Source organism: Pseudoalteromonas arctica (genome assembly GCF_012927645.1).
GTDB lineage: Bacteria > Pseudomonadota > Gammaproteobacteria > Enterobacterales > Alteromonadaceae > Pseudoalteromonas > Pseudoalteromonas arctica_A.
The window spans coordinates 1-57,643 of record NZ_JABBMT010000023.1; the positions used below are offsets into that span (position 1 = coordinate 1).

The 57,643-nt window shown below is 41.3% G+C and carries 55 protein-coding genes, 1 tRNA gene and 2 pseudogenes; 36 read left to right on the forward strand and 22 right to left on the reverse strand.

Translation table 11 applies throughout. The features are described 5' to 3' along the window. Window positions 1–203: transposase (locus tag HHO47_RS13515; protein ID WP_432651938.1), on the forward strand; the 203-nt coding region annotated here is incomplete at its 5' end. Window positions 204–332: 129 nt separating this feature from the next. Further along, window positions 333–1,628 (forward strand): NAD(P)/FAD-dependent oxidoreductase, encoded by a 1,296-nt coding sequence (locus HHO47_RS13520; RefSeq protein ID WP_169020769.1) that lies wholly within the window; start codon window positions 333–335, stop codon window positions 1,626–1,628. A 4-nt stretch (window positions 1,629–1,632) separates the two neighbouring features. Here the strand turns inward: HHO47_RS13520 and HHO47_RS13525 are convergent, their stop codons facing one another. Next, entirely contained in the window at window positions 1,633–2,037 is a 405-nt protein-coding gene (locus HHO47_RS13525; RefSeq protein WP_211183723.1) for a hypothetical protein, read from the reverse strand. Between the two features lie 489 nt (window positions 2,038–2,526). Here HHO47_RS13525 and HHO47_RS13530 point away from each other — a divergent pair, with 489 nt between their 5' ends. Continuing rightward, entirely contained in the window at window positions 2,527–2,949 is a 423-nt protein-coding gene (locus tag HHO47_RS13530) for a hypothetical protein (RefSeq protein WP_054452871.1), read from the forward strand. A 34-nt stretch (window positions 2,950–2,983) separates the two neighbouring features. Here the strand turns inward: HHO47_RS13530 and HHO47_RS13535 are convergent, their stop codons facing one another. The 7 genes from HHO47_RS13535 to HHO47_RS13565 form a co-directional block, all read right to left on the reverse strand. Beyond that, window positions 2,984–3,385: a VOC family protein gene (locus HHO47_RS13535; RefSeq protein ID WP_169020771.1), complete on the reverse strand. Its 402-nt coding sequence runs from the start codon at window positions 3,383–3,385 to the stop codon at window positions 2,984–2,986. 236 nt (window positions 3,386–3,621) lie between these two features. Continuing rightward, the gene (rnk, locus tag HHO47_RS13540; RefSeq protein ID WP_169020772.1) at window positions 3,622–4,035 is read right to left on the reverse strand and encodes a nucleoside diphosphate kinase regulator; all 414 of its coding nucleotides are present in this window, start codon (window positions 4,033–4,035) and stop codon (window positions 3,622–3,624) included. A 419-nt stretch (window positions 4,036–4,454) separates the two neighbouring features. Beyond that, window positions 4,455–4,763, reverse strand: a complete 309-nt coding sequence (locus HHO47_RS13545; protein ID WP_169020773.1) for a hypothetical protein — start codon at window positions 4,761–4,763, stop codon at window positions 4,455–4,457. Window position 4,764: 1 nt separating this feature from the next. Further along, window positions 4,765–6,435 (reverse strand): group II intron reverse transcriptase/maturase, encoded by a 1,671-nt coding sequence (ltrA, locus tag HHO47_RS13550; protein WP_169020774.1) that lies wholly within the window; start codon window positions 6,433–6,435, stop codon window positions 4,765–4,767. A 1,055-nt stretch (window positions 6,436–7,490) separates the two neighbouring features. Next, window positions 7,491–9,140 carry a chaperonin GroEL gene (gene groL, locus HHO47_RS13555; RefSeq protein ID WP_169020775.1) on the reverse strand — a complete coding sequence of 550 codons (1,650 nt, stop codon included), beginning with the start codon at window positions 9,138–9,140 and terminating at the stop codon, window positions 7,491–7,493. 50 nt (window positions 9,141–9,190) lie between these two features. Next, a complete protein-coding gene (locus HHO47_RS13560; protein WP_054204533.1) occupies window positions 9,191–9,478 on the reverse strand; it encodes a co-chaperone GroES in 288 nt (95 codons plus the stop codon). A 153-nt stretch (window positions 9,479–9,631) separates the two neighbouring features. Next, complete coding sequence (locus HHO47_RS13565) at window positions 9,632–10,108, reverse strand: FxsA family protein (RefSeq protein ID WP_169020776.1); 477 nt, start codon at window positions 10,106–10,108, stop codon at window positions 9,632–9,634. A 208-nt stretch (window positions 10,109–10,316) separates the two neighbouring features. Here HHO47_RS13565 and cutA point away from each other — a divergent pair, with 208 nt between their 5' ends. The 15 genes from cutA (at window position 10,317) to HHO47_RS13640 (ending at window position 25,833) form a co-directional block, all read left to right on the forward strand. Beyond that, window positions 10,317–10,637 carry a divalent-cation tolerance protein CutA gene (cutA, locus tag HHO47_RS13570; RefSeq protein ID WP_169020777.1) on the forward strand — a complete coding sequence of 107 codons (321 nt, stop codon included), beginning with the start codon at window positions 10,317–10,319 and terminating at the stop codon, window positions 10,635–10,637. Then, window positions 10,637–12,466, forward strand: coding sequence for a protein-disulfide reductase DsbD (locus tag HHO47_RS13575; protein WP_169020778.1), 1,830 nt, complete (start codon window positions 10,637–10,639; stop codon window positions 12,464–12,466). Before cutA ends, HHO47_RS13575 begins: the two co-directional genes overlap by 1 nt. A 226-nt stretch (window positions 12,467–12,692) precedes the next feature. Beyond that, a complete protein-coding gene (gene aroQ, locus HHO47_RS13580; RefSeq protein ID WP_169020779.1) occupies window positions 12,693–13,145 on the forward strand; it encodes a type II 3-dehydroquinate dehydratase in 453 nt (150 codons plus the stop codon). 33 nt (window positions 13,146–13,178) lie between these two features. Then, a complete protein-coding gene (accB, locus tag HHO47_RS13585) occupies window positions 13,179–13,643 on the forward strand; it encodes an acetyl-CoA carboxylase biotin carboxyl carrier protein (protein WP_169020780.1) in 465 nt (154 codons plus the stop codon). Window positions 13,644–13,669: 26 nt separating this feature from the next. After that, window positions 13,670–15,010 (forward strand): acetyl-CoA carboxylase biotin carboxylase subunit, encoded by a 1,341-nt coding sequence (gene accC, locus HHO47_RS13590; RefSeq protein WP_149980493.1) that lies wholly within the window; start codon window positions 13,670–13,672, stop codon window positions 15,008–15,010. 127 nt (window positions 15,011–15,137) lie between these two features. Beyond that, complete coding sequence (tsaE, locus tag HHO47_RS13595; RefSeq protein WP_169020781.1) at window positions 15,138–15,611, forward strand: tRNA (adenosine(37)-N6)-threonylcarbamoyltransferase complex ATPase subunit type 1 TsaE; 474 nt, start codon at window positions 15,138–15,140, stop codon at window positions 15,609–15,611. 30 nt (window positions 15,612–15,641) lie between these two features. Beyond that, on the forward strand, window positions 15,642–16,985 hold the full coding sequence (locus HHO47_RS13600; protein ID WP_169020782.1) for an N-acetylmuramoyl-L-alanine amidase: 1,344 nt from the start codon (window positions 15,642–15,644) through the stop codon (window positions 16,983–16,985). Window positions 16,986–17,001: 16 nt separating this feature from the next. Continuing rightward, entirely contained in the window at window positions 17,002–18,837 is a 1,836-nt protein-coding gene (gene mutL / locus HHO47_RS13605) for a DNA mismatch repair endonuclease MutL (RefSeq protein WP_169020783.1), read from the forward strand. 10 nt (window positions 18,838–18,847) lie between these two features. After that, a complete protein-coding gene (gene miaA / locus HHO47_RS13610) occupies window positions 18,848–19,765 on the forward strand; it encodes a tRNA (adenosine(37)-N6)-dimethylallyltransferase MiaA (protein WP_169020784.1) in 918 nt (305 codons plus the stop codon). Between the two features lie 79 nt (window positions 19,766–19,844). After that, window positions 19,845–20,108 (forward strand): RNA chaperone Hfq, encoded by a 264-nt coding sequence (gene hfq / locus HHO47_RS13615; protein WP_064668197.1) that lies wholly within the window; start codon window positions 19,845–19,847, stop codon window positions 20,106–20,108. 16 nt (window positions 20,109–20,124) lie between these two features. Continuing rightward, entirely contained in the window at window positions 20,125–21,408 is a 1,284-nt protein-coding gene (gene hflX / locus HHO47_RS13620) for a ribosome rescue GTPase HflX (RefSeq protein WP_169020785.1), read from the forward strand. Between the two features lie 106 nt (window positions 21,409–21,514). Beyond that, window positions 21,515–22,681 carry an FtsH protease activity modulator HflK gene (hflK, locus tag HHO47_RS13625; RefSeq protein ID WP_169020786.1) on the forward strand — a complete coding sequence of 389 codons (1,167 nt, stop codon included), beginning with the start codon at window positions 21,515–21,517 and terminating at the stop codon, window positions 22,679–22,681. 5 nt (window positions 22,682–22,686) lie between these two features. Continuing rightward, complete coding sequence (gene hflC / locus HHO47_RS13630) at window positions 22,687–23,565, forward strand: protease modulator HflC (RefSeq protein ID WP_169020787.1); 879 nt, start codon at window positions 22,687–22,689, stop codon at window positions 23,563–23,565. Between the two features lie 216 nt (window positions 23,566–23,781). Then, window positions 23,782–25,095 carry an adenylosuccinate synthase gene (locus tag HHO47_RS13635; protein ID WP_169020788.1) on the forward strand — a complete coding sequence of 438 codons (1,314 nt, stop codon included), beginning with the start codon at window positions 23,782–23,784 and terminating at the stop codon, window positions 25,093–25,095. Window positions 25,096–25,209: 114 nt separating this feature from the next. Next, window positions 25,210–25,833, forward strand: a complete 624-nt coding sequence (locus tag HHO47_RS13640; protein WP_169020789.1) for a tetratricopeptide repeat protein — start codon at window positions 25,210–25,212, stop codon at window positions 25,831–25,833. An 89-nt stretch (window positions 25,834–25,922) separates the two neighbouring features. Here the strand turns inward: HHO47_RS13640 and HHO47_RS13645 are convergent, their stop codons facing one another. Next, complete coding sequence (locus HHO47_RS13645) at window positions 25,923–27,785, reverse strand: cation:proton antiporter (protein ID WP_169020790.1); 1,863 nt, start codon at window positions 27,783–27,785, stop codon at window positions 25,923–25,925. 913 nt (window positions 27,786–28,698) lie between these two features. Here HHO47_RS13645 and proB point away from each other — a divergent pair. Next, complete coding sequence (gene proB / locus HHO47_RS13650) at window positions 28,699–29,805, forward strand: glutamate 5-kinase (RefSeq protein WP_169020791.1); 1,107 nt, start codon at window positions 28,699–28,701, stop codon at window positions 29,803–29,805. Further along, window positions 29,802–31,049 (forward strand): glutamate-5-semialdehyde dehydrogenase, encoded by a 1,248-nt coding sequence (locus tag HHO47_RS13655; RefSeq protein WP_169020792.1) that lies wholly within the window; start codon window positions 29,802–29,804, stop codon window positions 31,047–31,049. The genes proB and HHO47_RS13655 overlap by 4 nt, the downstream gene beginning before the upstream one ends. 187 nt (window positions 31,050–31,236) lie before the next feature. Here the strand turns inward: HHO47_RS13655 and HHO47_RS13660 are convergent. Further along, window positions 31,237–31,312 (reverse strand) — tRNA-Ala (locus tag HHO47_RS13660). Window positions 31,313–31,485: 173 nt separating this feature from the next. Here HHO47_RS13660 and HHO47_RS13665 point away from each other — a divergent pair. Then, complete coding sequence (locus HHO47_RS13665) at window positions 31,486–31,875, forward strand: hypothetical protein (protein WP_169020793.1); 390 nt, start codon at window positions 31,486–31,488, stop codon at window positions 31,873–31,875. Then, window positions 31,863–32,089 (forward strand): annotated as a pseudogene (locus HHO47_RS19415) (prolyl-tRNA synthetase associated domain-containing protein); the annotation flags it as partial. The gene HHO47_RS13665 and the pseudogene HHO47_RS19415, both read left to right, overlap by 13 nt. Here HHO47_RS19415 and HHO47_RS13675 read toward each other — a convergent pair. Then, a pseudogene (locus HHO47_RS13675) lies at window positions 32,056–32,760 on the reverse strand (MFS transporter). The pseudogenes HHO47_RS19415 and HHO47_RS13675 overlap by 34 nt on opposite strands. Before the next feature lie 223 nt (window positions 32,761–32,983). Between HHO47_RS13675 and HHO47_RS13680 the strand changes: the two are divergent. From HHO47_RS13680 to HHO47_RS13700, 5 genes are all read left to right on the forward strand, one after another. Then, complete coding sequence (locus HHO47_RS13680) at window positions 32,984–33,523, forward strand: DUF2058 domain-containing protein (RefSeq protein WP_149980503.1); 540 nt, start codon at window positions 32,984–32,986, stop codon at window positions 33,521–33,523. A 142-nt stretch (window positions 33,524–33,665) separates the two neighbouring features. After that, window positions 33,666–33,989 (forward strand): c-type cytochrome, encoded by a 324-nt coding sequence (locus HHO47_RS13685; protein WP_169020794.1) that lies wholly within the window; start codon window positions 33,666–33,668, stop codon window positions 33,987–33,989. Between the two features lie 159 nt (window positions 33,990–34,148). Continuing rightward, window positions 34,149–34,916 (forward strand): class II aldolase/adducin family protein, encoded by a 768-nt coding sequence (locus HHO47_RS13690; protein ID WP_169020795.1) that lies wholly within the window; start codon window positions 34,149–34,151, stop codon window positions 34,914–34,916. A gap of 28 nt (window positions 34,917–34,944) precedes the next feature. Beyond that, window positions 34,945–36,120 (forward strand): mandelate racemase/muconate lactonizing enzyme family protein, encoded by a 1,176-nt coding sequence (locus HHO47_RS13695; RefSeq protein WP_169020796.1) that lies wholly within the window; start codon window positions 34,945–34,947, stop codon window positions 36,118–36,120. A 403-nt stretch (window positions 36,121–36,523) separates the two neighbouring features. After that, entirely contained in the window at window positions 36,524–37,021 is a 498-nt protein-coding gene (locus tag HHO47_RS13700; protein WP_211183724.1) for an endonuclease V, read from the forward strand. Window positions 37,022–37,286: 265 nt separating this feature from the next. Here HHO47_RS13700 and HHO47_RS13705 read toward each other — a convergent pair whose 3' ends face one another. From HHO47_RS13705 to zapB, 9 genes are all read right to left on the reverse strand, one after another. Continuing rightward, the gene (locus HHO47_RS13705) at window positions 37,287–37,664 is read right to left on the reverse strand and encodes a hypothetical protein (RefSeq protein ID WP_211183725.1); all 378 of its coding nucleotides are present in this window, start codon (window positions 37,662–37,664) and stop codon (window positions 37,287–37,289) included. Window positions 37,665–37,682: 18 nt separating this feature from the next. Then, window positions 37,683–39,254, reverse strand: a complete 1,572-nt coding sequence (locus tag HHO47_RS13710) for a S41 family peptidase (RefSeq protein WP_169020798.1) — start codon at window positions 39,252–39,254, stop codon at window positions 37,683–37,685. 49 nt (window positions 39,255–39,303) lie between these two features. Next, a complete protein-coding gene (locus HHO47_RS13715; RefSeq protein WP_169020799.1) occupies window positions 39,304–40,146 on the reverse strand; it encodes an amidohydrolase family protein in 843 nt (280 codons plus the stop codon). Continuing rightward, window positions 40,143–40,871 (reverse strand): SDR family NAD(P)-dependent oxidoreductase, encoded by a 729-nt coding sequence (locus HHO47_RS13720; RefSeq protein WP_169020800.1) that lies wholly within the window; start codon window positions 40,869–40,871, stop codon window positions 40,143–40,145. The genes HHO47_RS13715 and HHO47_RS13720 overlap by 4 nt, the downstream gene beginning before the upstream one ends. Before the next feature lie 9 nt (window positions 40,872–40,880). After that, entirely contained in the window at window positions 40,881–41,369 is a 489-nt protein-coding gene (locus HHO47_RS13725) for an FKBP-type peptidyl-prolyl cis-trans isomerase (protein ID WP_169020801.1), read from the reverse strand. Window positions 41,370–41,445: 76 nt separating this feature from the next. Further along, window positions 41,446–42,936: a LysM peptidoglycan-binding domain-containing protein gene (locus HHO47_RS13730; RefSeq protein WP_169020802.1), complete on the reverse strand. Its 1,491-nt coding sequence runs from the start codon at window positions 42,934–42,936 to the stop codon at window positions 41,446–41,448. A gap of 54 nt (window positions 42,937–42,990) precedes the next feature. After that, a complete protein-coding gene (locus HHO47_RS13735; RefSeq protein ID WP_169020803.1) occupies window positions 42,991–44,010 on the reverse strand; it encodes an MBL fold metallo-hydrolase in 1,020 nt (339 codons plus the stop codon). A 107-nt stretch (window positions 44,011–44,117) separates the two neighbouring features. Then, window positions 44,118–44,417, reverse strand: coding sequence for a cell division protein ZapA (locus HHO47_RS13740; protein WP_169020804.1), 300 nt, complete (start codon window positions 44,415–44,417; stop codon window positions 44,118–44,120). Next, window positions 44,417–44,647 carry a cell division protein ZapB gene (zapB, locus tag HHO47_RS13745; RefSeq protein ID WP_169020805.1) on the reverse strand — a complete coding sequence of 77 codons (231 nt, stop codon included), beginning with the start codon at window positions 44,645–44,647 and terminating at the stop codon, window positions 44,417–44,419. The genes HHO47_RS13740 and zapB overlap by 1 nt, the downstream gene beginning before the upstream one ends. Window positions 44,648–44,881: 234 nt before the next feature. On the opposite strand from zapB, the gene HHO47_RS13750 reads away from it, so the two are divergent. Then, window positions 44,882–45,721: a 23S rRNA (adenine(2030)-N(6))-methyltransferase RlmJ gene (locus HHO47_RS13750; RefSeq protein WP_169020817.1), complete on the forward strand. Its 840-nt coding sequence runs from the start codon at window positions 44,882–44,884 to the stop codon at window positions 45,719–45,721. Window positions 45,722–45,761: 40 nt separating this feature from the next. Here the strand turns inward: HHO47_RS13750 and HHO47_RS13755 are convergent, their stop codons facing one another. Then, window positions 45,762–46,580 carry an META domain-containing protein gene (locus HHO47_RS13755; RefSeq protein ID WP_169020806.1) on the reverse strand — a complete coding sequence of 273 codons (819 nt, stop codon included), beginning with the start codon at window positions 46,578–46,580 and terminating at the stop codon, window positions 45,762–45,764. A 139-nt stretch (window positions 46,581–46,719) separates the two neighbouring features. After that, on the reverse strand, window positions 46,720–47,286 hold the full coding sequence (locus HHO47_RS13760) for a PhnA domain-containing protein (protein WP_169020807.1): 567 nt from the start codon (window positions 47,284–47,286) through the stop codon (window positions 46,720–46,722). A gap of 247 nt (window positions 47,287–47,533) precedes the next feature. On the opposite strand from HHO47_RS13760, the gene HHO47_RS13765 reads away from it, so the two are divergent. From HHO47_RS13765 to HHO47_RS13800, 8 genes are all read left to right on the forward strand, one after another. Beyond that, entirely contained in the window at window positions 47,534–48,808 is a 1,275-nt protein-coding gene (locus tag HHO47_RS13765) for an EAL and HDOD domain-containing protein (protein ID WP_169020808.1), read from the forward strand. 47 nt (window positions 48,809–48,855) lie between these two features. Beyond that, window positions 48,856–49,464 carry a paraquat-inducible protein A gene (locus tag HHO47_RS13770; RefSeq protein ID WP_169020809.1) on the forward strand — a complete coding sequence of 203 codons (609 nt, stop codon included), beginning with the start codon at window positions 48,856–48,858 and terminating at the stop codon, window positions 49,462–49,464. Between the two features lie 107 nt (window positions 49,465–49,571). Continuing rightward, entirely contained in the window at window positions 49,572–49,940 is a 369-nt protein-coding gene (locus HHO47_RS13775; protein WP_169020810.1) for a hypothetical protein, read from the forward strand. 86 nt (window positions 49,941–50,026) lie between these two features. Continuing rightward, complete coding sequence (locus HHO47_RS13780; RefSeq protein WP_169020811.1) at window positions 50,027–51,352, forward strand: TolC family protein; 1,326 nt, start codon at window positions 50,027–50,029, stop codon at window positions 51,350–51,352. Then, complete coding sequence (locus tag HHO47_RS13785) at window positions 51,342–53,084, forward strand: efflux RND transporter periplasmic adaptor subunit (protein WP_169020812.1); 1,743 nt, start codon at window positions 51,342–51,344, stop codon at window positions 53,082–53,084. Before HHO47_RS13780 ends, HHO47_RS13785 begins: the two co-directional genes overlap by 11 nt. A gap of 8 nt (window positions 53,085–53,092) precedes the next feature. Then, window positions 53,093–56,209 (forward strand): efflux RND transporter permease subunit, encoded by a 3,117-nt coding sequence (locus HHO47_RS13790; protein ID WP_169020813.1) that lies wholly within the window; start codon window positions 53,093–53,095, stop codon window positions 56,207–56,209. 252 nt (window positions 56,210–56,461) lie between these two features. Continuing rightward, window positions 56,462–56,992 (forward strand): hypothetical protein, encoded by a 531-nt coding sequence (locus HHO47_RS13795; RefSeq protein WP_169020814.1) that lies wholly within the window; start codon window positions 56,462–56,464, stop codon window positions 56,990–56,992. 19 nt (window positions 56,993–57,011) lie between these two features. Continuing rightward, a complete protein-coding gene (locus tag HHO47_RS13800) occupies window positions 57,012–57,314 on the forward strand; it encodes a hypothetical protein (RefSeq protein WP_169020815.1) in 303 nt (100 codons plus the stop codon). Window positions 57,315–57,643: the final 329 nt, after the last annotated feature.

The following is a 57,643-nucleotide window of genomic DNA, read 5'->3' on the forward strand; positions in this document are numbered from 1 at the left end:
AACAACACTGGATATTGGATGTCGTGTTTAAAGAAGATGCATCTCAAATTCACGATCCGTTAAGCGCACAACATATGGCATTATTTCGTCGAGTGGTTAGAAACATGGTAAAACAACATACGAAAAGTAATAGTTCAATAAGAAGTAAGTGTGTAAGAGCGTGTTATGACGATGCTTTTAGAGAGGAATTGTTGTTCGGTTAACATCGTTAACAAAGTGTGCTCGCGCCCTGACTGTAATGTCCAATAATGCAGTGTAATATCACGTAATATCTTTTTGTAGTTCATTCATTTATAACACCCCTAGAACTTAATAATAGTAATAGGTTAGACATGTCTACAGCAGCTCAATACGATTTAATCGTTATTGGAGGCGGCCCGGTTGGGTTATCGACCGCTTTTCATGCATCGCAACGAGGCCTTAAAACACTGGTGCTCGAAAAGCATGGCTACTTTAATGATTTAGGGAGCTCTGCCGGATATTCTAGACAGTTTCGTTTGCAGTATGATCAACAGCATATGTCTGAGTTATGTTTAGCATCACTGCAGTATTGGCAGCAAATACAGGCATTGTCAGACGAGCCATTGATTGGTGATGAGGGAAGTTTATGGTTTGGTCAAAAAGGCGTTAAAGATGCGCGAGAAGGCGGTATTGTCGAGGCTGAAAAGACCATGGATGCGTTAAATATCCCTTATGAGAGACTGGCAGATGCCACTGCAATACAACGTAAGGCCTGCTTTGCGGGGCTCCCTAAAGAGTATTATGGTTTTTTTCAATCAAATGGCGGCACCATTAATATAAAGCAAACAGAGAGATCACTTTTTAACGCGGGGTTAAACTCTGGGTGTGTGACTTATCGCGAATGGGAAAATGTGCAAACTATTACCTCATTAGCAGATGATATTGTTGAAGTAACGACCCAGCATAGCGCTGAAGAAGGCATCACTAATACACGTTATACATCTAAAAAACTAGCGATTACTACGGGGGCATATATCAACGAAACCGTGCGTAGTTTAGGGGTGTCAGTGCCAATTATTATTTGGCAAATGGCATCAGCGTATTTTAAGAAAGTTGACCCTGTAGCAACGACCCCATCTTGGTTTGTATTTCAACAAGCAGAGAATGAATCAGACCCACGAACCGCGACTAATTCGCTTTTGTGTGGTTTTCCTGAGCTTGAATGGGCAAACCCGGGCTATATTCGGGTTGCGACTAACTTTCCTGAGGATGCAATTATTTATGATCCAAATGATCGACAGCTAGCCCCAAGCAAACAATCATTAGCGGTTGCGTCATCATGGGTTGAACAGTTTATGCCAGGCTTGGAGCCAACACCGTATTTTACTACAACATGCTTGATAGCATTGGATGATTCACGATTGAAAAAAGGGCAAAAAAAAGCAGAGTTTTTTCTTGATTATATGCCAGATAGCATACCTAATAATAAAAATATAGTTACGTATACCGCAGGTTGGGCGGGTAAATTTATACCTATTTTAGGTGATATGATTTGCCAGATGCTAGAAAACGATGCGCTGACTGAGTTTAATTTCTCTGTTAGCTACAGTACTTTTAGCATCCCAAAAAGTCATTTTGCTATAGCGTGGCAAACAATTAACATTTGATCGGTTAAATAGGTGTGCGCTGGTGAAAATTTACGTAAAGAGTTTTGAGATCATTAGGTAATACTTGCCAATATGGTGCAGCATTAATAGGTGTTACCTGCCACAAAAGATTCTCAATGATCCCAACATCAATATATTCACGAGCCACTGTCGTAAAAGGCAGTTTAGGTAGTATTTTTAAAGCAGACAAGGCAAATGCCGAACAAGTAAACATCAACCCCGCAACAACAATCGCCCCCAATGGCGCAAGAAGTGTTCCTTGCTTCGATGACGCAATTAATTGTACCGGGGCACGGGTAAAAGCAAACCAACTTGGCCCACCCCAAATGCACAATAAGTGCCATACAGCTGCCGCAAAGGCGATAACCGCTGCACTCATTAATAATCTAGATTCAATGCTATGTGACATATGCATCCTATACTTAAGAATAGGAGCGGTAAAAAGTGAAGTCATAATATTTAAATAGAATCGGTAAGTATATATGGTAAATATTTTTTAATTCAAAGAGTCAGTACTTAATTATGGCGTTTGCTTTGACCTTTTAGTTAAGTGATAAGTGTTTTTTCTGGGGGGCGTGTTTAATTGCTAAAGGTTTAATGATAACAGATTGTTTATTTTGTTTATTTTGTTTATTTTGTTTATTTTGTTTATTTTGTTTATTTTGTTTATTTAATGTACCTTTATTTGAATGTTTGTTTCTAAGAAAATAATCTAATTTTTAAAGTGGCGATTTATTTAGTTTAGTTTTTATATGTTTACAGCATGTAGAGTTTAATAGGGTCTAATTTACATTTTAAACAGCATTTTTTAAATTTGACCCTCGTTAGGCTTTTAACCGTTTATGTAGTTGAGGTTTTAAAAAGGAACGGTTTTATAATCATAAAAAGGATATTCTCAATGAAAAAAATATATTTGGCTTTACTCGGTGCTTCTATGTTTAGTGGTGTGGCAATGGCTGATACAGTATCTTGTTATGTTGATACTCAAGCCTATGATGAATATAGGGAAAATCAGTGTTTTGGTGGTGGACCTTTATCTAGCTATAGACAAGGTGCAATTGTATTTAAGGTCAATGCAAGCAAACCTATACAGAGTGTGACATGGGATATTGCATCGTACGGCGCAACCCCTCGACCTAATAGTTGTAATGGTAATGTTTGTATTGTTGATGTTGGCCGTGGAGAGCATGAAGTCGAAGGCTGTGTAGATAAAATTTACTATAAAGATTACACATGGGCAGATGTTAATTGGTGTGCAACTGCGACTGCAAATTATTGGGCAGGCGGTCATTCTCCTTTAGCTGAATCAGAAGGGCAATAAGCATTCAAGGCTGTATTTTTAATGCAGCCTTGTACTATTTATTCAACTGCAACAAATCCCACTTATTACCGTACAAATCTTCAAATACCACGACGGTGCCGTAGGCTTCTTCGCGCGGCTGCTCGTTGAATCTAATGCCATTTTTTTGCATCAATTCATAATCACGCCAAAAATCATTGGTGTGTAAAAATAAAAATACACGAGCGCCTGTTTGGTTGCCAATAACTTTTAATTGCTCCGATGTACTTGCTTTAGCGAGTAATAGGTTAGTGCCATTGGAATTAGGCGGCGATACTAATACCCAACGTTTTCCATTGCCAAGCTCAGTATCTTCAACCAAATCAAAGCCCAATTTTCGGGTGTAAAATACAATTGCGTCATCATAATCTTTTACAACTAAAGCGATACTACCAATGTGCTGTTTTATATTTGTCATCGTGCTGCTTTGAAATAATAAAATGCTTAAAAGCGTTTTAACATATAAGAAAATATAAGCCGAGGACAAAAGGCTGGTACGTTAAGTGCTGTGCTAGATTTATCAGTAGATCTGACTTTAGTTAGAAAGCTTTTACCAGATAAATCTGGACTTACGAGTGGCTGGCGCTAGGTTTTAAACTTACCCTCTTTCAAAACAAAACCCAGCTTTCACTGGGTTTTTAATAACACTAAATATTATCGATGTAACTCACCGGCTCGTTCTGGCTGATAAGTGATTGCTTTTATTTTTACTTTTATGAGGCCGCCGCTGGGTTTTGGCCACTCAATCTCATCACCTTGTGATAGACCCAGTAAGGCGCTGCCAACAGGGGCTAAAATTGATATTTTATCAGTACTTGCATCAGCATTTTTCGGATACACTAAGGTCTTAGTGAATTCTTCTTGGGTCGATTCAACGATAAAGTTTACCGTTGAATTCATCGTCACCACCGTCGAAGGCATATCTTTTGGCTCAACGATTGTGGCACGGCCAAGTTCAGCTTCAAGCTCTTTTTCGCCAGCAAAGCTTCCTGCTGGTAATGACTCCATTAAATCATACAATCTCTCAGCATCGAGTGATGAAATGATTAGCTCAGGTTTTTTATTCATCTTAATATCCTTAATAATGTTGTATAAATAAAATTAACTCTGAGTATGGTTTGTTATGCAGTTCATTGACTGCTCTACGCTGGAGTCATTTTATTTGTAAGTCATATCCGCTGTTTTATCTTGCTAATAATGCTAAAAACCCAGCCGAAGCTGGGTTTTTAATTGAGCTAGGAGGGGGAGTGATGTCGGGTAAGGAACAGCCATTGCTGGCTGCCCCTCCCCTAAGAACCGTACGTGCGAGTTTCCCCGCATACGGCTCAAGCCTTAATAAGTCAGTACCTAAGTACAAACCAGCGACTTTCTTGCCTGTTACTCTTCAACTAATCTTTACGCCCCAACTGAGAGCGTTTGAAATAGATGTAAAAGCATACAACCAAAGCAAGGATCATCAATTGGCTTACGATCAATGGAAACATGATCTATTTTCCTTTTTCACATATACCACAACCGTTAGGATAGCTTTCTATCTCCTTTGCCACAGCATAAATAATGTGCCAAGGCGGAACTAAAAGGTCTTGAAGCTCGTCCCAATGACTGTCCACATAATTGGAAATGATTTTTCCCTCTAAAGGCATTCCCAATAAGTTGTTATGTTCAGGATCGTGCTTTTCGCAACAATAAACACCTCCAAGAGCAGTTGCAATTCTAACCGCATGAAATTGAAGTTCTTCGTTTATTACGAAACCATCACTATCCATCATTTTAACCAGTTCATCTAAGTCAAACATCTTATCTCCTAACTTTTGTTTGTATATGCAATTGCCTATGACAATTAGGGTGCAACAGCACCAAGTTATCCAACTCATCTGAGCCGCCTTTTACTCTTTCCACAATATGATGGATATTCCATCCTGTTTCTTTGGTAATTTTATGACGGCACATCGCACAGCATTGCTGCTGCCTGAGCCAAAGCGTTAGCACTTTCCTTTTACCCTGCATTGATTCTCGCCAAGCTCGCTCTAAGCGCTGCTCGAAGTATTCCTCAAATGCTAAGTCATAAGGGTTGGCTTCTGCTTTTATCTTAGTATGTCGCTTTATCACCACATCGTTACATGAGAACAGGCGAAGTATTTTCGACTCCTCCCACTCACCAGAAAATACCCAGTTGCGTTTGCCCACTGTTTTAAAGTATTTAGCCTTAACCCAGTGTAAGCGACGATTTTTATGTCGCCGTCGGCACCACTTCCAAAGCATTTTCCACACCCGATAATCAACATAATTAAAGGTTTCCTTGGCAACGATATGTCTGTGATAGTTTGCCCAGCCCCGAAGTACAGGGTTTAGCATGTATATCAGCAAACCAGCCGTCACCGTTTTGTTTCCACTAATTATGTTTCTGACTTTATGGAGGAACGTCCGCAGGTTCTTTCGGCTCGGCTTAATCAAGAGCTTGCCTTTGTACTTACGTAAGTTTTGTCCCAAAAAGTCAAACCCTTCGTCAATATGGGTTATCACCGTTTTTTCCGGAGATAGCGTCAGACCTCTCTCCGCCATAAAAGCTTCAACGAGTGGTTTTACTTCGTCTTCAAGTAACTCTTGTGAGATACCAGTAATAATGAAGTCATCTGCATACCGGCAGTAGTTGACCTTGGTCTTGTAGCTGGCTTTGGTATTTTTCTTCCCAAAATGGGATTCAAGCACCGTTTCCAAACCATCAAGCGCCATATTGGCCAACACGGGAGAAATAATTCCCCCTTGCGGTGTTCCCGCTTCCGTCGGGTTCAATTTACCGGATTCCATGTAACCGGCTTTCAGCCATTTACCGAGTACTCGTTTATCCAATGGAATATTGGCGAGTAGCCAGTCATGACTGATGTTATCGAAGCATCCTTTGATATCCCCCTCTAACACCCATTTGGCAGAATGCTTGCGACTGAGATTCACAAAACATTGTTCAATCGCATCTGACGTTGAGCGCATCGGGCGAAAACCATAACTATTTCTATCGGCGGTTGTTTCCGACACTGGCTCCAAGGCCAGCAGGTATAACGCCTGCATGGCTCTATCGAGCATAGTCGGTATCCCAAGCGGTCGGCGTTTACCATTCGCTTTCGGAATATACACACGCCTTAACGGCTTGGGCTTATAGCCCTTACGCGTTAACCGAAACAGCGCTAGCCATTTACTCTCAGGTGTACTCCATAACTCCCCATCGACACCGGCAGTCCTTTTGCCTCGATTTTCAGTTACCCGCTTAACCGCCAATGCCTTGGCAGCAAACGAGCGCACCAACATGCGTTGCAGGGCTTTCACCTTGCGCCACTGTTGTTGCTTCGTCGCTTTCGCGATCCGCACTTGTAGCCCTCTCACCTTGCGCTCAACCGAATACCAATCAATGGTATGCCAGCTGCTTGTCTGGTGGGAGAACGCAGGTACGTGAAACATACATTCCGTACTCATCTTGCTTTCCTCCATAACCACAAAACGGAGGAAAGCCAAACCCTTACGGGGACAGCTAATCCCCGCTTGGGTTAATTTGTTAGATGGCTTTACACGCCTTCACACGATAAAGACCAGTCTGAATTTGGCACTCTTTCGAGTCAGGGCAAAGTTAGAACCCCTATCCGAACCATTACAGTTCAGCATTCGCTTGGTCAGACATCCTTTACCCGCTTATCCAACAGCGCTCCTTACGGATTGCCTGCCTGTGTTACTGTTACCAGCAATCAGGCGAATAATCGGGCTTACCGAGTTCCGTTGCAGTTACACGAACAACTTAGGTTCTGTCTATCTACCGGTGGTCATAAGACGGCGTAATCCCAGATGTAAAAGGATTAACCGACCACATACCTTTTGGTCAGAGCGTAACAACAATATTTCGCTCTTTGCGGTTGACGGTATTTATCAACAGTTCACTTACGTTAACCATATTGCCCAGCCTAGCCCCAGCCAGCTTATTGTTAGCCAACTATGCCCACTCTCGCGAGTTAAGGCACCGCTTGTGCAGGGGTACATTGTCAGGAAGCTTCGCACCATGCCGTTACCAGCATCGCACTATCCCTAGGCTACTGTTAGCCGTATAACAGGTCTCACTACCGAAATGCCGAAGCAAAGCGATGAGACAATAACTACAACAGCTTACGCCGGAGATCGCTCCAGCAGCAAAATTCCAATAAGTCGTGCCAGAAATGGCAAGCAGACGGGAGTATCCTCGAAGGTTAAAATTGTCGGCAGGCTGACGCCGCCGTTCTTTTTTCCTTTCGCACAAAAGACTATGCTTCTAGATACCTACGTGTTGAGGGCAGCGCAGACATTAACACTTTGCGCCCATTTTCTTTATGCTGACCGACAATAACGATCAGGCGAACATTCTCTTTCAAGAATGCCGTTGATCGGATTGTGCGATCCGACCAACGGATTTCGACTACTAATTTTTGCAGGTGGGTGAGCAAGTACATAAGTACTTGCTTACGGTGTAGCCTGCTAGGTTAGCGACCTACGCGACTCTCGTCGCACTACATCATGCCGCCCATGCCACCCATACCGCCCATGCCACCCATATCAGGAGCGCCAGCAGGCTCATCCTTAGGGATTTCAGCTACCATTGCTTCAGTGGTGATCATAAGACCCGCAATCGAGCCTGCAAACTGTAGTGCAGAGCGCGTTACTTTAGTTGGATCTAGGATACCCATTTCAATCATGTCGTTGTATTCGCCAGATGCTGCGTTGTAACCATAGTTACCTTCACCGCCTTTAACTGCGTTAATTACTACAGATGCTTCATCACCTGCGTTAGTCACGATTTGACGAAGTGGTGCTTCCATAGCACGTAGTGCTACTTTGATACCGTGGCTTTGATCTTCGTTGTCACCAACTAAATCAACAAGTTTGCTTGCTGCACGAACTAGTGCAACACCACCACCTGGTACTACGCCTTCTTCAACCGCTGCGCGAGTTGCATGAAGTGCATCTTCAACGCGGTCTTTTTTCTCTTTCATTTCGATTTCAGTAGCAGCTCCTACTTTGATTACTGCAACACCGCCGGCAAGTTTAGCCATTCGCTCTTGTAGTTTCTCTTTGTCGTAGTCAGACGTTGCTTCTTCGATTTGTGCTTTGATTTGTGCAACACGACCTGTGATGCCATCTTCGTCGCCAGCACCATCAATGATTGTTGTATCATCTTTGGTGATCACAACGCGTTTAGCTGTGCCTAGGTCTTCAACCGTGGCTTTTTCAAGCTCTAGGCCGATTTCTTCAGAAATCACAGTACCGCCAGTTAATACCGCGATGTCTTGTAGCATTGCTTTACGACGGTCGCCAAAGCCAGGCGCCTTAACTGCTGATACTTTAACGATACCACGCATGTTATTAACTACTAGTGTTGCTAGTGCTTCACCTTCAAGGTCTTCAGCAATGATAAGTAGTGGTTTGCTTGCTTTAGCAACCGCTTCTAATGTAGGTAGTAACTCACGGATGTTAGATACTTTTTTGTCTACAAGTAGAATAAATGGATTGTCTAATTCAACTGCGCCTTTCTCTGCGTTGTTGATGAAATATGGCGATAAGTAACCACGGTCAAACTGCATGCCTTCTACAACATCTAGTTCGTTTTCAAGTGATTGGCCTTCTTCAACAGTAATCACGCCAGAGTTACGGCCTACTTTTTCCATTGCTTCTGCAATGATGTCACCAATCTCTTTATCAGAGTTAGCTGAAATAGTACCTACTTGAGCAATCGCTTTAGTGTCAGCACATGGAACTGAAAGTTCTTTAAGTTCAGCTACAGCGGCGATGATTGCTTTATCAATACCGCGCTTTAGGTCCATTGGGTTCATGCCCGCAGCAACTGCTTTTAAGCCTTCGTTTACGATAGATTGTGCTAAAACAGTAGCGGTAGTTGTACCGTCACCCGCTGCATCGTTAGCTTTTGATGCAACTTCTTTCACCATTTGTGCGCCCATGTTTTCAAACTTGTCTTCAAGTTCGATCTCTTTAGCCACTGATACACCATCTTTAGTGATCACTGGTGAGCCAAATGATTTGTCTAGAATTACGTTACGGCCTTTAGGGCCTAAAGTTACGCGAACTGCGTTTGCTAAGATGTTTACGCCAGCGAGCATTTTAGCGCGTGCGTCACCTGCAAAAAGTACTTCTTTTGCTGCCATGATTTTGTTTCCTCTAAATTCTTTAAATGTTTGTTAAACGAAAAGTAGGTTTAGCCTACAATGCCTAAAATATTGTCTTCACGCATGATCAGGTACTCTTGACCTTCGATCTTTTCAGCTTTTTCAACATATGAGCCGAACAACACAGTGTCACCGACTTTAACTTCTAATGCTCTCACATCACCGTTATCTAGAGTACGGCCATTACCAACAGCGACAACTTTACCACGGGTTGATTTCTCAGCCGCAGAACCAGTTAATACAATACCGCCAGCAGATTTGGTTTCTTCTTCTAGGCGCTCAACGATCACGCGATCATGTAAAGGACGAATGTTCATTTTGTTTAGTTCTCCTAACAGTTTCTGAACAGGACAGAAAAAAGTTTTGTGTGTACCAGTTTGCATTAAACCCTGTGGTTCAAGGCAATTGACTTAGTTGTACTCAGTAATGGGGGTATTGCGTCAAAACCCAAGTGAAAAAAATTAAAATTTTTAATCTTTTCTTTCGTACTCGCCATCAATAGTTGTTGGCTCACTCATTTTACGAGGTTCTGGCTCTGCATGAGTGTGTTGAGTAAATGGCGACGAACCTTGTTGCATGCCTGCACTCATACGTACGGTTGCTTGACTCGCAAGGCCTGCAGCTAGTTTATTGCGAATGCCAGGGGCTAATAGTAAAAAGCCGAATACGTCGGTCATAATGCCAGGCGTTAGCAATAAAATGCCGGCAATGATCACACATAAACCAGTGAATAATTCTTTGCCAGGCATCTGCCCTTGTGCCATTTGGCTTTGTACATTTTGCAGTGCGCCCATACCTTGCGTTCTAACTAATTTTGCACCGACGATTGCGGTGATGATCACTAATGCAATAGTGGTAAAGCCGCCAATTACATCAGCTACTTGAATTAATAAAGCGATTTCAATAATCGGCACGAGAATAAATAACAAAAATAAAAATCTAAACATAAGGCTCTCTAAATAGTGCTCACGTAATATCGTGATGAAATATAAATATGGGTTATCAGGTCTTTTTCAAGGCTAGTGGTAAAACTGTGTTGGCTAAATAGTTTGAATTTGATTAAGTGATTTATTATCCGCAGTTTAGGTTAACTACACTTTGCCTTAGCTATCAGCTACTATGGCATTGGGCAGAGTAATCAATCAAAGGTTCAATATGACGACTCATTTTCGACTTATTTTTACCACTTGCGCAGATGTAAGTGAGGCACGCTCCATGGCTGAACAATTAGTGAGGCTTAAATTAGCTGCGTGTGTAAACATTCTGCCAAATGTGGGAGCTGTTTATATGTGGCAAGGAGAGGTTGCTTATGCAACCGAGTGTAAATTATTAATTAAAACGAAGTCAGAAAAAATGAATGAATTGATTCAAACTATCAAGCAATTACATAGTTATGAAATTCCTGAAGTACAAGTTATTGATGTCGCCACTGGCAATTTAGCCTATTTTAATTGGATGGATGAGGTACTTAATTAATGCGTTGTTTTCTTTTATTGCTTTGTGCGCTTTCGCTGTTTCCAGCCCAAGCTGCGAATAAAGATTTATTGAGTAATTTACTACAGCCCGCAGAACAAATATTTTTACCGGTTGATCAAGCGTTCTCGTTTGATTTTGATCAGCAGGGCAGTACGTTATTTATTGGTTGGGATATTGCACCTGGTTATTATCTTTACAAAAATAAGGTAGAGATTATTGGTAAAGGTGCTGATATCGAAATACCTGAGCTTGGTAAAGGGGTGATTATTGAAGATGAGTTTTTTGGCAAAACAGAGGTGTTTTTTGATTCACTGAATGTGATCAGCAAGCTAAGTAATGTAGCTGAAGATGGCGTAATTAAAGTTCGCTATCAGGGCTGTGCTGAAGCAGGGCTATGTTATCCGCCTGAGATTATTACTATTCCATTGAGTACGATTGCCGGTGAAACTCCCACAAATGATAATGCAACCGCAAGTAATGCATTAGCTGCACTTAGTGCTGAATCAGCAACTGCTACAGAAGATGTTGTAACGCAAGAAGATGACTCAGAAAAAGAATTAAATTTTACTGAAAAACTGGCCTCGCAAGGTTTGTTAGCGAACTTAGCGATTTTCTTTTTGGTTGGTATTGGCTTAGCATTTACGCCATGTGTATTTCCGATGTTTCCTATCTTGTCGAGCCTAATTGCGGGGCAAAAAAATCTTTCCACTAAAAAAGCTTTTGCGCTTTCTTTTGTTTATATACAGGGTATGGCCGTTACGTATGCGGCGCTGGGTCTAGTGGTTGCATCACTTGGTGGCCAAGTGCAAGGTTATTTGCAGCACCCATATGTATTGATTAGTTTTAGTTTATTATTCGTTTTACTCGCTATGTCGATGTTTGGTTGGTACGAAATCAAGCTCCCTAGCGGCATGATGAATAAGCTCACACAAGTAAGTAATAATCAAAAAGGCGGCAACTATATTGGCGTGTTTTTAATGGGGGTTTTGTCTGGTTTAATTGCATCACCTTGCACCACAGCACCGTTATCAGCTGCGCTTTTGTTTGTTGCGCAAAGCGGCGATTATTTAGTTGGCGGCTTAACTTTGTATGTGTTGAGTTTAGGGATGGGTATTCCGCTGCTGTTATTAGGCACCTCAGGCGGTAAATTATTGCCAAAAGCAGGCGGTTGGATGGAGCAAGTTAAAACCCTGTTTGGTTTTATCATGCTGGTAGTACCGTTGATCTTGCTTGAACGTATTGTTGATGCCGACATCATATTACTTATGGCGGGCTTATTAGCATTAGCAACGGCCTTGTATTTACATTATTGGCACAGCGCACAATCACAAGGCAAGCTAAAAACGGCATTGTGGTTTGCTGCAACGTTATTAGTTGTTAGCGGTGTAAGCTTAACTAAAAACTATATATGGCCAACGCCAGTGGTGACAGCTTCTGCTGAACAGCAATCACAAAAGCGTGAATTTAAATTGGTTGCTGACTTAGCTGAGCTAAAACAAGCAATAAAGGATGCAAATAGTGATGGTCGTTTAGTGATGGTTGATTTATATGCGGATTGGTGTGTTGCGTGTAAAGAGTTCGAAAAATATACTTTTCCTGATGCTAAAGTGCAAGCTGAATTTGCAAACTTTGAGTTGTTTAAAGTTGATTTGACCGAAAGTGATGATAAAACAATCGCTGTAATGGAAGAGTTTACGGTATTTGGTTTACCCAGTATTTTGTTTTTTGATACACAAGGTGAAGAGCTCGCAGCACAGCGTGTGACAGGCTTTTTAAATGCCAAGGACTTTGCTGAGCATTTAGATAAAGTAGTAAATAGCGTTAAATAAACATTGTATATATCGCTATTTTAAACGCCACTTGAGACAAGTGGCGTTTTTGTTTTTGTGGTGGCTACTAGTGATTAGACCAGTATTTTGCTGCTATTTACATCGAACTGGCTATAATAGGTGGTTAACGTGAGAAATACTTGCTATTTTAGTTTTTTCCTCTACATTTTCCAGAGAGGTCTAATCAAAATGGCTTAACTCATTATTTATAGGATTATCGCGTATTATGGCTGCAAAATTTAAACTTTTAGTTATAAATGGCCCTAACTTAAACATGCTGGGTAGGCGTGAACCAGAAAAATACGGTTTACAAACACTGAGTGAGATTATGAGCGAACTAACTGAGTTTGCGCATGGTCTAGATGTTGAACTAACGCATTTTCAAAGTAATAGTGAACAAGCTTTAATTGAGCACATACATAGTGCATGGCAGGTCATTGATTACATTATTATCAACCCAGCGGCATTTACGCATACAAGCGTGGCTTTACGTGATGCGTTACTGGCTGTTGATATCCCGTTTTATGAAGTGCACTTAACTAATGTGCACACGCGGGAAGCGTTCCGTCATCATTCATATTTTTCTGATGTGGCGCAGGGCGTGATATGTGGATTAGGCGCAATGGGTTATCGCGTAGCACTTGAAGCTGCGGTCAATCGGTTGCAAAACTCGAATTAATTTTAAACTAACAAACTAACAGGCGGGTCGTTCATGGATATTCGCAAGATCAAAAAACTAATTGAACTAGTTGAAGAATCAGGTATTGCTGAATTAGAAATCACTGAAGGTGAAGAATCAGTACGTATCAATCGTAATAATATGAGTGCAGGTCCTGCTTACGCTCCTCATTATGCACCACAGTATGCTCCAGCACCGGCTCCAGCAGCGACTTCAGCAGCGATTCCTGCAGCGGCCTCTGAAGCAGCAGCGCCAGCAGCAACTGGTCATCAAGTATTATCGCCAATGGTTGGGTCTTTCTATGCAGCAGCTTCTCCTGAAGCACCGGCATATGTAGAAGTGGGCACGCAAGTAAAAGTAGGTGACACACTTTGTATCATCGAAGCGATGAAAATGATGAACCAAATTGAGTCAGATAAAGCAGGCACAGTGAAAGCGATTTTAGTTGAAAATGGCGAGCCAGTAGAATTTGATCAACCTTTATTCATTATTGAATAATAGCGTAACCTAAAAGGCCAACTCTAATGTTAGATAAAGTAGTCATTGCAAACCGAGGTGAAATTGCACTTCGTATATTGCGCGCCTGCAAAGAGCTTGGGATCAAAACGGTTGCTGTGCATTCAACGGCGGATCGCGATCTTAAGCATGTATTGCTTGCAGATGAAACAATTTGTATTGGTAGACCTTCTGCCACTGAAAGTTACTTAGACATTCCGCGTATTATTGCGGCAGCTGAAGTAACCGATGCAGTTGCTATCCACCCGGGTTATGGTTTCCTTGCTGAAAACGCTGATTTTGCTGATCAAGTTGAACAAAGTGGTTTTGTGTTTATTGGTCCGCGCGGCGACACGATTCGTCTAATGGGCGATAAAGTATCTGCAATTGAAGCAATGCGTAAAGCTGGCGTACCATGTGTACCAGGTTCAGATGGTCCAGTATCTGATGATAAAGACCGCAACATGCAAATCGCTAAACGTATCGGTTACCCGGTGATCATTAAAGCCGCTGGTGGCGGTGGTGGTCGTGGTATGCGCGTTGTTCGCAGTGAAGCGGAGTTAATTGACTCAATCGCTTTAACGCAACAAGAAGCAAAGCAGTTCTTTGGTAACAGCATGGTTTACATGGAAAAGTTCCTTGAAAACCCTCGTCATATCGAAGTTCAAGTATTGGCTGATGGGCAAGGTAATGCTGTTCACTTAGGTGAGCGTGATTGCTCTATGCAACGTCGTCATCAAAAAGTGGTCGAAGAAGCGCCAGCACCAGGTATTACTGCTGAAGTGCGTAAGTTTATCGGTGAGCGTTGTACACGTGCATGTATCGAAATCGGTTATCGTGGTGCGGGTACATTTGAATTCTTATACGAAAATGGTGAGTTCTATTTCATTGAAATGAATACTCGTATTCAGGTTGAACATCCAGTGACAGAAATGGTTACCGGTGTTGATTTGATCAAAGAGCAGTTAAAAATTGCAGCGGGCCAACCTCTATCATTCACGCAAGACGATGTGGTTATTCGTGGTCATGCAATTGAGTGTCGTATTAATGCTGAAGACCCTGAAACGTTTATTCCGTCACCGGGTAAGATTACCCGTTTTCATCCAGCTGGTGGTTTAGGTATTCGTTGGGACAGCCATATTTATGCTGACTATACAGTGCCACCACACTATGATTCAATGATCGGTAAATTAATTACTTACGGTGAAAACCGTAATGTAGCAATTGCCCGAGCACGTAACGCATTGAATGAACTTGTGATTGACGGTATTAAAACTAATACGCCATTACATAAGCGCATTTTAGCGGATGAAAACTTCCAAAATGGTGGCACTAACATCCACTATCTTGAGAAAAAATTAGGTCTATAATCCTAATTACAAAAAAACCGGCAACTTTGCCGGTTTTTTTGTGTCTATAAGTGTCGATTCTCGCCTTAGCAAAATAATCTGGTATGATTAACAAGTTATCGTTTTTAATACTATCCATGAGGTTAGAATGACGCACTGTGTTGGTTTTCAACTCGCTGATGAAGCGGCAACGGTTCAAATGGGCAATCAACTTGCTATGCTAATGGAGCAAGGTGCAGTTATTTACTTACACGGTGATTTAGGTGCGGGTAAAACCACTTTAACCCGTGGTGTTATCCAAGGGTTTGGTCATCAAGGTAAAGTTAAGAGCCCAACTTATACGCTGGTGGAGCCTTATGAGTTGACAACGGCCAATGTTTATCATTTTGATTTATATCGTTTAGGTGACCCAGAAGAATTAGAATACATGGGTATTCGAGATTATTTTTCGCCAACAGCTATTTGTGTGGTGGAATGGCCTGAAAAAGGCGGCGAGTTTATCCCAGCACCAGACTTAGATATTACTTTACGCTATGTCGGCGATGCACGAGCAGTTGAGATCCAAAGTATTAGCCCGCGTGGTCACAGTATCGTGGATAAACTAAAAAATCATAGTGAATAATAACAAATAATAAAGAGTGTGAAGATACCGATGAGTCGAGCTGTCATAACGTGGATGGGTGCTTTTTTGCTGTTAGCAATCAGTGCTAACCTCTATGCACAAAATACTATTAATAGTGTACGGGTTTGGCCATCGCCAGATAGTACACGGGTAGTATTCGACTTAACGGATAAGCCGGATTTCAGTTATTTTATGCTAAAAAATCCACTGCGTTTAGTGGTTGATTTAGAAAATACAGATAAAATAAAAGACCTACCGACTATTCCTAGCAAGCATCAAATAGTCAGTAAACTACGTTACTCGAAAGCGAAAACCAGTAAAGGAGTGCGGTTTGTGTTTGAGTTAACAGGGCCTGTTAAACCGGTGATTTTTGCGTTAGCACCAACCGGACCTTACAAGAATCGCCTCGTTGTTGATTTGTATGACAAAAATCAAGCTGAGTCAGTAGTTGCCACGAGTAATACAGCGGTTAAAAAGCGAGAGCTTAATCAACAACGTGATATTGTGATTGCTATTGATGCTGGCCACGGTGGCGAGGATCCTGGCTCCATTGGTCCATCAGGCACCTATGAAAAAACCATAACTTTACAGATTGCCAAACGCCTAGAGCGGATGATTGATGCCGAGCGTGGGATGATTTCGCGTATGGTTCGCAGCGGTGATTACTTTGTCAAACTTAATACAAGAACGAGTCGAGCAAGACAAAAAAAAGCTGACTTTTTAGTGTCAATTCATGCGGATGCATTTACTAGTCCACAACCAAATGGTGCCTCTGTTTGGGTGTTATCACTACGTCGTGCTAATTCAGAAATAGGTAAATGGATAGAAGATAAAGAAAAACATTCAGAGCTACTTGGTGGTGCTGCTGGAGTGATTAAAGATACTGCCAGTGAAAAGTACTTGGCGCAGGCGCTGTTGGATATGTCGATGGATCATTCGATGAAAACCGGTTTCAGCGTTGCTGAAGGCATGGTTCAAGAGCTTAAAAAGGTCGCTAAGTTACATAAAAAAGAGCCACAAGCGGCTAGCCTGGCGGTATTAAAGTCACCAGATATTCCATCTATTTTGGTCGAAACTGGGTTTATTTCGAACCCACGAGAAGAACGACTATTGAAAAGTGCTAATCACCAAGAGCGCTTAGCGAAAGCAATTTTTACTTCTATCAAAAGTTATTATCTTAAAAATCCTCCTGATGATTCGCTGTTTGCGTCGTTAAAATCGCAATACCCTACTAAACATAAAGTTCGCCCTGGTGAGTCGTTAAGTTTGTTGGCTAATCGTTATGGAGTATCGGTAAGTAAGCTCAAACAAGTTAATCAATTAAAATCTAATACCTTGTTTATTGGTCAAGAGTTAGACATTCCGCAAAGTTAAAATCGTTAGGAACAGTATGAGCATTGAAATATTACCCGCGCGATTAGCTAACCAAATTGCTGCGGGCGAAGTGGTTGAAAGACCGGCATCGGTCGTCAAAGAGCTCGTAGAAAACAGCTTAGATGCGGGTGCAACTCGGATCCAAATTGATATCGAACGCGGTGGTCACAAACTGATCCGCATTCGTGATAACGGCTCAGGCATTGATAAAGACGAGCTCACGTTGGCGCTTTCTCGTCATGCTACTAGTAAATTAAAGTCCCTTGATGATTTAGAGAATATTTGTTCTTTGGGCTTTCGCGGCGAAGCATTGGCGTCCATTAGTTCGGTATCGCGTTTGACGCTTAGCTCAAAAACCAAACAGCAAGAGGCGGCTTGGCAAGCATTTGCGCAGGGGCGAGATATGGCGGTGCAGATTAAACCCACTGCTCACCCTGACGGCACCACCATTGAAGTTAAAGACTTATTTTTTAATACGCCCGCTAGACGTAAATTTTTACGCACCGAAAAAACCGAATTTACTCACATCGATGAGTTGATAAAGCGTATTGCCCTGAGCCGTTTTGATGTGTCAATTACCCTCACCCATAACGATAAAGTAGTGCGTCAATATCGTGCTAAAATCGAGCCTGCACAGGCTATTGCTCGGGTCGCTCAGGTTGCAGGTAAAGCTTTTGCTGAGCAGGGAGTGTATATTGAGTCAGGCGATACAGGCTTGCAGCTACATGGCTGGGTGCTACCGGTCGGATCGAGTAATACTACGCAATATACCTATGTAAATAATCGTATGATGCGCGATAAGCTTATTTCTCATGCTATTCGTCAAGCGTTCGAAGAAGTCGCAGGCCAAGAAGAGCTACCGGGCTTTGTTATTTATATCGACATTGATCCGCGTCAAGTTGATGTAAACGTGCACCCTGCGAAACACGAAGTACGTTTTCATCAGGGTCGCTTAGTGCATGACTTTATCTTGCAAGCGATTAAACAAGTGGTAGTGCCATTACAAGATGGGTTTGCTGGTATTAATCAGCATGTTGATTCGCAACATAACAATGTTAAAGCAACACTCGCTCACTCCAGCAATACTGCTGGCAGCTTGTTTGATTATCCTAAGTCGCACTTACAACCAGCGGAGCAAGTTCGCTACAGTGCTAATCCTGCGCCTAGTGGTGGTGGATATGCAGGTTCAAGCGAGCGAAGCAAGCAAGCGAGCCGGACAAATCATCAAGATGTGAGTGCGTTTTATCAAGGAGTCAATGAGCAACATGCCAGCCATTTTGATCAACCCAGTAGCGTTACTCAAGAAGTAGCACCACCGTTGCCTACACAAAGCGCACAGCCGTTGCTGGTACAAAGTGATGGTGGTTGTGTGTTTAGCCAACAGCAGCAATTGTATTGCTCGCACTTTAAATATTTATTAGTGGATGATTGGCTTGAGCTTATTGCTGAGCAAGGCAGCTTAGAAGGCAAAGCCTTACTATTGCCTGTGCGGGTTAATATCAGTAAAGAAGACAGCCAAAGCTTAACACAGCAACAATCATGGTTTACCTTGCTGGGCTTTGAGTTATTGATTGAAAAGCAATTTATAATGGTTAAAAAGTTGCCACAGAGTTTGTATCTGCTTGAGGTGAACCAAGTCGTAGATGCGTTATTAAAAGCCACTCAGGCTGAGCTTAATAGTGTGGAACAATGGCTAAACTGGCAGCTTAGCCAAGTGCCCGAGCGCTTTTTTGCCAGCCAAGCTTTTACCTTGGCGGTCACGCGAATGCAAAATAATCCGCAAACAATCCAGCGCTTATCTGCAAAAGCAGTTAAAATAGATTTAAGTTATTTTTTAGCACAGTTAGATTAAGGTTATCGAGTTGAGAAATTTACCGGTCATTTTTTTAATGGGCCCAACAGCAGCAGGCAAAACTGCATTAGCAATCGCCTTATGCCAACATTTAAAAACTGAAATAATCAGCGTCGATTCAGCCTTAGTGTATAAAGATATGAACATAGGCACAGCAAAACCTGAACAACATGAGTTAGCGCTTGCGCCACATCATTTAATTGACCTAATCGACCCGAGTGAAAGTTACTCAGTAGCTGATTTTCGTCGTGATGCAGTTGAAAAGATTGACCAATTTCACCAACAGGGTAAAGTGCCTGTATTAGTTGGTGGAACAATGATGTACTTTAAAGCATTAATCGATGGGTTATCGCCATTACCAGAAGCATGCCAGGTAATACGAGCAGAGCTCGAGCAACAAGCCAAGCAGCATGGTTGGCCGGCACTTTATAAAGAGCTTGAAAAAATTGATCCACAAGCGGCGCAAAAAATGAGCGAGAATGATTCGCAACGCATTAACCGCGCCCTTGAAGTTTACCGATTAACCGGTAGAACAATGACTGAATTACAAAAAAGTAAGCAGCCGAGTTTACCGTATACTTTTCATCAATTTGCTATTGCGCCTGAAGATCGCGCTGATTTACACCAGCGAATTGAACAAAGGTTTAAAATAATGCTTGAGCAGGGGTTTGAAAATGAAGTTTTATCCCTATATCAACGTAAGGATTTACACCCTAACTTACCTTCCATTCGTTGCGTGGGTTATAGACAAATGTGGGATTACATTGCCGGCGAGATTGATTACGATGAAATGGTCTTTCGCGGTATTGCAGCAACACGACAGCTTGCTAAGCGTCAATTGACGTGGCTAAGAGGTTGGCCCGATGTAACGTGGTTAACAACGGGTGATGAAGAAAACTTGCAACACGTTGTAAGTTCGCTAAGCTAGTAGTAGTTGAAATTTTTTAGCTTTGTTAAATGAGTTCAGCCACTTAATTATAATAACACCTAGAACGAAGGAAAATAACATGGCAAAAGGCCAATCGTTACAAGACCCATTTTTGAATGCGCTACGTCGTGAGCGTATTCCAGTATCAATCTTTTTGGTTAATGGCATCAAACTACAAGGTAAGATCCAGTCATTTGATCAATTTGTTATTTTACTAGAAAACACCGTGAATCAAATGGTGTATAAACATGCGATTTCTACCGTAGTTCCTGCTCGTGCTGTTAACTTCCAAGGTATTCAAGGAAGTGAAGACGGTGAAGAGCCTGAAGCTGGAAATTTTTAAATTAGGAGCATAATGTTTGTTTGACCGTTATGAAGCCGGCGAACAGGCAGTCTTAGTTCATATCGACTTTCCAAAAGAAGGGGATCGTGAAGATCTTCATGAATTAGAAATGTTGGTATCTTCTGCTGGTGTTAGCAGTTTGGCGGTTGTGCAAGGCAGCCGTCAAGCACCACATCCGAAACTATTCGTCGGTACCGGAAAGGCTGAAGAAATTGCTGAGATTGTTAAAATCCACAACGCAGATGTCGTCATTTTTAATCATCAACTCAGACCATCACAAGAACGCAATTTAGAGCGCGTTTGCCAATGTCGTGTGCTTGATAGAACGACGCTTATTCTTGATATTTTTGCCCAGCGTGCACGTACTCATGAAGGTAAGTTGCAGGTTGAGCTAGCACAATTGCGTCATATGTCGACGCGTTTGATCCGAGGCTGGACGCATCTTGAACGCCAAAAAGGCGGGATCGGTTTGCGCGGGCCAGGTGAAACTCAGCTAGAAACAGATAGACGTTTATTACGAGTTCGTATTCAAAGTATTCGCGCACGGTTAGAAAAAGTGGCAGTGCAGCGTGAGCAAGGTAGACGTGCTCGTAACCGTAATGAAATTCCTACGGTGTCGTTGGTAGGGTATACCAATGCGGGTAAGTCGACGCTATTTAATCGTATTACTAATTCTAATGTGTATGCTGCTGATCAACTGTTCGCGACGCTTGATCCAACCTTACGTAAACTCGAAATAGAAGACGTTGGTTCGATAATTTTAGCCGATACCGTTGGCTTTATTCGTCATTTACCGCATGACTTAGTTGCCGCATTTAAAGCGACGCTAACTGAAACTCGCGAAGCTGATTTACAACTTCATGTGGTCGATGTTGCAGATCATCGTCGTAAAGAGAATATTGAACAGGTACAATCGGTCCTTAAAGAAATAGAAGCTGATGAAGTGCCGCAATTGCTGGTTTACAACAAAATTGATGCGCTCGAAGATATTGAACCACGGATTGACCGTGACGATGAAGGCCTGCCTATTAGGGTATGGTTGTCGGCACACAGTGGCGCAGGGTGTGAATTATTGTCTGAAGCTATCAGCGAGCTGTTAGCAAAGAAAATGTTTGTTCATACGCTTAAATTAGCTCCACAATATGGTCGTTTACGTGCTGCGTTGTTCAATTTAAATGCTGTGCATCAAGAAGACTTTGATGAACAGGGACATTGGTTACTTGCTACGCGACTACCTATGGTAGAATGGAATCGCTTAAAAAAAGAGTTTGGTCCTGAAATCGACGCTTTTATTTCGTAATTCGAAAAAACTACCGCACAATGTCATTTTTAGTATGAGAACTGCGGTATTTTTGTTAGATTTAACGTAATTACCTAAATTATTTAGATAACAATGGAGTATAGCTATGGCCTGGAATGAACCGGGTAATAATGGCAATGATAAAGATCCGTGGAACAAAAAAGGCGGACGTGATCAAGGCCCACCTGACTTAGACGAGGTGTTTCGCAAATTCAGCAGCAAGTTTGGTGGCTTATTTGGCGGTAAAAAATCCGGCAATGGCGGCGGCGGACTTGGTGGAGCTGGTCTTTCATTTGTACTGATCATTGCTGCAATTGTATGGGCATTGAGCGGTATTTATACCGTGAAAGAAGCAGAACGCGGCATCGTTTTACATTTTGGTCAATTTGACCGCATTGCAGATCCAGGTCTGCGTTGGAAGATGACCTTTATTGAAACGGTAATTCCGGTTGATATTGAAGCAGTTCGCTCATTATCGACATCTGGTTTTATGCTCACTGAAGATGAGAACGTGGTAAGCGTTGAGTTTCAGGTGCAATACCGGGTTATTGACCCTTTCCTATATAAATTTAGCGTAACTAACGCGGATTCTAGCTTAGAAGAAGCGCTAGAAAGTGCATTACGTTATGTTGTTGGTCATTCAAAAATGGACCAAGTATTAACGAATGGCCGTGAGGTTGTGCGTCAAAATACATGGGATGAACTGAATCAAATCGTCGAACCGTATAACTTAGGTTTGATTGTAACAGACGTTAACTTTAAAGATTCGCGCCCACCGGCTGAAGTTAAGGATGCGTTTGATGATGCTATTTCCGCACAAGAAGATGAACAACGTTTTATTCGTGAAGCTGAAGCATACGCGCGTGAAATTGAACCGCGTGCTCGTGGTCAAGTTACCCGTATGACACAAGAAGCTGAAGGTTACGGCGAGCGCATTATTTTAGAAGCTCAAGGTGAAGTTGCGCGTTTTGAAAAGCTATTACCTGAATATCAGGCTGCTAAGCGTGTAACTCGTGAACGTTTATATATCGATGCTATGGAAGAGGTGCTAGGAAATAGCTCAAAAGTGTTAGTCGATGTTAAAGGCGGTAATAATATGATGTATTTACCACTTGATAAAATCATGGATAAGCAAGGGAACGCAACCCGTGTTGCATTACCTAGTTCGAGTGATATTAACGACTTACGTAATAAAGTTAATACATCGCGCAATAGCACTTTGAACTCAAGTTCAGACCGCTTTGGTGCTGATCGCTTTAACGACGGGAGATAAGCGCAATGAAAAACTTTAGTTTAGTTATATTATTAGCGGCCGTTGTGTTGTCGTTTTCGTCAGTGTTCGTAGTGCCTGAAGGGCAAAAAGCAATTGTTATGCTTTTCAGTAAAGTGCAAAAAGACAGTGATGATAAAGCAATTGTTTTTGGCCCTGGCTTACAATTCAAAGTACCTTTCTTTAGCCAAGTACGCCGTATTGATGCGCGTATTCAGACGTTAGATGGTACGCCAGATCGTTTTGTTACTAGCGAGAAAAAAGACTTAATCGTTGATTCTTACGTTAAATGGCGTGTTAGTGATTTTAGTGCTTTTTACTTACGTGCTCGTGGTGATAAACAATACGCCGAAGCGCTACTCAAGCAAAAAGTAAATAATGGTCTACGTACTAACTTTGGTTCACGTACTATCCGTGAGATTGTTTCGGGTGAACGTAGCGAGTTAATGGAAGAAGCATTAGTTCAAGCTTCTGAAAGTGCGCAAGAGCTAGGTATTGAAGTACTTGATGTACGTGTTAAGCAAATCAACTTACCGTCAGAAGTGAGTAATTCAATTTACCAACGTATGCGTGCAGAGCGTACTGCTGTTGCTAAAGAGCATCGTTCTGAAGGTCAAGAAAAAGCCGAAACTATCCGCGCTGATATTGACCGTCGCGTCACAGTAATGTTGGCTGATGCTGAGCGTAATGCCCGTACTGTTCGCGGTGAAGGCGATGCAAAAGCTGCGGCTATTTATGCTAATGCGTATAATAAAGATGCTGAATTCTTTGGTTTTGTACGCTCATTAGAGGCCTATAAAAAGACCTTCAAAGACAAGCAAGACGTAATGGTATTATCACCAGACAGTGACTTCTTTAGATATATGAAAGGTGCTGCGGCACAGTAATCTTTTCTAAATTTAGCACAAATCTAAACCCTGTGTATGCAGGGTTTTTCTTTTAGTAAGATGAGTTTTTATGAGTAACTTAATGTTATTCAACCAGTTAATTTTTATTGCAAAGGTCGTTGTGGGGCTGCGCAGAAAAAATAACCTAAACGGGGGTGATCTTTTCCCTCATTATCTGGTAAAATCTCGTCCTAATTTTTTCTAAGTGAATTTACAATGGGTAAAAACGTTGTTGTATTAGGCACCCAATGGGGTGACGAAGGTAAGGGTAAGGTAGTTGACCTCCTTACAGACAAAGCATCTTTAGTAGTTCGTTACCAAGGTGGCCATAACGCTGGTCATACACTGGTAATTGAAGGTGAAAAGACGGTTTTACACCTTATTCCATCGGGTGTATTACGTGACAATGTTAAGTGTGTGATTGGTAATGGTGTTGTTGTTTCACCAGAAGCGCTAATGAAAGAGATTGGCATGCTTGAAGAACGTGGCGTACCAGTACGTGAACGTTTATTGATCAGTGAAGCATGTCCGCTTATTTTGCCTTTCCACATCGCATTAGATGTAGCTCGTGAAAAAGCACGTGGTAATAAAGCGATTGGTACAACAGGTCGTGGTATTGGTCCAGCGTATGAAGATAAAGTTGCTCGTCGCGGTTTACGTATCGGTGACTTATTCAACCCTGAACTATTCGCAGCAAAACTGAAAGAAGTACTGGAATATCATAACTTCACGTTAGTTAACTACTACAAAGTAGATGCGGTAGACTTCCAGCAGACGCTTGATGATGCAATGGCTGTTGCAGATATCCTGAAAGCAATGGTTGTGGACGTAACTGAGTTACTTGATCAAACGCGTTTAGCGGGTGACAATATCTTGTTTGAAGGCGCGCAAGGTACATTACTTGATATCGATCACGGTACTTATCCATATGTAACATCTTCAAATACTACTGCTGGTGGCGTTGCTACAGGTGCTGGCTTTGGTCCGTTAAACCTTGATTATGTACTAGGTATTATCAAAGCTTACACCACACGTGTTGGTTCTGGTCCTTTCCCTACCGAGCTTTACGACGGTTTAGAAAAACAAGACCCAGTTGGCAAGCACTTGGGTACTGTCGGTCATGAGTTTGGTGCAACGACTGGTCGCTTACGTCGTACCGGTTGGTTAGATGCTGTGGCAATGCGCCGTGCGGTACAAATTAACTCTATCTCAGGTTTTTGTTTAACTAAACTAGACGTGTTAGATGGTTTAGAAACACTAAAAATCTGTACTGGTTACCAGCTAGAAGATGGCACTATCACTAATGTGACGCCACTTGCTGCTGAAGGTTATGAGAAAGTAACGCCAGTCTATGAAGAAATGCCTGGTTGGACTGAAAATACAGTGGGTGTTACCACTGTTGAGCAGCTACCAAAAGCGGCGCTTGATTACATCAAACGCATTGAAGAAATCACCGGCGTACCTGTTGATATTATTTCTACAGGTCCTGACCGTGTAGAAACTATGGTTTTACGTAGCCCGTTTGCATAATCACTCATAGAACTAAAAAGCTGCCATGTGCAGCTTTTTTTGTGTCTTTATTTCAATATGGAACGATCTTTGTATAAACTTTAGCAAGATGGTTTTTAATTTAAAGTGACCTAAATGCGTTTGTTAACTTGTTTATCATTAGTGCCGTTATCGTTTTTGCTGGCAAGCCACGTCAAGTCTGAAGAGACCATAGCAGCCGTGCCACTATATACAGAAACTGAGCTGTTAGCGTTAATTAATAAGAATACACATTTAGCACGCGTTAAAGCAGATGATTGCCAGTTAGTACAGGATATTGAGGCACGAGCCAATAAAATGGCACTGCCATCGTATCAATTTTTATATGGCGATATGCTGGCTTATGCGGTGTGTGTTGATCGCAATGTGGAGTTAGGTGTGTACTACATGCGCCAAGCCGCTCAGCAAGGCTTAGCGGTGGCATTAGAGCAACTTGGACGTTACTATGATACTGGGCGTTTAGTGCAAAAAGATAAAGCACTGGCTGTAACCTATCTGCGTGAAGCCTCATCACAAGGTAATTTAAAAGCACAATTGCGGTTAGTTAATTTATTTAATCAAGGCTATGGCAGTCCACGTGATTACGAAGACGCATATCGTTGGTTATTTCATAGTATGGTTGCAGATAAAGCAACCCATAAAAAGATTGAACGCTCGCTAGCCCAATTGGCGCAAAAAATGCCCGATAGTGTAGTAGCACGTGCGCGCTTGCCATTGTAGGGTTGAGTTGCTTAGTTAGCGAGTTAGAAAGGGTAAGGTTAGTGAGTTGAAAGTAAAAGGGCTAGGTGTGATACCTAGCCCTGTTCGTTTTACTCTTTTATTTCTTTCGGTTCTTTATTTTTACCGTTGTTTGGATCTTTTAACACCGACATTTTTGGTGGCAGCATCGCGACAACACGTTCACCTTCTTGCGGTGGTTTTTCCATATTAATAGTAAATGGGCGCAGTTTGATAGGGCTATCATCATCGTTGTCTTTGTCACCATTGAGAATAAATAACGGAATTGCATCGCTGTTCATCTCTTGGTATCTGCCCCAGTTAAACTCTTCAGAAATTCGCGTTACACTAACCTTACCGCCTTTAGCAATTAAGCTACTTAAACGTGCATAAGAGCCGCTGTCACCAAACAAAATTTGCCGAGATAAAAATGTTGCGCTGTCTTTGTTTGCTTTGGCATGAGAGGTCGAAGAACGCAATGAAAAGACGTTCTTTTCATTCAATAAATGTGAAAAGTACTGCACGCCTAGCGCGTTATGATGGCGGTTTGGCGAAAGCGCCATTACGCTGCGTAGAGTTGTCAGGGGTAAGTAACGTTCAGCATGTTCTGATTGCGGGTTACCATAATAACAAGGCAGTCCATCCATACGTGCCATGCGGCAGTTTTCCCAAGCTGGATCTGATAAGTGCACTGGAATATTTTGCTCTTTTAGCCCACAAGCAATGGCACGAGCGACATGGTTTGCACCAATGATCAAAATAGTATTTGGTGAAGGTTGACGAACACCTAATAGTTTCGCAATCGGAATCGCAGTTAAGCTTTGCAGCACCACTGTGATGATGATAACGGTAAAAATCAGTGGCACCATTTTCTCGGCATCAGCAACACCAGCTTCCATCATACTAATAGCAAAAACAGAGCCTACCGCAGCTGCGACAATACCACGTGGTGCAATCCAAGCGAGCACTAAGCGAGATTTAATTGGTAGCTCAGTGCCGAAAGTGGAGATCGCAATACACAATGGACGAGCGATAAATAACACGATAGCCAAAAAGATAAACACATCGGCATCAAGCATCATTAAATCAGCTAATTCTAAACGCGCAGCAAGCAAAATGAATAAGGTTGAAATTAAGATCATGGACAGATCTTCTTTAAACTCTAAAACAGAATCAATTTCTAAATCGTCCTGATTCGCTAACCAAATACCAAATACAGTAACCGCTAATAGGCCTGACTCATGGCTCAAATGATTTGAGACTGTAAAGCTAATAAGTACCAACGCTAAGATGCCGAATTTATGTAACTCAAACGGCAGCCATTCGCGGCGGATCAGTAACGTTGTAAGCCAACCTGCGACCACGCCAATAGATAAACCGACTCCTAAGGTTTTAAACAAGGCAATTACGGTATGAATAAACACTTCACCTTGACCTACCAGCATCACCGCTTCAAATACTAACACCGCAAATAAAGCGCCAATTGGGTCAATAACGATGCCTTCCCAACGTAGTATGCGATCAATATCTTGGGTTGGCCGCATTGAGTTTAATAGTGGTGCAATAACTGTTGGGCCAGTAACAACTAATACCGCACCGAGCACCGCTGCTACGCGCCAGTTGAGTTCTAAAATCCAATAAGCACTAAGGCTTAGTACTATGCAAGTCGTAATCATGCCAATTGAGCATAAGTTACGGACTACCTTGCCAATGCCTTTGAGTTCTCGAAAGTGCAGAGTCAAAGAACCTTCAAATAAGATCACCGCAACACTAAGCGAGACTACCGGGAAGAGTAAATCACCAAGCAGTGCATCTGGATCAAGTAAACCCGTAGCAGGGCCAAGTAGCAGGCCTGTAAGCAACAAGAATAAAATAGCTGGGACACGAAAACCCCATGCTATCCATTGGGCGAGAACCGAACATAGAGCGATCCCTGCGATATAAATAGCTGACATAGATGAAGTATTCCTTATTTATTACAACGATTAGGAGTAAAGCTTTCGATACTTATAATACAGGGGTATACACATGTATGTTAATTTTTCCTAATAGAATTTTAGCTGTTTACCAACTTATTTGTAGAAGAAATGATAATTTATTGGTTTTGAAATATTTGAAACAAATTAAATTCTATTTAACTAATTGAATATTAATGCTTTTAAAATTAATTGATCGCTATAGTAAGCCGAATGGATAAAATATAGCCTTGATCTTTAGGCTGAGAATAGCGTAATATAGTTAGTATTCAAATAATTAGTTATCTAATTAGTTACTTGTTAGGTCTAAGCAAATAGATATAGTTATTTTTAGATTGTCTTAAAGTTAAGCAGTTTAGATAGAGGTTTCTATATTTATATACTTAAAAATCAATAAATTAATTGTTTTGAATGCAGTTTGTACAATTTTACTCATTTTTAGTAATCAGTTAACTTGAACATAAATTACATCTATTGTGATTTATATTGTTTGAGTTGAACTATTATTTACTCAATATTTGACACCCATCGTGGTGAGCAAATCTCGGTCCTTGAGTCATCACCCTATCTGTTGGTGTACCAGACTTTAGAGGCTCTATGTATGTTGTTAATAAAAAAGCTTCACACAGCTTTTACAGCGATGCATAAACAACACTTTTTTATTTACTCTATAACTGTTCAGTCTTAATGATTGAGCTAAAGTTATGCTATATCAAATGCACTTAGTTAATTAAGTGAGCGTTTTTGGCTGGGTGTTAAAAAGTGATTACTAAAGAAAGTGAGTAATGGTAAGTATAAATTGTTAACTCGTTACCTAGGCAGGCACTAGGAGAATGTTTTCATACTTATCCTATTTGGATAAGACACAGTTAAAATGGAAAGTTGAACACTTATGCAAAAGTTAAATTGGCGACGTATTGTATTAAAAGTAGGCAGCGCATTGATTGCACCTGATCAAGATGGTTGTCGCTCACGCTATTTATTAACCATCGCTCAGTTTATTGTTCGTTGTCGTAGTCAAGGAATTGAAGTGATTTTAGTTTCATCAGGCTCTGTTGCCGCTGGCGCACATTTATTTCCAGCGACACAAGAGCGCACCGTGGCGATGAAAAAAGCGATGGCAGCAGCGGGACAAACAGAAATGATGGCTATGTGGGACCGTTTTTTTGATTTCCCATCGGCACAAATTTTATTAACTCATGGTGACTTACGTGACCGTGAGCGTTATGAGAGTATTAGAGAAACTGTTTTCACCTTGCTTGATCATGGTGTGCTGCCAATCATGAACGAAAATGATACGGTGACAACCGATGATTTGAAAGTCGGTGATAACGATAACTTATCGGCAATGGTTGCTGCTGCAGCAGATGCTGATGCATTGATGATATTTTCAGATGTGGATGGGCTTTATGATAAAAATCCTAACCTGCACGAGGATGCAATATTACTGCCTGAAATTAAATCAATTGATGAATCAATTTATGCTATGGCAGGATCTGCAACCAGTGCGGTTGGCACCGGTGGTATGAAAACGAAAATTGAAGCGGCAGAAAAAGCCACTTCACATGGTATTACTACTTATATAATTAATGGTTTTAAAGAGCAGACATTTACAAAGCTACTGGCAGGTGAGAACCCTGGTACTATTTTTTTACCATACGAAAAACCGATGCAAGAAGCTGTGCACTGGATGACTCATACTGCAAGTGAGCAAGGTGAAGTGGTTGTCGCAGGTTCATACGATGAATCTTTAGAGGGTGAAAGTGGCTGTATCCGTGGTGATGAAATTGTTGCCGTGCATGGTGAATTTGCCATTGGTGATACCATTTTGGTACGTAGTAACGACGGCACTCGATTAGCCAAGGCAACTGCAAATTACAGTAGTTGTTTACTGAATTTTATAGCTGATAACGAACAAAGCGAGTTTAGCGACAAGATGCAAGATTCAATCGGTCCCGTTATTTCAGAAAAAGATATCGCATTATTGGAGAAGTCATGAGTTTAATTACAGATATTTCACGTCAGGCAGCAAAAGCGGCGCATCAGTTAGCCTTACTCGATACCGAGAGCAAAAATAAGGTGTTACTGGATATGGCAGCAGCATTACGTCAGCAAAAAGCATTTATTACTAAAGAAAACGAAAGTGATTTAGCCGCAGCCCGCGATAACAATCTAGCAGCCGCTATGATTGACCGTTTAACACTCAATGATGAACGTATTGAAGCAATGGCTGAAGGCATTGAAGTGATAGTAAGCCTTGAGGATCCAGTGGGTCAATTACGCGATATTACTGAGCGCCCTAATGGGATTAAAATTCGTAAAATGCGCGTACCATTGGGTGTTGTTTGTATGATTTATGAAGCACGTCCAAATGTAACCGCTGACGCAGGTGCTTTGTGTTTTAAATCAGGTAATGGGGTCATTTTACGTGGTGGTAAAGAGGCGCTAAAAAGCTCGCAAGCCATTGCCAGTGTCATGCATCAAGTATTAGAGCAGCATAATTTACCGGCAGCGTTAATCTCAGTTATTCCAGATCCAGACCGCGGATTATTAATGGAATTGATGCAGCAACGTGACAGCATTGACTTAATCATCCCACGCGGCGGCGAAGGGCTCATTAACTTTGTAACAGATAACAGTACAATTCCTGTGATCCAGCATTTTAAAGGTGTGTGTCATTTATACGTAGATAAAGACGCTGACTTAGAAGTGGCGATTAACTTGCTACTGAACGGTAAAACTCAGCGTACTGGCGTGTGTAATGCACTAGAAGGTCTCGTTGTTCATCAGGATGTTGCCGATGAGTTTTTAAATTTATGTGCTGTTGTATTACGCCAAGAAGGTGTAAAAATTAACGCTGATAGCCAAGCTGCACAATATTTTGATAATGCGACAGTGCTAGCACCTGAACAGTTTGGTGAAGAGTACCTTGACTTAGAAATTGCCATTCGAGTAGTGCCAGACTTTGCCGGTGCGATTGATCACATTGCACAATTTGGTTCAAACCATACGGAAGTTATTTGCACTAAAAACCAAGCCGCAGCTGAATTGTTCCAGCGCAGTGTTGATGCCTCTGTCGTGATGGTTAATACTTCATCACGCTTCTCTGACGGCTCACAGTTAGGTCTAGGTGCCGAGATTGGTATTGCTACGTCAAAACTACACGCTTATGGCCCAATGGGTTTAGAATCATTAACGACGGAGAAGTACCTCGTCAATGGTGTAGGTCAAATTCGCGAATAATTAATAATCGAATAACTTAATTAAAATGCCGAGTTTATGCTCGGCATTTTTGATCGTAAATACAATGTAGCGCACAGTGAGACAATAACGAGTGTAAAATCAACAGTTTTTTGTTTAGTAAAATATATGAATTTAAAACAAGAGTTTGGCGTAATGGCCATAGAGATAAAAATAAAGGGGAGGAAAGTGGTGGAGCTAAGCAGGATCGAACTGCTGACCTCCTGCGTGCAAGGCAGGCGCTCTCCCAGCTGAGCTATAGCCCCACATTCCTAAAGTTACGAATTTCGTAACCACTTGATATTCCCTTTCAAGCGGGACGAACTTTAATGAGATTTCTAAATTTGGTCAAGCATTTTCTATATATTTTACGAATTTTCACGCAAGTAAACTATTTTTGCTAGACTAGCAGTCACTGGATAGTAAAAAGACTTTAAAAATGAAAAAATATGCATTGATCCTGCTCGTTTTGCTTTGCGGGTGCGCAAGTCAAAATGAACAACCGCCTTTTGAAATTAATAACAAACAGTTACATACCAAGCTGGATGAGCAAGGTAATAAAATTTTTGCCTATGTTGTGTCGGTTAAAGCAAATAGCCGCAAAAGTTTAAACTTAGAGCGACCACTTACTCGCAGTGAGTTTAAAAACTTTGCAGAGCAAGAATATTTTGAAGAATCGAATAGTTTAAAACTAGAATTAGAAGATCAAGCCGTGCACTTATTAAAACAAGAGTTGCATGATAAAAAATACTGTAGCGACGATAAATATGAGATAAATGAAGTGTTATGGCGAGATTTAAGTGTACGCTTGATGGGGCGTTGTTTATAAAAGTCGCGCCAGGATGTGTATCTATGCTTGCTCTGGTGAATGATAAGCAAAATAATGTCACTTTATGGCTTGATCAAGACATATGGTTTGGTGATTTATTTCATTGTCATTAACTCGGGAACACCCAAACATGGTTATTGCAAAAAGCCGATTTAGAAACTTTTTTGCCACTACAGGGCATCATCCTAAAGTGGTTTTTTTACCCGCTAGATAAGCTGAACTCACTAAAATTAATCCGCATATACAGACCAATAATAACGAGGACATAAATGCGATATGGCCAAATTGTTGATATATCAAGCCAGGTACAAAAGAGCCAAAGCCCCACCACTATAATAAAACGACACATAAGCACCATTAGTTACACTCGGTGGTGCACTGCTTATTTTATTAACCAGCGGCAATAACGAAATAGAAGCTTTGCCAAGTCCATAAATCAGCAAAAATAGCCGCTAATACTCGGCCAAAGTAACCCCCAGCAATTGTACTGCCAATATAGAAGGTCATATTCTTTTGCAAACTATCAGCTTGATAAGTGCTGTCTATGTAAGTGGTCATTGCGGTGAGTGCGGCAGGTAAGGTTAAACCTTGTAAAAATCGTAGTAACAGTAATAACTAAAAACTGGGGGTATAAGCAAAAGCAACACAGGTAACAGCGAGTACTAGCATCGCGTAGCGAAGAATTGTTAAAGGGTTACGTTTAGCTAATAATAAGCCGTATACCAAAGGGGCAATCGCCAAAGGGAGCATAGTCGCCGTCATCAAGCTACCTGCGGTGGCAGGACTAACTGAAAATTGCTCTGCAAATAAGCTTAATAATGGCTGTGGTGCATAGAGCACAAAGAAGATAAACAGTGAGCAACTTAATAAATGACTGAACCGCATTTTATTAGGCCCTACTACAAAAACCACAGCTTACCCTGATTGACATTAAATTCAACCTCAATACGCTCTTTAAGTGGTTACTTTTATTCTAGAAATAAGTATTTATTGCGCTAAATCATATTCTCGATAGCAACACTTTGTTAGATTAATGGCCACAGCACTATGATTTCTCTGCATTGACGATTAAAATAATCTTAATATCAGTTTTTAATGGAACAAAGCCATGGGTTCATTACAAGACCAATTGCTACAAGCAGGACTAACCACATCACATAAAGCTAAAGTAGCTAAAAGTGAAAAGCGTAAGCAACAAAAAAAGCCAAAAAAAGGGGCAACCAGTAACCCTAGTGATCTGCAAAAGCATATTCAGCAAACAAAGTTAGAACAGCAGAAAAAAGCAGAAGAATTAAATCAAGCTCGTCAAGGTGAGTTAAAGCAACGTGAGCAAGTTGCCCGCGTAAAGCAGATATTAGAGCATCATAATCAAGATTCGATTCGTGGTGAGCGGACTTTTAATTTTACTTACGAAAATAAAGTCAAAGAGCTCGACGTAAATGAACAAACCCAAAAAGCCTTATCAGGTGGCCGACTGGCAATTTGTGTATTAGAAGGGCAGTTTTTTGTACTTGAAGATGAGCCAGCGCGTAAAGTGGCAGAAGTTGATGAAAAGTACATCGTGTTTCATGTGGAGCCTGAAGACAAAGGTAAAGATGCAGATGACCCTTATGCTGATTTTGAAGTACCAGATGATTTAGTCTGGTAGCCTAAGAGATCACTTGAACAGCGAGTTTGGTGATCTACTTGGTGTATAAATTACGTACATATGGAATGTACAAAGATCCGTTATTATGGTCTACAATTAAGCTAATAATTTTTATAAACCGTCAAAAAGAAGAGAAAATACAATGAGCAAGATAACAAAATTACTCTTAGGTGCAAGTCTCACTATGGTTGCTAGTATATCATTTAACAGCATGGCTGCCGATGGTGCAGCGCTTTATACAGCAAAGCTATGCCAGACTTGTCACGGTCCTGAAGGTAAAGCGCCGATCATGGCAATGTATCCTAAACTGAATGGTCAGAATAAAGACTACTTAGTGGCACAAATGAAAGACATTAAATCAGGTGCGCGTAATAATGGTATGACTGCTGCTATGAAAGCCATGGTTGCAACGGTAACCGACGAAGAAATGGCTGCGATTGCTGATTATTTAGCAAACGTAAAATAGTTTTTTGAGCGAGAGTTACTTTCTTAACTCACAGAAAACAGCCACACCAATTTGGTGTGGCTGTTTTGTTTTAAATATTGATCATCCACGCACACTACTTTAGACTTCTATCCATCTATTTCGTGTTTTGCTTTTAACGCGTTTAAATAAGGCTCCATAATGTTTGAATTGCCACAACTTGATTTAAAAAATAAAGTCTCTGCACAAGAATGGCAGTTACGAGTTGATTTAGCCGCCTGTTATCGGTTGGTTGATCATTTTCGTTGGGGTGATTTGATTTACACGCATTTATCGGCGCGTTTGCCGGGCACTGACCATTATTTAGTGAATGCGTTTGGCCTCACATTTGATGAAGTAACAGCTTCTAATTTAGTTAAAGTGGACTTGGCCGGCAACATTTTAGATGACACGCCATTTGCAATCAATCCTGCTGGCTTTACGATTCATAGCGCGATTCACGAAGTGCGTGATGACGCCCATTGTGTTATTCACTTACATACTAAAGAAACGATTGCCGTTGCCACGCAGCAAAATGGCCTGCTGCCACTTAGCCAGTATTCAATGTTTTCACTGCCGTCATTGTCTTATCACAGCTATGAAGGGCTAGCGGTAAATAATGATGAAAAAAAACGCCTGCAAGATGACTTAGCTAATACTAATCATATGTTGTTAGTAAACCATGGTGGTTTAACTGTGGGGCCAACGGTGGGTGATGCATTTATGCGTTTTTATGACTTGCAGCGTGCTTGTGAAATACAGCTAGCTTTACAAGCCAGTGGCCAAGCTGTTACACCAGTACCTCAAGCCATAATCGATAATATTTATAATCAAGCGAATGTAGTGCACAGCGGTAGTACTGGTGGACAATTAGCTTGGCCTGCGATGTTACGTAAGGCTCATCGTCTTGATCCTAGTTTTGCAAAATAATCTAAGCCTTGGTTAATAAGGAATTGTCATGAAAGTTAATCGCGTTGAAGTGTTTGATATCCATTGTCCAGATAGACCTGCTTGGACTCCTGTATTTGTCCGTATTCATACAGACGAAGGAATTAGCGGGGTTGGCGAAGCTGGCCTAGCTTATGATCTTGGACACAGTGCTGCCGCTGCTATGATCAAAGAAATGGCTGATGCTTTCTTAATTGGTCATGACCCATTTCAAACTGAAAAATTATGGTCGCGTATGTTGCGTGAAAGCTTTTGGGGGTTAGGTGGGGGGCCTGTAGTTTATGCCGCAATGAGCGCGATAGACACCGCTTTATGGGACATCAAGGGTAAAGCATTAGGCTTACCTGTGTATCAGTTGCTAGGTGGTAAAGTTAACGACAAACTGCGTACTTATGCGTCACAATTGCAGTTTGACTGGGACACTGAGTTTAAAGCGCTGGTACAGCCACAAGAATATGCAGAAGCGGCGTTAAAAGCAGTAGCAGAAGGCTACGATGCCGTTAAAGTTGATCCTATCCAATATGATAAAGACGGCAATACTTATTACGACCGCACTAACATTATTTCACGCGCTGAAATGAAGCTCTATCGCGCACGCATGCAGGCAATTCGTGAAGCAGTGGGTGATGAAGTCGATATCATTTTTGAATGCCACAGTTTACCAGGTGTTACCTCAGCTATTCAAATTGGTGAGATCGCAAAAGAATTTGACTGTATGTTTTATGAAGAACCAGTTAACTACTTAAATCATTCGTTACATGCCAAAGTAGCAGATAAAGTATCAGTGCCAATTGCGGGTGGCGAGCGTTTATATAATCGTTGGGGTGTACGCCCTTATTTAGAAGATCAAAGCATTAATGTATTACAGCCAGATATCGGTTTATGTGGTGGTTTTACTGAAACTAAAAAAGTGTGTGATTACGCTGATATTTTTGATGTGCGTATTCAGGCTCATGTCTGTGGTGGCCCAGTTGCAACCGCAGCATCATTACATTTAGAAACGGCTATTCCAAATTTTTTAATTCATGAGCATCACACTTATGCAATTAAAAAGTGGAACCGAGAACTGTGCTTACAAGATCCACAACCTAAAAATGGTTTCTTTGAAGTATCGGAAGATCCGGGCATTGGTATTGAACTTAACGATGAAATCGTGATGCGTTCACAAAGAGTAGAGATTAAGTAATCTGCTACGGGCTTCTAGCTATGAGAGGCGAGCTGAATCTAGCTCGCCTAATACTAAATTATTGGGTTTTATGATGGTTTATGTAGTAGAAGCCAGTAAGTTTATAGATCAACTGAAAGACAGCTACTAGCGACGCTTTTATATTATTTCGTTTGGTTTTGTTTGGAGTTGATTAAAAGCTTAATGATAGTAATATCTTAGGTAATTTGTTAAAACTGTATAAAGTAGGAAGTGAGCGTTGAATCGATAGAAACTTGCGCGATAAGCGCACCATAAAATTGTTGAAAACATCACGAATGAGCGAAAGTGAACAATATGAAGAATGTTGCGAACATGGAAAGTAACAAGCTACTTACGTGAGCCATTATACTTTACAGAGCCTGCGGGGTAATGATATATGATATTGGCTGTCGATGTTCAATATTACGAAAATTATGCAGTTATAGCTGGAATAACATTTAATAATTGGACAGATAAATCACCATTAAAGGTCTACAAATCAATTGTACATAATCTTAAGGAATATATTCCAGGAGAGTTTTATAAAAGGGAATTACCCTGTATTTTACAGTTATTAGAGGAGCATCAATTATCTATTCAAGTCATAGTCATTGATGGTTATGTTTACCTGGATGGAGAGAGTAAACCCGGTTTGGGTAAATATTTGAATGAACAGTTACCTAACACCAAGATTATAGGGGTAGCTAAAGGCCGTTTTGACGGGATAAGTGAACGATATGCGATAAAAAGAGGAGCAAGTAAAAAGCCACTTTATATTACCTCTATTGGCTTTGATGTTTTAACAGCAAATTTCAATATTTCATCTATGCATGGTGAGCATAGAATCCCAACGCTTTTGAAATTGGTAGATCAATTATGCAGAGAAAGGTATGTGAAGTAAAAATGCAACATATATGAGCCTTAACTCTGTAAAAGAATCACTGGGGAAACCTTGACTTCATACATCATGAAATATTAATGTTTGAGCATGGTAAAGAAGCAGTGGTCAAATTTGCTTAAGCGCGATTAGTCGATTCAGATATCAGCTCTCACTTTTTTTATAATAAATATTATACAATCAGCGTACTAAGTTTAAAACCTTGTTAGCACCTAGCACCTAGCACCTAGCACCTAGCACCTAGCACCTAGCACCTAGCACCTAGCACCTAGATATCATTCACCTTACATTGTACATTCGGCAATGGCTCTGTGGCCTTACTGTCTAAATGCCTAACAAAACACAGATCATTTTTAATCAGCAATTCATAGCGGTCTGGCATATTGAGTTGCTTGCCCATAATTGGGTTGCCAAGTTCATCAGTTTTAGTAACGTTATCGACTACCATTAAACTGCGCTGCATAAATACATCCTCGGCGACAGCAATATTATCGCTACGCATTAGGCGAGCAATCCCTTGTGCAATAAGATCACTTTGTGGTTTTGTAAGCAGCGCATGCTGTAATTTAGGCGTTGCTGTTTCACCCGTTGCACAACCATATAGCAATAATGCCACCATTATGAAGAATACTTTTTTGTTTAACATTGGCGTTGCCTCAATAGCTTATTGCTTTGGTAATATTTTGTTTTGTTCAGCCAAATTGACCGCACCAGTATTCTGCACGGCTGGTGTATCGCTATAGCGCGCAGGTGCAAAACCTTGTTTGCTCGCAATTGATGTTGCACTCGGACAGCTTTGTGTTTCACGGTAGTTAAGGGCGGCTGCTAAGAGGGCCTCATTTGGGTCGCCTAATTGATGGCTAAAGTCATCAGCAATGGCGCAACCGGCTATACGCACTGGTAAGCGGGCATTGTCAGTGGTATTTTGCGGCGCGAAACCATCTGAATATTCACTAAAACCTTTATTGTTCTCGCCGGTAAATTGAATACTAAAGTAAGTTATATCGCAGTTATCGGTGGGATAAAAACCGTATGGCTTTCCACAAGTACCAGAGCCAATTTGAATTACCTCAATATCCGCACCGCGTAAGCCATTCATAATTGCCTCACTGGCAGAGCAAGTGCTACTAGTGGTTAGTAAATAAACGCGTTTTAAATTAAGGCTCGGCAATGGTGTACCAGCAACCAGAGCTGGATTATCAGCAAAGCCAACAAATTCATCGGTGAACATAACGGGCTCTAAGCGCTTTCCATCAATTGGATTAAAAATAGGGTGTTGATCGTTAAAAATGGTTTTTTCGAAAATTTTCCCGTTGGTGTTCGCGGAGCCTGCGATCATATAAGCAACTTGACTGGCCATTTGTAAAAAACCACCGCCATTATAACGAATATCAATAATCAGGTCAGTGACATTACTTGCTTTGAGACTATTAAAGGCATCATAAAGTGGTTTTTCAGCAATTGCATTGTGGTTATTAAATTGAAAGTAACCCACACTGCCATCAGCTAAAGTCTTCACGTTTGTGACTGGCCTAGAAGTAATCGTTTGCGAGTTTAAGATAACTTCGCGGGTTTCATCGGTATTTATATCTTTGAATACAAAACTGGTGCTTTTACCTACTTTAGTTGGATATAAACCTGCGTTGAGGGTATCTACTTCAGCTTGCGAGTTGGCATTGATAAAATCAACACCATCGATTTCTAAAACCTCAAAGCCACGGGCAAGATTTTGTGCACTTGCAGGTGAGTTAGGCTCTGTATAGGTGATCACACCTTGGCGTGGTGCTGTAGGGCTGATTAATTTAACTTTAAAACCGTAACCAAGAGTCACTCCTGATTGGCTTTGGGCTTTCCATTGTGCGGTCGGTAGGCTGGAGTGAAAGTTATCTTTGTTTGCGCCTGACTCGGTAATTTGCTTGGTTTTTAGCAATTTAAAATATTCATTAACAGCAGGAGTTAGTGCTGGATCACGATCGATAATTTCGTCATACCAAAGGTAAGTTTCGTTACTCCATGACCTTAGCCAGTGCTTTTCGTTTAATGCTTGGCATTGTTGATAAAAATTATTAGAGGGCTGAAATACACCTTGTGTCCAATTGATACTGTTACCAGAGTCGCCATCACCATCACCGTTGTTGTCGGTCATTGTACTACCGCCACCACAAGCAGTGAGCAGTGCTAGAAAAGAAACATTGAGAAACCCAATAGTGAGCTTTTGAATAGAGAAAACAGCCATAATGATGATCTATTTTTACACAGTGTTAACTAAATGTAGCGGTTTTTAATTAAATTTGGTAGCAGTACTGCGCATTTTTATAGCTAAGTTGTTGCCATACACTATGAGTATTACACAGCTCAAAATGGTTTGACCAACGCTGTTGATAACTCGCGTTGATTTGACATACAGGGAAATTACTAGCAAACATAACGCGATGCTGGCCAAAGTGTTGCAAGATAAAGTTTAAACACTGCTGTTGCTGAGTTTGCAGCTGTGCGCTGAGTAGCTCAAAGCCTGAAAATTTAATCCAGCAGTTGGATAGTTGCGCTAATTGGCTGATGCCCTGTTGCCAAATTGACAGATTATTGGGTAAACCCGCATGGTTTATTATTAATTGTAAATGCGGAAGTTGTTGGCAGTAGTTGATTAGTTGTTGGGTAATCGTAAGCTTTTCAACTTCAAATTGAGCTTCAAATATCAGCTGCTTACTGGCTAATAACGCTAAGTTTTCTTGGCATGTAGCATGGCTTAGGCGCGTGGCATCAGCGCCTTCGGTGATATCTCTAATGCCCACTAAGCTTGGGTGTGATAAAGCGGTAATTGCATTATTAAAATCATCGGGGCGACTGTTAATATTGGCAAAGCTGATCGCTTTATAATTGTGGCCATTTAAGTGCTCAGCTAGCCAGTGCAGTTCATTGATGGGGTGTTGGTTATCAAAGCCTGCTTCAATGTGTACTAGGCCTGCAATTTCAAACTGACTTGCCTGCTGTAATTGGTTAACACTCATGGACGCTTTAATCGTATCTAAATTTGGCCAAGGCACAGGATTGTTACCTTGTAGCCAATCATATTGCCCTTGGACTAAATTAAAAAAGTGTACGTGAGGGTCAATAATACGTTCACTCATTGCGCGGTGTAACCACCGTCAATACTTTGCAAACTGCCGGTAATAAAGCTGGCATCATCACTGGCTAGAAACGTAACTAATGCCGCGACTTCATCAGCTTGGCCTAATCGACCAAGTGGCTGTAATGCACCTTCTTCGGCAACTATAGCGCCTTTATCTGCGCCACTACGAGCACAATATGAGTCGATTGCATTATGAAAAAGCGGTGTTTCTATGGTGCCTGGGCACACTGCATTGGTGCGAATATTAAACTGGGCGTAATCCAGTGCGGTAGTTTTTGCTATTGATGCGAGGGCATGTTTGGTTAAGTTATACGCAAACGAGTTGTTTTTAGCTATGATGGCTTGATCTGAGGCAATTAAAATAATCACCCCATTTCGTTGCGCTTTCATGCTCGGTAGTACGCTTTGAATTGCCGCGTAGGCACCCTTTACATTAAGTGCAAACAAACTGTCTAAGGTTGCTTCATCAGTATTTTCGATGCTCGCACTTAAATGACGGCCGGCATTAGAGACTAATACATCAATGCGCTTTGTATCGTTGGCAATCTCAGTAATGATGGTTTTTACGGCGTTGACATCACTGACATCGCAGTGATGCCAAGTGCCTAACTCTGCAGCTTCTAGATCAAGGTTGTGTACTTGGTAACCATTATTTAGAAAACGCTCAACAACAGCACGACCTATACCTTTACTGCCGCCTGTAACGATAGCAACCTTTGACATGGTATTTCCTTAGTGATTGTGACCACAACCGCCTTCACTGTGGACATGGCCGTGTGATACTTCTTCGCTAGTCGCTTCACGTACGCTAAGTACTTGCACATCAAACGTTAGTGTCTTGCCTGCAAATGGGTGGTTTAAATCACAATCAGCATTGAAACGGCCTACTTTCACGATCGTTACTTGATGGCGACCTTGGTTAGAGTTAACCATTGCTGTCATACCTGGTTTCCAGACTTTAGTATCACCTTGTAAATGTTTTAATGGGATGCGTTGAATAAGATCATCAACACGTTCACCGTAAGATTCACTCGGTGTAAGTGTCACGCTGAAGCTATCGCCAGCAGCCTTGCCTTCAATGGCTGTTTCAAGACATGGAAGCATACCTTCCAAACCATGAATATAGGTTAGCGGCTCACTGCCAGTACTTGTTTCTAGTTGCTCGCCCGCTTCACTTAATGTGTAGTGAAATTCAACTGCCGAGTTTTTGCTAATTTGCATGCCGATCTCTTTAATTTTACTGGAATGAAAAGCTAATTTTACGCTAAATAAGCTGGATTATAAACTGCTGGTTCGGTTAGTGTGGTTGCTTTAAGGTTCTTTCAAGCTCTGAAAGTAAGCCTTCGTCATGCAATTGTGACACAGCTTTTGTTGCTTGCGGCAAATGTAGTACCAGCTGGGTGCCGGGCGTTAAAATACTCGACGCACTAAGTTTATTCCACTGGGCTAAATCACTGTGCGGCACATCATACAGCTGGCTAATTTCCCAGATAGTATCACCAGGCTTTACCTGGTATTGGATTGTGATAGTGGGGATCGCTATTTCAGTTTGTTCAAGGTAAGGACTGATTTTATAATTGATAGTTAACGAGTCTGGCATGGTGCGAGGTTGGCCAACCATCAGTGCTTCACCAATACCGATTAAATTAGAAACTTTGTTATTCAGCGCTTTTAGTTTGTTAACTGATAATCCAAAACGACGAGCAATCGAGTACAAAGTATCATTTTTTTTCACTGTATATTCACCGGTAAAGTTATTCTTAAAAAATTGACTGCTTAGCAAGCTTTGTTGTTGTAATGGCAGTAATAAAGTGTGCGGGCCATTAGGTGAGCTCTGGTTTTTTAAATAGCCAGGATTAAGTTTGTGTAGTTGATTGCGACCTATACCTGATAAGTTTGCGATCACCGAAAAATCAAATTGCTGACCCACATTAAATTCTGTTGTAAGGGCTTTGTTGGCGAGTTTAGGGCGGTGTAGTCCGCGCTGAGGGTTTTGTATTAAGTAGCTTAACGCCATTAGTTTTGGCACATATTCAGAGGTTTCTTTGGGTAACTTTAACGACCAGTAATCAGTGCTTTTTCCGCGTTTTTTATTATCAGCAATTGCACGTTTTACACGTCCTTCACCACTATTATAAGCCGCTAATGCGTGTAACCAGTCGCCATCAAAGCGTTTATGTAAATACTCTAAATAGGCCAGAGCTGCATTTGTTGAAGCGAGAACATCTTTGCGCCCGTCATACCATTGATCTGATTTTATACCGAAGTGATGAGCTGTCGCACCGACTAATTGCCATACCCCAACTGCTTGTTCAGATGAGCTAACAGTAGGGCGAAAATCACTTTCCACAAAGGGCAATAAGGCTAACTCCATGGGTAACTTACGTTGCTCTATTTTACTAACTATATGATAAAGATAAGGTGCAGCTCGGGTGCTGACAACCTGTAAGTATTTTGGTTGCTTGGTATACCAAGCAATGCGTTTATTTAGTGCTTTGTTTAAATAAATTTGAATGGTTAAATTATTCGCAATATGTTGCCATAAATCTTTATTGCGAGTGTGCGCTTGAGGCACAACAGTGGCTTGTTGTGCTGGAACGGTTAATGTTATTTTTTGTTTTTTATGCTGGGCATCGGTGAGCTGTGCTGAGTTATTTAATGACGGTTTAAGGTGATTAAAAATAACCGGAGCTTGCACAGTATCACTTGGCGCTGAATGTGGCTCAGTGCTTTGGCAACCGAATAGTAAAATTAAAGTCACAAACAGGGCGAAGAGGTAACTGCGCATAAACATCACTAAATTAATATCCTTTTAAAAGTCTAGCACATCCGCGTGCGAGCACTATCTTGACTGTTTAACTCGTTTAAGTCCAGCCTCTAGAAACAATGGATAGGCCTTTCGTGCTACCTCATCAACTTGGTAGTCTTTTGCAAACTGCTGATCAAAGCTTTGCTGTAATTGCACTAAATCTTGCTCTGGATAGTTTTTTACATGCTGTTGTATCGCGTGCAAAAAGTTTAATGGTTGCTGTAAGTCGTTTCGCTTTAGGACGCTTCCGTGGCCTGGAAGGATTATCTTGATGCGCTGATCTGAGTGAAGTTGCGTGAGTGTTTGCAGCCAGTTATTAAAATTACCATGGCCGGGATAAGGTAGCCAATCAACCACATCAGCACCAACTAAAATGCGATGATTTTCGGCTCCGAGAGTTAAATCACCATTAGTATGGGCTAGGTGTGCGTTAACCGTGACTGGGTAGTTGCCAAGATCAATGGTTAAGCTATCAACAACGTAAGTTTGTGGTGGTTGTAGTTGATATTGGCGCCAACGTAATAATCGCTGTTTAGCTAAATTGAGTTTATCTTGCCAGTGCTGTTGTTGCGCTTCAGGCTGCTGGGCTAAACGTTGTAAACTCAATTCGATACTTTTTTCATAGCTATCAAGTTTATTAGAATAGGTTTGTTGTAGCATACTAAATTCAGTAGCAAGCTGTTGATGGACAATTAATTGAGCATCGGGGAAATGATGCTGCAAAATAGCCATGCCTAGTAAATGGTCATCATGGAAGTGACTAGCAACTAAGTAACATAAGGGGGTTTTTAAGGTGCTTTTTAGTTGCTTAACGGTTGCTTCAACAGCGGCAAAGTCGCCACTGGCATCAAACATTAACGCGCATTTATCACCTTCAATGAGCACTTGGTTTGAGTCATAAAAGCGTAAAGCTCGTTGCTGCTCTAAAAATTGTATGTTAGGAGAGATTGTTTGCCACTGTGTTGCTGCAACAGCAGTGCTGAGTGCAACAAGATTAAAGCTGAGCAATAAAAGTGCAGTTAACTGAGCGGAGAAATAAAAAGGATGAGTCATAACCGTATTGCCAAAATAGAGAAAGTAAAATAGGCAAGTTAGCTGATTTTGTTTTTAATTGATACTGGAATTCACGAGATAATAAAAAAAAGCGCGACAGCGCTTTTTTATTCGGCTGACGATTGCCCTAAGTAAGCACTGAGCTTATCGATGAGCTGATCTTGCTGTTGTTGGGTAACGCTTTGCTGGTTTTTTGCTTCGAGTAACTCATGGCTAATATTCAAGGCTGCCATTAATAAGGCTTTTTGATCATTGCGCACTGTTGAGCGCTGCTTCATTTGCTCAACCAAATCATTTAAGTATTTGGCTGCTGCAATGAGTGCATCTTCTTGCCCTGATGGGCAAGCAAATTGCTGCTCTTTACCAAGCAACTCAACTGTGACTCGCTGGTTTTGCAGCTCAGACATTAGTTAGCCTGTTGGGCGCTTTGTAGCTTCTCAAGTAAACCCGTTAAAGTTGTGCTGGTGTCTTTTTGTTTTTCTTCACTTTCAAGTACTTCAAGTTGAAGAATTTCATTTTCATCGATTAGCTTACTATTTTTATCTTTAAGCTCGCTAACCTGAGTTTGTAGCTGTGAATTTTGGTTAATTAATTGGTCGATCAATTGTTCTAGTTGAGAAAGAGTATCGTTATTCATAAAGGCGCTCATAAAACTGTGATTATTGTCATGCAAATGTAAAGCAAAGTTGCTTTATATGCCAGCATTTACGTGTGTTTTGGCTGATTTTTATTTAATGTTAATAAGCTGTTCAGGCTAGCGACTAATTTGTTCATAAGTGGTTCACTTAATAGCCAGCAATTTATGACCCTAGATGTTTTATGTTGTAGAATATAACTAACCTCAATGAGTTTATTTAAGCGAAATTATATTATGCTCAGTTACAGACACTCATTTCATGCTGGAAACCCAGCCGATGTCGTTAAACATTTGGTATTAGCTCAGGTATTAAGTTACCAGACGCTCAAAGATAAGCCATTGGACTATATCGATACTCACTCAGGCGCTGGCTTTTTTGAATTAGCCGATGCTGATGCACAAAAAACGCAAGAATACCTTAATGGCATTGCTAAGCTTTATCAACATCGCAGTGAGCATCAGGAACTAAATGATTATATTGATTTAATTAAATCATTTAATGACACAGAACAATTAGCTTTTTATCCGGGCTCGCCGAAAATTGCTCAGTACTTCTTGCGTCGTCAAGATAAAGGTTGGTTTTTTGAGCTACATCCGCGAGATTTGGCATTACTACAAGAAAACATGAGCAATAAGCGCTCAATTCGTGTCCGCGGCGAGGATGGCTTTACGGGTCTGGTGGGGTTATTGCCCCCCGTTTCGCGCAGAGCATGTGTACTCATTGATCCACCTTATGAAATTAAAGACGATTACGACACAGTGGTAAAAACATTAACTAAGGCTTATCAACGCTTTGCTACTGGTACTTACATGATTTGGTATCCGGTGGTTGACAGAGAGCGGATTGAGCGTATGGAAGAGGGGTTGATTGCTTCAGGTATGCGTAACATTCAGTTATTTGAATTGGCGACTGAAGCAGATACCGACGTGCATGGCATGACTGCGTCGGGGATGATAGTAATTAATCCACCGTGGAAGTTAAAACAAACTATGGATAAAGTGTTACCTGAGTTAGTTAACTTTTTAAGTGATTCATCAGGTTTTTATCGCAGCGAGCAATTAGTCGCCGAATAAACATCGGAACGCCCAGTTCACTGGGCGTTTAATTACAGAGTTAATTAAAATACACGGCTTTAAAAGTTGCCAATACTTTACCTTGCTTATCTTTTAAGGTGAGTGATTCACCATTAATATTCCACGTCGCAGTATTTTCTAGTACGCCAGACATTGCAGTTTCTTGTTCCATCCCCTGAGAGCACATTTTTCTAGTGCTAGCTTGCGGGCTGAATGTCAGTGTTTGCTGATCTACTTGATAACTACCAGCAAAATTATTGCAGCCTAAAAAGCCATGGCTTTTGTTATCTTTACTAAATTGAATAAAGGGTTCTTTTGTTTCAACAGTGACTTGCACGCCATTTATAGTAACAGCTTTAAAATACGTATTTACTAAATCGACATTAGGCTTTTGCGGCGCAACTTTCGACACTACGACTTCATAAGGTGCTGCTTGTTGTGATTGCTCAAATGGATTGTTATGTGTAGTGCTTACATATAATAGTTGGTCTTGATTGGTGATCCGTGCCATCACACTATAGCGATGACGTTGCTGCATTTTGCTCGCGTCGTAGCTAAGTTCTACTGTATAAGGCGGAGCGCCATTGATGTCAACAGTTTGTTGACTGATTATTTCTGCTTCAGTATCCATCTTTGACACGTCAGCTAGAGTCACTGTAAGTTGTGAACCAGGACGTAACATGCTGCGATCAAGGTAGCTAACTTGAGTTGTTAAAGTTGCCATAGCTGTATCTTCAGTGGTTTGTTTAGTCTGTGGAGCTGGTAGGCTCTCGCACCCGTTAAGTGCCATTGCACTGCTGGCCAATAAACTAATGCTGGCAATCGATTTTAAAACTGAATAAGGTTTGTTCGATAGCATGGTTTATTCCTTGAAATAAATGAATTGGTTGATTTTTAATCTATGGATAGTTTACAGCGCTATTACTTAATCATAGCTTAATTATATTTAGGAACAAAAAAAGGCGCATAAATGCACCTTTTTGTAGGCAGAGAGATATTTACTTCTTCACAAACTTGGTCAAAATAACAATACGCTGACCGTCAACACGCCCTTCTATATGTTCTGGGTTGCTGGTTAAGCCGATATTACGTACAGCCGTACCACGTTTAGCCGTTAAGCTACTACCCTTAACATCTAAATCTTTAATAAGTGTGACTGTATCGCCGGCTTGCAGTACCACGCCGTTGCTATCAACATGTTTAATATCATCATTTTCAGCAAGTACTTTTTTAGCCCATGCTAACGTATCTTCTTCAAGATAGATCATGTCTAGTGCATCTTGTGCCCAGACATTATCAGCAGCTAAACGGCTTAGCATACGGTACGCCACCACTTGTACCGCAGGTGTTTGGCTCCACATGCTATCGTTCAAGCAATGCCAATGAGTTGCAGTCAGATCAGTCGTGCCTTCAACTTGGTCTTTACAGGTTTGGCAGGTATAAATACATTTATCTGAATGAGCTTCAGTGACAGGTGGCACTTCGTATACAGAAAGGTTTTCAGTTGCAGCACATAACTCACATTGGTTATTACTGCGTTCAACTAAGGCTTGTTCAATGCTCATATCAAGGCTCTTTTGGAGGTTAACAGAAAAGTAAGCTGTCATTATACTTAATCATCAGTCAAATTAGAACTTATCCATTGTTTTAGTGTGGGTATAGTGAAAAGTTTGGTTTTACAGGATGTTTGCAGGCATTCAGTAAAAGGAGCATTATTGCTTAGGCAAGGCGCAAAAACCTTACTATACTGAGTACATAAAATAACAACAATTTAGCTGGCATGAGTCACTATCGTAATTAGTAGGAAATAACATGCTTGATACGCAAATAACCGCCGAGGTGCCAAAACTTGTTACACAATACATCGCAAGGCAGCCTATCTTTGATGCTGAAACAGGAATTTATGCATACGAATTACTGTATCGAGATTCGATAAATAACGCGTTCCCTATTGGCACAACAGATGGTCAGGCTACTGGGCGGCTGTTTTTTAACGCTTTAATGCTGATTGGCATAGATAAACTTACTGCGAACCAGCGTGCTTTTATAAACCTTTCTTCAGATGCCCTGTTAGATGATTTCCCTAAATTATTGCAACCAGATAGCGCAGTAATAGAAATTGTTGAACGAGCCGACAACATTGATAAAGTGAGCAGTCGCGTTACGGCTCTAAAAAAAGAGGGCTATACTTTTGCTCTCGATGATTATGATGGCGATGAAAAATGGGAGCCATTACTCCATTTAGTTGACTATATAAAGCTTGAAGTTGAAGAACCCATCATTAAAACCAATATGCTGTTAAAAAAGCTTAAACGCCGTTTTCCTGATGTAAAAATCATAGTTGAACGAATTGAAACGCATGAACAATTTATGTTGCTAAAAAGTGCTGGCTGCGATTACTTTCAAGGCTTCTTTTTCGCGCGTCCAGAAATGCTCACTTACCATAATGTTGAGCCATCTAAATTTGCTGTTTTTGATTTGTTGCGTTGTACGTCGCGCCCCGATCTTGATTTTGACGAAGTTCATCAGTGGGTAGCGAAAGACGTCGGTTTGACTGCCCGTATTCTTAAATTAGTGAATGCACGCTCAGGTAACCAGAATTTAGTGATCACCTCTATTTCACAAGCGGTTATTTATTTAGGTGAAGATGCGATTCGCCAATTTGTAAGAGTGTTGGCGCTTAGTGAATTAGGGGTTGATAAACCTAGTGAATTAACTAAGTTGGGGTTAACTCGCGCGTATTTTATGCAGTTAATGTTAGAGCCTGGTGGTAAAGAAATGTCTGAGCGTGGTTACTTAGTTGGCTTGATGTCAGTGCTCGATGCTATTTTAAATATGGAACTGGATGTTATCGCAAAAGAGTTTTGTTTAGGCGATGATTTATCCAGTGCACTGCTTAATTTTAACGGTATGTTAGGTGCTACTTTGCAGTTAGCTCGCGCGGTAGAAGAAGAAAATTGGTCATTAGCGGTTAAATTGTTAGTAACCATTCGCCCAGCTTCTCCAATCGATGTTATTTATAATGCTATGCTCGTAGCACGCCAATACGGCGATGAGGTTTTAGCCTCAATTATTGAAGATGCTTAATACCTTAATTATTATGCGCCATCATCCATATACTTGAAAAGACGACTATGCGTTTATTACTGCCGATCACGACTATTTTAATTGCTCTGGCGTTGCTATTACCGGGCGTTACTCAGCCTGTGCTAACTCTTGAGGGGAAAATTGATAAATCAAAGCTAGCTCAAACAGGCATTGAAATGCTGGCAGATGAAGGAGATCGCCATACCCGCAATATGCTGATGATCGCATCAAGCATGATGGGTCTTGATAAGCTCGAAGGTGAAATTAGTGCTTATAAAAAAACACGCAGTATTTGGGGCACGGTTAACGAACTTGCCAATAATAAAAATTACTTAGTCGCAGCATTGGTAGCGTTGTTTTCAATTGTGGTGCCAGCTTTAAAACTGTTGATGCAATTAATTTATTGTTTAATACCGATGAATAAATTTAAGCATGTACTCGGTCAAGTTATACAAGGATTAAGTAAATGGAGCATGGTAGATGTATTTGTCATTGCTTTGATTGTGGCTTACCTTGCTGGTAACGCCGATGGCCAGATGGGGGAATTGATCAACATGCACGCTGAATTTGGTGCTGGTTTTTGGTACTTTACCGGTTATTGCTTATTTACTATCGCCGCCAGTAGCGTAATTAAAGTTACGCCAAAAAATAATTAAACGTTTGTGTTAACTACATAGTTATCATAAACTTCGCTAGAACCTAGAACCTAGAACCTAGAACCTAGAACCTAGAACCTAGAACCTAATTTATAACAGGTACTTTTTTGCAACGCATTTATATTAGTTTACTTACCGTCGTTTTATTGTTCACTTTAGTGGGTCAAGCGGTTGCGTCTGTAACTATGGGTTGTGATATGCCACACATGAATCAATCGCATACAACTATGGTTGATAGTAGTGATATTCATCATGGCATGTCGGCAGGCATGATGAACATGGATTGTTGTGACGATGATGTAACAGCGAATCAAGAATGTGGTTGTCCAATAAGTGCTTGCAGTACTCACTTAATGCTGAGTATGAATAGCTTATTTACTGCTGCGCTACTCAGTGCTGATAAAGTACAACTCTATACCCCGCAAGATCAACAATATATAGCCAGCTCGCTATATCGCCCTCCTATGTCTGCTTAATTGCAGGATAGGTGCGTCTAAAATTTACCTAAATCACCTTTTCTGCCCCTAAATTTAGTTGTTTTTTAATTTTAGTGGAGTAAGTGATGAATCACTTCGCAGTACTTAAAAGCAGTTTTTTAGCACTCATGCTAACAACTGCAATTCCAGCACACAGTAATGAATTAAGCCTTGATGAAGCGCTCAGCTATGCGCTTGATAACGAACCTTGGCTAACCGCCAGTAAATACCAACAAGCTGCTGTGCAAGCACAAAGCTTAGCCGCAGGCACGCTACCTGATCCGGTATTAACCTTAGGGCTGATGAATTTACCAACGGATGGCTTTGCTTTCGATCAAGAAGGCATGACCCAATTAAAAGTTGGCGTGAGCCAAATGTTTAGCCGTGGCGATAGCTTAGCGCTTAAGCAGCATGCGTTAGCGCAGTCAGCGCAGCAATATCCTTGGCTACGAGCCGACAGACTCGCTCAAGTAAAAACCATTGTTATTGAATCTTGGCTCAATGCATATCGTGCCCAGCAAAGTATTGCGTTAATTGAGCAAGATAAAGCCCTGTTCTCGCAACTTATCGATATTACCGAGTCGAGTTATGCAAGCTCTGTAGGTAAAACCCGTCAACAAGATATTATTCGAGCGCAGTTAGAGTTAACCCGCCTTGAAGATAAATTAGTGATGTTAGAGCTGCAGTTTGAAAGCGCGAAAAAGCGTTTATCACAATGGTTACCAATCACTATGTTAACTCAGCCTGTCAGCGCGAAACGTTATGATGTAGCGCCTTTAGTTGATTTTGCACAGCTTGAATTTGCACAGTTGATGCCATTATTAATGGCGCACCCAGCGATTGTCGCAATTGATAAAACAGTAGCGGTTAAACAAACAGAAGTTGAGGTGGCAAAACAAGGTTATAAACCGCAGTTTGGGGTAAACATGGGCTATGGTTATCGCGATGATACGCCAATGGGCGATTATCGAGCGGATCTGTTTTCAGTTGGTGTGAGTGTTGATTTACCACTATTTACTGATAACCGCCAAGACCAACAAGTTAATGCGGCGATTGCTATGGCAGAGGCGGTGAAAACTCAAAAACTAATTGCATTACAAAAGCTAAAAGGGATGTATTTTAAAGAGTTTAGCCAGTTGGCCCAATTAGCAAAGCGTGATGCACTTTATCAAACTAAATTATTGCCACAAATGGCAGAGCAAGCACAAGCCACATTAAATGCTTATACCCGTGATGATGGTGACTTTTCAGAAGTAATTCGCGCCCGTATCAGCGAACTGAATGCCAAAATTGATGCGTTAAACATAGAGATTGATCAACAAATTATTATTGCTCGCCTGAATTATTACGCTAGTAGCAAAGATGCTGCTGTGATGGTTGAGCAATTAGCAGGAGAGCACAGTGAACACTAATTTAAAATTGTTTATCGCAGTATTTGTAGGTGCAGGGATATCGGCTAGTGGCTTGTATTTTTTCGGTAGTACAGAGCCTGAGGTCATTAGCGAAGAGAAAAAACCATTATACTGGGTTGCGCCTATGGATAGTAATTATCGCCGTGATGCACCAGGGCTTTCACCAATGGGGATGGACTTAGTACCTGTATATAGTGAAGTAACTGACAATAAACAAGATGGTTTCGGTGCGGTGACAATTTCCCCTGCTGTTGTTAATAATTTAGGAGTTAGAACGGCTAAAGTGCAGCTCAAGGCACTGCAAAGTGAAGTGAAAACGGTGGGCTACGTACAATACAATCAAGATCAGTTAGTGCATATTCACCCGCGTGTAGAAGGCTGGATAGAAACACTGTACATTAAAGCCGCCGGAGATCAGGTAAAACAAGGAGAGCCGCTGTATACTTTATACTCTCCGCAACTGGTAAATGCTCAAGAAGAATTTGTACTGGCTGTTAATCGTAATAACGCGGTACTAATTAGTGCGGCTAAAGCGCGCTTAAAAGCATTGAATGTATCGAATGGCTTTGTTGAGCGCTTACAAGCTAATAAAAAGGTGATGCAAAATATTACCTTTTACGCTCGCCAAAGTGGTGTGGTTGATGAACTTAATGTGCGCGAAGGTTTTTATGTCAAGCCTGGCACCTCCATGATGAGTATTGGCCAACTTGATGAAGTATGGGTAGAAGCCGAAGTATTCGAGCGGCAAGCGCAGCTGATCGAGGTTGGTTTACCGGTAACCATGACTCTAGATTATATTGCCGGACAAAGTTGGCGCGGTAAGGTCGATTATATTTATCCTACGCTGGATGCCAAAAACCGTACTTTACGAGTGCGCTTACGCTTTAATAATCAAGATCATCAACTAAAGCCGAATATGTTCGCGCAAGTGAGCATTCATGCCAAAGCTGCGCAGCAACAGCTTATTGTGCCAAAAGAGGCAGTGATCCGCACCGGCTCTCAAGACCGTGTTGTGGTCGCTTTAGGGGAGGGTAGATTTAAATCAGTGGCAGTAGAGCGTGGCCGTAGCGATAGCCATAACGCCGTTATTTTAGCGGGTATTAACGCCGATGATGAAGTGGTGACCTCAGCGCAATTCTTATTGGACTCTGAATCCAGTAAAAGCTCCGATTTTAAACGTATGCAAACACCAGAAGCTATCACTAGCGTGTGGGGGAAAGGCGTGGTGAATAGTGTAATGGCAGGCCATCGTATGGTGAATATTAGCCATGAACCTATGGAGGAATTGGATTGGCCTAGCATGACCATGGATTTTACCGTTGCCGATGGTGTTGATTTTCAGGCTTTACAAGCAGGGCAAACTTTGCATTTTGAGCTGACTAAAAATGCCGATAACAGCTACATGATAAGCGCTATTCATATTATGGATTCCACCCATATAGTGAGCGAAGCGCAAAATATGGCGACCGTAACCGGTACTATCAACAGCATTAATAAAGCCCAGCGCACTGCTAATATTAGCCGTGGTGCAATTGAGAAATGGCACCGAGATCCGGCCACTATGGACTTTATGTTTGCTGAACATATTGATTTAAGTAGCCTTGAGCCGAAGCAACAGCTGACGTTTACTTTTAGTGTGCAAGATGGTGAGTTTATGATCCAGCGTATCGATACTGAATCAAGCATGCGAACTAGTGACAATAGCGCTATGTCATCGCATGACGGACATTAGGAGGCTTTATGATAGCAGCAGTTATCCGTTGGTCCGTTACCAATCGCTTTTTTGTATTATTGCTAACAGCAATACTCATTGGCAGCGGTTTATTTGCGGTAAAAAATACCCCAGTTGATGCCTTACCTGATTTATCCGATGTGCAGGTGATTGTAAAAACCTCATACCCAGGGCAAGCGCCACAGGTGGTGCAAGATCAGGTTACTTTTCCACTTACCACCGCGATGCTCTCAGTGCCCGGAGCACAAACGGTACGTGGTTTTTCATTTTTTGGTGATTCCTACGTATATGTCATCTTTGATGAAAGCACCGATCTTTATTGGGCACGTAGCCGTGTACAAGAGTATTTGAGCCAAGTAGCAAGTCGCTTGCCCGACAGCGCAACCGCAGAGCTTGGCCCAGATGCCACCGGCGTAGGTTGGGTTTATTTATATGCGCTGGTGGATAAAACCAACCAGCACGACATTAGCCAGTTACGCAGCTTGCAAGATTGGTTTTTAAAGTTTGAATTGCAAACCGTCCCTGGCGTGTCAGAAGTAGCTTCAGTTGGCGGCATGGTAAAGCAATATCAAGTTAATGTAGAGCCAGATAAACTGCGCGCTTACGGTATACCACTGAGTTTAATACAAACTGCCATCAAACAAGGTAACCAAGAAATGGGTGCCTCGGTAGTAGAAATGGCCGAAGCCGAATACATGGTAACCAGCACTGGTTATATAAAAAGCGTGGCAGATTTAGAGGCAATTCCACTTGGGGTGAATGCCAACGGCACACCACTGCAATTACGCGATGTTGCCGATATTCGTCTTGGTCCACAAATGCGCCGTGGCATTGCCGAACTCAATGGGGAAGGTGAAGTTGCTGGTGGCGTAGTGGTGATGCGCTATGGCGAAAACGCGCAAAAAACCATTGAACTGGTGAAAGCAAAGCTCGAATCATTAAAAAAAGGCCTACCTGATGGCGTTGATATAGTGCCTGTGTATGACCGTTCTAATCTGATCAAAAATGCCGTTGATAATCTCACCAGCAAATTGTTGGAAGAGTTAGTGGTGGTGGCGCTTATCTGCATGGTATTCCTGTTCCATATACGCTCGTCTTTGGTGGCAATTATCGCTTTACCACTGGGAATATTAACGGCATTTATCATCATGTATTGGCAAGGTATAAACGCCAATATAATGTCGCTAGGTGGTATTGCAATCGCGATTGGCGCGATGACCGACGGCGCAATTGTAATGATCGAAAACATGCATAAACACATGGAAAAAACGCCACTAACCGATGAAAACCGCTGGCAAGTTGTCACCAGTGCCGCCAGTGAAGTAGGCCCTGCGCTGTTTTTTAGCTTAATGATTATTACCGTGAGCTTTATGCCAGTGTTTATTTTAGAAGCCCAAGAAGGCCGGATGTTTGCTCCGTTAGCGTACACTAAAACCTATGCCATGGCCGCATCTGCAGGCTTGGCAATCACCTTAGTACCGGTATTAATGGGTTACTTTATACGCGGCAAAGTTATTTCAGCGCAAAACAATCCAGTAAACCGCTTGCTAGTGAATGCTTACAAGCCAATGCTGAATACGGTTTTACGCTTTCCTAAAATGACCTTAGTGCTGGCTGTAATGGTGGCGGTGATTGGTTTTTACCCAGTGAACAAAATCGGCAGTGAGTTTATTCCGCCACTGGATGAAGGTGATTTAATGTATATGCCGACCACATACCCTGGCTTGTCGATTGGTAAAGCGCGTGAGATTTTACAGCAAACCGATAAACTCATTGCCACAGTACCTGAGGTGTTAACCGTGTTTGGTAAAGTAGGGCGTGCAGAAACCGCCACCGATCCTGCGCCACTGACCATGATTGAAACCTTTATTCAGCTCAAGCCAATAGACCAATGGCGCGAAGGCATGACCTTAGACAAGTTGAAAAAAGAGCTCGACGGCTTAGTGAAGTTTCCAGGTCTTACCAATGCGTGGGTAATGCCAATAAAAACGCGGATTGATATGTTAGCAACGGGAATTAAAACCCCTGTCGGCATTAAAGTTGCGGGGCCAAATTTGAATGAAATTCAAAAAATTGGCCAGCAGATTGAAGTGTTACTTAAAGATGTACCCGGCACGGCTTCCGTTTACTCTGAGCGAGTAGCGGATGGGCGTTATATCAAGGTCGATATCAACCGTGAAAAAGCCGCCCGTTATAGTTTAAATATTGCCGATGTGCAGCAAGTGGTCGCCACTGCCATTGGTGGCATGAATGTCACGCAAACGGTCGAAGGGCAAGAACGTTACCCGGTAAATTTACGTTACCCGCAAGATTACCGTGATTCGCCCGAAGAACTGATGCTATTGCCAATAGTCACCCCTGCAGGGGAGCGCATTGCTCTTGCCGATGTAGCTGACGTATTTATTGAAGATGGCCCACCGGGGATAAAAAGCGAAAATGCCCGCTTAAACGGCTGGAGCTTTATTGATATTGATGGCATTGATATCGGCAGCTATATAGACAATGCGCGTAAAGTGCTTGACGAAAAACTAGTGCTACCAGCAGGTTACTCAATAACCTGGGCAGGGCAATATGAGTACATGGAACGCGCCAAGGAAAAGCTTGCTTATGTATTACCACTGACCTTAGCGATTATTATAGTGCTGCTGTACCTCAGCTTTCGCAGCTTTGTGGAAGTGGCGATGATTATGACAACTCTACCATTGGCAATGATAGGTGGCATCTGGCTTATGTACTTAGAGGGCTTCAACTTCTCAGTTGCAGTAGGCGTTGGCTTTATTGCTCTTGCCGGGGTCGCGGTGGAAATTGGCGTGATTATGCTGGTGTACTTAAATCAAGCCTACCAAGAAAAGTGTGCTCAAGCCAAGCTAGCAGGAACAACGCTTAGTTTTGCGGAGCTTAAACAAGCCATAATCGAAGGTGCAGGCCTGCGAGTACGCCCAGTGATGATGACAGTCGCCACTATTATTATCGGTTTGCTCCCCGTACTTTACGGAACAGGCACTGGCAGTGAAGTAATGAGCCGCATCGCCGCGCCGATGGTCGGCGGCATGTTCAGCGCGATTGTACTAACCTTGCTCGTATTACCCGCGGTGTATTTGTTATGGCGAAAGCGGGATCTGTAAAGTAGATAATAAAAAGGAGTGGGCTAACTACCTGACTCCTTTATTCTAATACTTTAATTTATTATTTTTATGCTGGGGAAAGTGTTAAATATAAAACGATGTTCGAAAAAGCGGACTATGAACTAGTACTTAATGCTGTATTGTAAATTGGAATATTTACAAATAGTATTTCTTTCTTTATAATTCCGTCCCTTTGTTAGGCTCATCTTTCAATAGGGATGATTTCCAATATAGATCACGGATCGAATAAAGATGAGTTTTTTAAAAAAAATAATAATTTTATCTCTTCTAATGCTTTTAGGGTGTCAAACCCTTAACACAATACCAATTGAGGTAAATATATCGCAAGAAGTTACTTTTTCCGGTAAAGGAGCTGGTGCAGGAATCGCACTTATGTCAGCTATGGGGCCTTCAGGTTTAGCTATTGGATTGGCTATCGATGTTGGTATTGGGAAAAAAATTCAATCGACTATTAATTATCAAAACCTTGAAAGTCGGTTTGCATCATTAATCATTCAGCATAATACCCTTCAATTACAAAACAAAAAAATTCAATTATTAAAAATTAATAAACTCAAGTTTCAATCAGTTTCTGGAGAAAAAGACCCAACAGTAGTCATAATTGATGGCAGTATTACTTTTATTAACGGTGAGATTCACGTATTTGAAAATACAAAAATCGAAAATAATATCTCTCGACCTTTAGAAAACCTTAAAACAAAAAACCATGTAACTGACGAGCTAATCATCTCTACTCTCAATGATTACTTATCAAAAATATAAACACAAGGATATTTTATTTATGAAATTTTTTTTAGTTAGTTTTTTTACTTTGATATTTAGTCAAGTAGCTTTTTCTTACGAGGGAAACACTAATACAAAGGTAAAAAATATTCGAGTGCGGCCTACCGTTGCGTATGTTTTATTTGAAGGGTGTAGTCGATATTCAAAGATATACTTAACAAATGATTATTATAAAGCAATGTTATCAGTCGCTTTAACTGCTGCGGCTGCAAATAAAAGTGTTGCAGTTGGGTTTGAAAGTGGCCAAAGCTGTGCATCAGTTGAGCCTGTCGTGTCATATATTGATGTGAAGTTTTTATAACTATGAAGATTTTAATTTTATCACTTCATGCTAGGTGGCTAATTAATAATAAGGTAAATGAATAAATGATAAAAAATATAATCGAGATATTGATAACATTCACTTTTTTTAGTAACCAGGCAGTGGCAACTGTTGGACAAACTGTCGACCAAAAAATTTTTACCAATTACCTCCTTCAGTATTAAAACTGATAGCCCTAAATCATAGGTTGGATCTTAAGAAAACTTGAAGTTGAACTCTGTTAATGATCAAATAGTTACGCCAATAAAAAATGACTAAAAACAGAGTTCACATGCAGATTAACCAAGTTTCAAATCAATTAAAAGCCC

Bases quoted from the DNA above. Each gene is read 5' to 3' on its own strand.
- tsaE (WP_169020781.1), top strand. From the start codon at position 15,138: ATGACGCACTGTGTTGGTTTTCAACTCGCTGATGAAGCGGCAACGGTT.
- HHO47_RS13545 (WP_169020773.1), bottom strand. From the start codon at position 4,763: ATGTTTGACTTAGATGAACTGGTTAAAATGATGGATAGTGATGGTTTC.
- HHO47_RS13565 (WP_169020776.1), bottom strand. From the start codon at position 10,108: ATGTTTAGATTTTTATTTTTGTTATTTATTCTCGTGCCGATTATTGAA.
- HHO47_RS13525 (WP_211183723.1), bottom strand. From the start codon at position 2,037: ATGTCACATAGCATTGAATCTAGATTATTAATGAGTGCAGCGGTTATC.
- HHO47_RS13690 (WP_169020795.1), top strand. From the start codon at position 34,149: ATGTTTGAATTGCCACAACTTGATTTAAAAAATAAAGTCTCTGCACAA.
- HHO47_RS13655 (WP_169020792.1), top strand. From the start codon at position 29,802: ATGAGTTTAATTACAGATATTTCACGTCAGGCAGCAAAAGCGGCGCAT.
- HHO47_RS13730 (WP_169020802.1), bottom strand. From the start codon at position 42,936: ATGCGCAGTTACCTCTTCGCCCTGTTTGTGACTTTAATTTTACTATTC.
- HHO47_RS13740 (WP_169020804.1), bottom strand. From the start codon at position 44,417: ATGTCTGAGCTGCAAAACCAGCGAGTCACAGTTGAGTTGCTTGGTAAA.
- aroQ (WP_169020779.1), top strand. From the start codon at position 12,693: ATGGCTGCAAAATTTAAACTTTTAGTTATAAATGGCCCTAACTTAAAC.
- HHO47_RS13560 (WP_054204533.1), bottom strand. From the start codon at position 9,478: ATGAACATTCGTCCTTTACATGATCGCGTGATCGTTGAGCGCCTAGAA.
- HHO47_RS13695 (WP_169020796.1), top strand. From the start codon at position 34,945: ATGAAAGTTAATCGCGTTGAAGTGTTTGATATCCATTGTCCAGATAGA.
- HHO47_RS13800 (WP_169020815.1), top strand. From the start codon at position 57,012: ATGAAATTTTTTTTAGTTAGTTTTTTTACTTTGATATTTAGTCAAGTA.
- HHO47_RS13760 (WP_169020807.1), bottom strand. From the start codon at position 47,286: ATGAGCATTGAACAAGCCTTAGTTGAACGCAGTAATAACCAATGTGAG.
- hflK (WP_169020786.1), top strand. From the start codon at position 21,515: ATGGCCTGGAATGAACCGGGTAATAATGGCAATGATAAAGATCCGTGG.
- HHO47_RS13795 (WP_169020814.1), top strand. From the start codon at position 56,462: ATGAGTTTTTTAAAAAAAATAATAATTTTATCTCTTCTAATGCTTTTA.
- HHO47_RS13575 (WP_169020778.1), top strand. From the start codon at position 10,637: ATGCGTTGTTTTCTTTTATTGCTTTGTGCGCTTTCGCTGTTTCCAGCC.
- zapB (WP_169020805.1), bottom strand. From the start codon at position 44,647: ATGAATAACGATACTCTTTCTCAACTAGAACAATTGATCGACCAATTA.
- accC (WP_149980493.1), top strand. From the start codon at position 13,670: ATGTTAGATAAAGTAGTCATTGCAAACCGAGGTGAAATTGCACTTCGT.
- HHO47_RS13705 (WP_211183725.1), bottom strand. From the start codon at position 37,664: ATGTTAAACAAAAAAGTATTCTTCATAATGGTGGCATTATTGCTATAT.
- HHO47_RS13735 (WP_169020803.1), bottom strand. From the start codon at position 44,010: ATGACTCATCCTTTTTATTTCTCCGCTCAGTTAACTGCACTTTTATTG.
- HHO47_RS13750 (WP_169020817.1), top strand. From the start codon at position 44,882: ATGCTCAGTTACAGACACTCATTTCATGCTGGAAACCCAGCCGATGTC.
- HHO47_RS13725 (WP_169020801.1), bottom strand. From the start codon at position 41,369: ATGCAAATTAGCAAAAACTCGGCAGTTGAATTTCACTACACATTAAGT.
- HHO47_RS13535 (WP_169020771.1), bottom strand. From the start codon at position 3,385: ATGACAAATATAAAACAGCACATTGGTAGTATCGCTTTAGTTGTAAAA.
- HHO47_RS13530 (WP_054452871.1), top strand. From the start codon at position 2,527: ATGAAAAAAATATATTTGGCTTTACTCGGTGCTTCTATGTTTAGTGGT.
- proB (WP_169020791.1), top strand. From the start codon at position 28,699: ATGCAAAAGTTAAATTGGCGACGTATTGTATTAAAAGTAGGCAGCGCA.
- ltrA (WP_169020774.1), bottom strand. From the start codon at position 6,435: ATGAGTACGGAATGTATGTTTCACGTACCTGCGTTCTCCCACCAGACA.
- HHO47_RS13680 (WP_149980503.1), top strand. From the start codon at position 32,984: ATGGGTTCATTACAAGACCAATTGCTACAAGCAGGACTAACCACATCA.
- HHO47_RS13600 (WP_169020782.1), top strand. From the start codon at position 15,642: ATGAGTCGAGCTGTCATAACGTGGATGGGTGCTTTTTTGCTGTTAGCA.
- HHO47_RS13770 (WP_169020809.1), top strand. From the start codon at position 48,856: ATGCGTTTATTACTGCCGATCACGACTATTTTAATTGCTCTGGCGTTG.
- hfq (WP_064668197.1), top strand. From the start codon at position 19,845: ATGGCAAAAGGCCAATCGTTACAAGACCCATTTTTGAATGCGCTACGT.
- groL (WP_169020775.1), bottom strand. From the start codon at position 9,140: ATGGCAGCAAAAGAAGTACTTTTTGCAGGTGACGCACGCGCTAAAATG.
- HHO47_RS13710 (WP_169020798.1), bottom strand. From the start codon at position 39,254: ATGGCTGTTTTCTCTATTCAAAAGCTCACTATTGGGTTTCTCAATGTT.
- HHO47_RS13645 (WP_169020790.1), bottom strand. From the start codon at position 27,785: ATGTCAGCTATTTATATCGCAGGGATCGCTCTATGTTCGGTTCTCGCC.
- mutL (WP_169020783.1), top strand. From the start codon at position 17,002: ATGAGCATTGAAATATTACCCGCGCGATTAGCTAACCAAATTGCTGCG.
- hflC (WP_169020787.1), top strand. From the start codon at position 22,687: ATGAAAAACTTTAGTTTAGTTATATTATTAGCGGCCGTTGTGTTGTCG.
- HHO47_RS13755 (WP_169020806.1), bottom strand. From the start codon at position 46,580: ATGCTATCGAACAAACCTTATTCAGTTTTAAAATCGATTGCCAGCATT.
- HHO47_RS13635 (WP_169020788.1), top strand. From the start codon at position 23,782: ATGGGTAAAAACGTTGTTGTATTAGGCACCCAATGGGGTGACGAAGGT.
- HHO47_RS13520 (WP_169020769.1), top strand. From the start codon at position 333: ATGTCTACAGCAGCTCAATACGATTTAATCGTTATTGGAGGCGGCCCG.
- rnk (WP_169020772.1), bottom strand. From the start codon at position 4,035: ATGAATAAAAAACCTGAGCTAATCATTTCATCACTCGATGCTGAGAGA.
- HHO47_RS13665 (WP_169020793.1), top strand. From the start codon at position 31,486: ATGAAAAAATATGCATTGATCCTGCTCGTTTTGCTTTGCGGGTGCGCA.
- cutA (WP_169020777.1), top strand. From the start codon at position 10,317: ATGACGACTCATTTTCGACTTATTTTTACCACTTGCGCAGATGTAAGT.
- accB (WP_169020780.1), top strand. From the start codon at position 13,179: ATGGATATTCGCAAGATCAAAAAACTAATTGAACTAGTTGAAGAATCA.
- HHO47_RS13790 (WP_169020813.1), top strand. From the start codon at position 53,093: ATGATAGCAGCAGTTATCCGTTGGTCCGTTACCAATCGCTTTTTTGTA.
- HHO47_RS13720 (WP_169020800.1), bottom strand. From the start codon at position 40,871: ATGTCAAAGGTTGCTATCGTTACAGGCGGCAGTAAAGGTATAGGTCGT.
- HHO47_RS13780 (WP_169020811.1), top strand. From the start codon at position 50,027: ATGAATCACTTCGCAGTACTTAAAAGCAGTTTTTTAGCACTCATGCTA.
- HHO47_RS13640 (WP_169020789.1), top strand. From the start codon at position 25,210: ATGCGTTTGTTAACTTGTTTATCATTAGTGCCGTTATCGTTTTTGCTG.
- HHO47_RS13765 (WP_169020808.1), top strand. From the start codon at position 47,534: ATGCTTGATACGCAAATAACCGCCGAGGTGCCAAAACTTGTTACACAA.
- HHO47_RS13685 (WP_169020794.1), top strand. From the start codon at position 33,666: ATGAGCAAGATAACAAAATTACTCTTAGGTGCAAGTCTCACTATGGTT.
- HHO47_RS13715 (WP_169020799.1), bottom strand. From the start codon at position 40,146: ATGAGTGAACGTATTATTGACCCTCACGTACACTTTTTTAATTTAGTC.